The sequence below is a fragment of the Hymenobacter sp. M1-2 genome, assembly GCF_057808495.1.
This window is the reverse complement of record NZ_JBTYZO010000022.1, coordinates 57,672-105,309: the sequence shown is the minus strand read 5'-3', so window position 1 is coordinate 105,309 and position 47,638 is coordinate 57,672. Positions and strand designations below refer to the sequence as shown.

Genomic DNA, 47,638 nt, shown 5'->3' with positions numbered 1-47,638 from the left:
TCTTCGTTCACGCTATCGACCGATTCGGGCTATAGCCTGCAACTTGGGTGAGCTAGTCGACTAGCAGCGACCGGACGGATAAGCCTCTATAGAAACAAAGCACCTTCGCAACAGATTTGTTGGCTAACTTGCCCAGCTGGCGCTTTTGCCTTGCGATGTGTTGATGAGGTCCTTCCTACCACGATTATTTTTTCTGCTTTTTGGCTACTATTTATTAGTCGCTTGCTCTCCCTCCACCAACTCCGTAGATGCGGTACGCATCCGGTGGAGCAGCGCCCCGAATACGCTCGACCCGCTGCAAGTTAATAAGCCACAGGAGCTAGAAGTCATTAACCTGTTGCACTGTAGCCTGCTCATTGGCGAGCCACGCCGGCAGCAGATCATGCCCTGGCTGGCACAGGCTTTACCTACTGTTAGCCAGCGAGGAGCTCTTACACTGCTCACTTACCAGCTTCGACCCGAAGCTACCTGGGACAACGGCCAACCGGTGTTAGCTCGCGACGTTGCTTTTACGCTCCGGGTATTGAACTGCCCCGGCTTGCCCACAGAGTTTGCCCGCGCTTTATACGGTTTTGTTCTCGATATCGAGCTAGATCCAGCCAACCCTCGGCGCTTCACCTTGGTTTGCGGCAGCTCATCAGCCGAAACTATCTTCGCTTCCGGTGATTACTCAATTTTGCCGGAGTACGCGCTTGACCCGAGCGGCACCTTACGCGCCGTTCCATTGAAGCTCTTACGCACAGATCCTACCGCCGCGCTACTTCGGTATCCGGCCCTCCGAGCTTTTGCTACCCATTATCGACAGGCGCGCCTAGAACGCCATCCTGAACGGCTGCCTGGCTGCGGGCCTTACCAAGTGGCCGCCTGGGAAAGCAACCGCTATTTAACCTTAGAGCGCAAACCCAGATGGTGGGCCGACCGTCTGCGGCATCCTCCAGCGTGGCTTCAGGCTCACGCATCCCGACTAAATTATCAGGTTATTCCTGACAACACCACGGCTTTGCTGGCTTTACGGCGGGGAAACCTGGACATATACCCAATGCCTTCAGCGCGCGACTTCAACCGGTTGCGACAGTCGGCTGATACGAGTCAGCTGGCGTTTTATACTGCGGACTCCTACGAAATGACTACGGCTGGGTTCAACACCCAGAGTGTGCTACTGCATGACCAGCGCACCCGCCAAGCGCTCCGCCTTTTATTTGATGTGCCAAGTCTAATCCAGGCTACGCACGCTGGTTTAGCCTACCCAAGCGTAGGTGTGATTTCGCCACAGGCCACTCCAGCATACAACGATAGCTTAGCTATTTCTCCTTTTTCGCCGCGGAGAGCCGTGCAACTTCTTCAAGAAGCAGGATGGCAGAAGCAAAAGGATGATAAGTGGTGGCGTGAGCAAACTGGTCCTTTAGCTTTGAGCATTAGCTACAGAGCAGAAATTCCTGAGCACGAAACGGTAGCGCTACAATTTCGGGCTGCTGCCGCATCAATAGGCATACCCGTGCGGCTTCGTCCTATGGAAGCAAGTTTATTGCAACAACAATTGTCTGCCGGCAACATAGACATGTATATCCTAACTACCACGGGTAATCCTTTTGGCTATAATTTTACCCCAATGTTGCACTCGCAGGGTATCGGCCTTTACAACTATACTCGCTTCAATTCCCCTGCCGCTGACCGCATGATAGAAGCTATTGCGGACGAGCAAAATCCGCAACAACAAGTTCTTCTACTGCGGCGCTTTCAACGGTTTTTGCAGAGAGAGTCTCCGTTAGTAGTACTTTACTTTACCCGTAATCGCCTGATAGCGTCGCGGCGGCTACGCTCAGTCCGGGCTATCAGTATCCGGCCGGGTTACGACGTGTTGAGCCTGCAACTGCCTGCTACGCGCCCTTAAAACGTACATGATGTGGCGCTTTTCCACCCGGTTAGGGCAAATGCTGCTTATCACTTGGGGCATTATAACCTCGCTGTTTCTGCTGACTCGCACTTTGCCTAACGAGCAAGAACTACTGGCTCGTTTTACCAGCAACGTGGGTGGTGCATCTGCTTCCACCCAGCAAGTAGTGGAGGCTCAGCAGCAAGCGCGTCATCGGCTAGGGCTTGATACACCACTATTCTATTTTTCAAAAAGGCTCAATTCTTCCCAGGAACACTGGCTAGCATTTCGCTGGCACTGGAATGGGACTAGTAATCAATACCACCAGTGGCTTGCCGGTTTAGCGCAAGGAGAGTTCGGTAGTTCCTTCCAAACTGCTGAACCCGTAGGTCAGCTCTTACTGCAAGCACTTGGCTCCACGGTGCCATTGACGTTGTTAGCCGCAATTTTGCTTGTTGGTCTTGCAGGTCCGGTAGGGATATGGCTAGCCACTCATCCTAACAACCAATTTAGCTTGCTAGTACTTTTTTTGGTAGACACGCTTCCGCTATTCGTAGTAGCGTTACTCCTGTTGCTACTATTGGCCAATCCAGATTTTCTGCCGCTTTTTCCAGCCTACGGATTAGGTGCAGAAGTTGGAAATAGTAGCTTTGCCGAATCTGTGCTGCGCTATCTGAGCTACCTAGTTTTGCCCGTAACAAGCTTAGTTCTGACTAGCGTTGCGGAGCCTGCTGTGCAGCTTGCCTCATCTCTACGGCACGAAATGGACCAAGAGTACATTCTCGCTGCACGGGCCAAAGGTTTATCGGTGAAGCAGGCTACGCAGCGACACGCTCTACGCAATGCTATTTTGCCTAGTATCGCACTATTTGCTGATCTTTTTCCCAATCTATTGGCGGGTTCCGTGGTGGTAGAGTTGGTTTTTGCCTTGCCTGGTATGGGGCGCCTCCTAGCAGAAGCCGCCGCTGCCCGAGACTACCCACTGCTACTTGGTGGGGCCCTAGTAGTAGCGCTGATCCGGCAGTTGTCCTTGTGGGTGGCTGGCGGACTGTATCGATGGGCCGATCCGCGCATCAGAACTGTTGTGCATGGGTAAGGCTAATGCCCAAGTTGCCGTTGCCTGGGGACAATGGGTCAGTCTTCTTTGGCTGCTTGGGCTAGTCGGTGTCGCGCTGCTGGCAGATATATTACCTCTTACTAAGTTTCCAGACTTGCTTAGTAGTGATGCCCCTCCTCTTACACCAGGCCATTTCCTTGGCACTGATCCGCAAGGACAAGATGTGTTGAGCAGTCTACTATATGGTGCGCGCACTGCCCTACTTATAAGTCTGCCGACAGCTCTTCTGGCAACGGCGCTGGGTACAGGATTGGGCGTCGTGGCCGGATACTGGGGTAACACTGGGCTCCGATTTTCGCTAGCGTGGGGGCTGGCAGTTGGGGGCGCAGGAATAGCATACAGTTTAATAGAAGCCCCGATAGGCAGCCCAATCGCCGGTTGGTGGCCAATCATTCTGAGTGGCATTGGCGCGCTAGCCGGGGCTGTTCTGATGCAGTTTCGGTGGCTACGACAATCCGTCGCATTACCCGTGGATACGTTGGTTTCCATAGCCATTACCTTGCTGGCTGCATTGCCGCGCCTGTTACTGGTGGTAGTGGTGGCAGCCTCAACGGAACCTCAAGTAGGCAATTTGGTGGGGCTGCTCACGCTCACTTTCTGGCCATCATCGGCCCAATTGGTGCGGGCTGAGGTGCTGCGAGTGCGGCAGCTTCCGTATTTGGAAGCTGCCCGTAGTTTGGGGTTACCCACCAGCAATATCCTCTTCCGCCATGTACTTCCCAACAGTTGGCGTGTGGTGCGCGCTTCCTTGCCCATGAGCCTGGCAGTGCTCATTAGCTTGGAAACTACACTGTCTTTCCTCGGGGTGGGACTACCTCCGGAAGTGCCTAGTTGGGGTCGACTGCTGGCTGCTAGCCGACTGTCTCCTTCCTCATGGTGGCTTATTGTTTTCCCAGCTGCGGCCCTTCTGCTAACAGCATTGTCTCTGCGCCAGCTTCTGCCGACAGCAGGTACAAAACGGCAGTGATGGCTGTATTTCTATGTCACAAATACTCACTGTTTAGTCTTTATTTGCTGGATAAACGCGAACAAATCTACTGCCCCAAGTATACCAAAAATGCCTTTACGTAAGCTACAGAAGTAAATTCAAGCTATATCAAAGCTGAGGCAGAGAGTTAATCGGCATACGCAGTCAGTAAATCGCGCGTCACAATTCGGCTTGAACTGTCCTTTACAGCGCTTATACTTCAGCCTAATTTTGGTACATGCTTAGGGTCGAATAAGAACACCTCAGCATGTTTCTTCACCTTCGCTCTGGCTTGTTATGGCCTCACTACTACTCAAACGCCGGCAGGGGCACGCATTGCGTCACTTGCTTTTCGAAATGGCAACTTGCAAGCGCCTAACCGCTCTGCTTCCCAGCTTTCATACGATTGACGGAGAAGTAGTGCCGTACAGCGCAGCCGAGCAAGCACTTCGCTCTGGTGCCGCGGTTCTGGTCGGAGGCATCCTGGTGGGAAACGTTTCACTCAGCATTGAAATTGACTAAAAATAACTAAAGGGTAAAAGGATATTTATTTTTTTATCGTGGCCGACTCTGCAAAGGGAGCACGTCGGTTAGTGAATAATTGTTGCAATAGGTGTGTGAAAACCCCGCTGGCTTTGCTTGCGGGGTTTTTGCGTGTATGGCTATACAGGGCTAAAATCGACAAAAATGCTGAGGAAGCTACGGAAGCCTTGTTTGCTGCGCCAACAACGCAATGCCTTCCGCAAAGGTGTGAGGCTGATAGTCCAGCTCCCGCCGGGCTTTATCAATGATAAATCCGGTGCGAAGCGGGCGTCTAGCCGGTTGGGAAAACGTACTACTATCGACTCTGGTGATGAGCGAGGTATCGAGTTGAAAGTAGTTGGCGACCCGCAGAGCCATGTGGTAGGGCGTCAGCAGTTCGCTGCTACTGATGTGGTAGATGCCAGTGGCATTGCGTTGCGCCACCAGCCAACAACCGAGCGCCAAATCTTCCGCTAAGGTTGGGGTCCGCCACTGGTCGCTCACTACGTTAATTGGCTTGTCTGCTCGTAAGGAATCACGCACCCACAGCACAATATTGGTGCGCCCATAATCGTGGGCGGTGCCGTACACTAGCACCGTGCGCACGATGGCCCACGGAGCACGACTGGCTTGCACGCGCTGTTCGGCGGCCGCCTTACTCGTACCATAGAAATTGACGGGGTTTGGCATTGCCTCCTCCGCCAGTGGCCCTTCATCCCCGCTGAACACGAAATCGGTGCTCAGATGGATGAGATGCACGCCGTAAGCCTCACAAGCGGCTACCACATTTTCCACGGCCGTCACATTCTGGAGCCAGCAAGCCGTTTGGTTCAACTCACATTCATCCACGTTGGTCATGGCGGCGGTGTGAATTATATGCGTTGGACTCTCTTGCCTTAGCACTTCATCTACCTGAGCCGGGTTAGTTACATCCAGCGGCACAAAGCGCACATCGGGGTACAAGTCGGCCAGCTTGTTAGCTCCTTTCGACGTCGCAATAATGGTAACCTCCGGCTGTTTTCGCAGCAGCGCTACCAGCTTCTGTCCCAGCAGTCCGTTGGAACCTGTGATGAGAATGCGCATACGGTACAGCTGAAAAATAGCACGTCAGATAAGGTAACCTATGGGGCGAGTAGTTTTCCGGCTCAGTAAGAATAGCCGTACAGCTCCGTTATTTTTTTCTTTTTCAGCTTCTCCACCTTCACCGTCATCTTGATGTCGGTTGTGGGCCGGTCGCGTTGGTCTTTGGGTTGCGCCGCAATCTTATCTATCACATCTAGTCCGCTCACCACTTGGCCAAACACGGTATACTGGCCATCGAGGTGGGGGACGCCTTGGTGGTTTTGCACGAGGTAAAACTGCGAGGGACTGCTGGCACGTTGCGGATTGACAAAATCGCCTTGACGAGCGGCCGCGACGGCGCCGTACTTATGCTTGAGTTCGGGGCGAATCTCAGCCGGAACGGTTTGCTCGCTGGGCTGGCCCATACCATCATTAGCCGGGTCGTTATCCTTGGAGTTAGGATCGCCGCCTTGCACCATAAAATCCTGAATGACGCGGTGGAAGGTGGTACCATTGTAAACGCCACTTTCAGCTAGTTTGAGGAAGTTGGCTTTGTGCTGGGGAGTGGCGTCGAACAGGATCAGCTTGATATCGCCAAGCGACGTGCTGATAGTTACCAGTTGATCTTTCTTACTGATTTTAGGGCCTTTAGCGGCGAACAGAGAGGGCGTGGTGAGCAGCCATAAGACACTCAGCAGCGCCACGGCGCGAGATACAAAACGCATAGAAACGAAAAGCACGTGAAGGTTTGCGGCTCGAAATTACACGGTTTCATGGGGCACAGCCAAGAATTTGCTGTTGAGGCCGGGAGTTGATTTCCACAGAGGGTGCTGATGAAGGCGCCGACGATGCTGAATCCTGTGCTTACCGGAGGCGCGAATATTTTTTCGCTGCACTGCTGGCCTTATGGTCTATCGGGGCCGTATGCGGGAGCCAACTCGACGTTTGATTTTGTATGAACGACTCTATACTCCCGGCCAATGCGCCTGCTCCCCACTGGTTTCCCAAATTTTTGCTGGCGGTGTACCTACTAGAATTCGTGGCGCTGGGCATCAGCCCAGCCGAGCGCAGTACCTGGTGGGCCGAAAACGTGCCTATCTTCTTAATTGTGGTGGCGCTAGTGTGGCTTTATGTGCGCGGCGTCCGGTTTTCCAATCTAGCTTATGCCTTGATGAGCGTGCTGCTTTTCATGCATACTGTGGGTGGCCACTACACTTTCGAGAAGGTGCCATTTGATTGGTTTAACAACCTTTTCGGCTTCAAGCGCAACATGTACGACCGGGTAGCGCACTTTTCGGTGGGCTTCTATGCCTACGCCATCATCGAACTGACGGACCGCTACGGCACTATTCGCAGCCGCCTCATCAGCTACTTATTTCCCCTGTGCCTTATCGGCACCGTAGCTATGACTTATGAGTTGATTGAGTGGATATACGCCGAGTTGGCCGGTGGCGAAGCCGGCGCTGCCTTCCTCGGAAGCCAAGGCGATATCTGGGACGCGCAGAAAGATATGCTGGCCGATACCAGCGGTGCCATATTCGCGCTCCTGTTGTACGCTTTGTTTAGGCGACAAACACGGCCAGCCTAATCCGCAGCTTCGGCTTGCTCCGACGTATTTATGAAGGCTGGCTTTGCAAAGCGTAGATGTGACGTCCACCTGAGCAGGGCATTCCGGCGAAGACTGTACTACACGGCTCTTGCCTGCCGAATGTCATCCAAAATATCTTGTCCGCCGCGAGCCAGCACGTTTTCGGCCACGCGCACGCCTAATTCTACTGCTTGGCTTGCAGCCGCTTCCTGTATCTCTTCGATAAGCTGAGCGCCATCGAGGCTGATGAGGCCGCCATGCAGACGGACCGTACCAGCGGCATCTAGCGTAGCCAGCGCGAAGGACGGAATGCTACAGCCGCCTTCCATAGTGCGCAAGAAAGCCCGCTCGGCGGTGAGGCATACGTGCGTAGCGGGGTGGTCGAGAATGCGCTGCAGCTCGGCTTTGAGTGTGGGTTCCAACGCGCGCGCGCATTCGATGGCCACGCTGCCCTGGCCGGTGGCCGGCACAAATTGCGTTTCGGGCAGCACGTGACGAATCAGGCCGTCGTATTCCATTCTATGCACGCCGGCGTAGGCCAAGACCAAGGCGTCGTATTGGCCCTCTTCGAGCTTGCGCAGGCGGGTTTGGAGGTTGCCGCGGGCTTCGGCGGTCGTAATATTCGGCAGGAAACGCTTGAGCATGGCTTTGCGGCGCGTGCTGCTGGTGCCCAGCACGAGGCCCGGCTGGTGCAGGTCCAGATCGGTCTGGAAGCTTACTACCACATCGTTTACTTGCTCCCGCTCCATGAAAGCCAGCAGCTCCAAATCGTTGGGAATGGCGCTTTGCACGTCTTTAGCGCTGTGCACCGCGATATCAATATGATTCGTGCGCAAGGCAACTTCCAACTCTTCCGTGAAGACGCCTTTGGCCCCGATTTTATCTAGGGAACGGTCTAGTACTACATCACCGGTGGTAGTGATGATGACAATTTCAGTGGCTAAGCCGGCCTGTTCCAGACAAGCGGCTACGTGGTTGGCCTGCCACAGCGCGAGCTTACTACCGCGAGTGCCGATGCGAATGGTTTTCACCTGCGAATTCACAGTTAAAAATTAAAAATTGGGCCTCTTCAATGCAGGACCTACCTTGTAGCCGAGCTTGGCTCTTGCCTTGGCAGTGGGGCCTTACGATTTCGTCGGACGGCTAATTGCTACCCTGGTTTTACGACTCCAAAGATACGGCCGCCGCTCCTGACGCGCGCAGCCGTGCTTGTTGTACTACCTGGCTATAGACCTTTTAGCAGGAACTATAGTTTTTTAGCAAAGTGTACTTTGTGGCCTTAAAACCCTAGGAAGCCACTTTTAACAATTCCGCTACGCGCAGAGAAGCATCCACGAAGACCATCCGGGGGCTGGCATTTCGTTCGATATGATAGTGAGTCTCGTTTAACTCACGGGTAATAGGGTCGGCGTTGCGGGGCGTTATGAAGCGGCTGAATCCCTGCACGAATTGCTGCTCGGCCGCGGGCAGGTGCGGTACCAGCTTTGGGTCGAGGCCGAAGAGCAGCACCTTGCGCAGCAGTGTAAGCGCGTATTGCAGAAACTCCTTTTGGTTTTCACGGCCCAGCTTCTGAAACTCGTCGCTTCTTTCCAGGATGTCAATCACCTTGTTGCTGAAGCAGACGCGCATCCACTTCGCAAATAGCTCGAAGTAGTCGTGGTCGGTGGAAGCAGCGGTTTGGGCGGCGAGGGCCGTGCCGGGGTTACCTTCAGCCAATTGGGCCAACTGGCGGGCTTTGGCTTCGGGTACGTGGTGTTCGTCTCGCAGCCAGATGCTCAACTCTTCTTCTGGCAGTGGGCGCACCACCACTGGTTGTACCCGGCTGATAATGGTGGGCAGCAGTTGCTCGGGGGCGTAGCTCACCAGCAGAAACACGGTAGCGGGTGGCGGCTCTTCCAGCAGCTTCAGCACGGCATTGGCTGCGGCTGGGTGCATCAACTCGGGCAACCAAATAACGACCAGCTTGAATTGCGCCTCGAAGGCCTTCAACGATATCAGCTTGAGCAGTTGCAGACTTTCTTCCTTGGAAATGCTGCCTTGCTTGTTTTCGGCCCCGATGTGCTGCATCCAGTCGTTGAAGCCTTGATACGGATTAGCAAGCACGAAACTGCGCCACTCCGCCGCGAACTTGCTGCTGACAGCGTCTTTGGGCACGGCCTTGGTCGTGGTGACGGGCAGGATGAAGTTGAGGTCGGGATGGATGAGCTTGTCGATCTTTTGGCAGCTTGGGCACTGCCCGCAGGAATCGTTGGCTTCGGGGGTACGGGTTTCGCAGTTCAGGAACGTGGCATAAGCCAACGCCAATGCCAGCGCCGCCGACCCTTCGGCGCCACGAAACAACTGGGCGTGCGCCACGTGATTGCGGCGCACTGACTGCAGCAGAAGCTGCTTGACCTGCTGCTGACCAGGAATTTCAGAAAAACGCATACCCTGAGTGAAAAATATTCGTCTGGCGTCGGCCTAGCGGTACTATTAAGCGAAACTACGTTTTGAGTGCCGCTAGCCACCGCTGAGTTGGCTCGTTTGATCTTTTTGGCTGCGCGGTTCTAAGTGGTACATCATGCCGATGCCAGTCTGAAGACTGGCTCTGGCTCGGTAGCCTACGGTCTCGGTATTTTGCACCTAAGACTGTGGCCAGCGGCACTAATGCCGTTTTCCTCTACAACTCTACTCCATTTTCCGGCGCGGCTGGGGCTACGCGCTCCCATACCCGATCCTTCACGGTTTGCCCGTACACATCGCGCATGATGTCCTGTTCCACTTCGTCGAACTCCAATTGGCGGCGGGCCATAACGCGCTCGGCGACTTCCGCCATTTTGGGGAGCTTGAACGTCTCGAAGCCAGCAGCCCCACCCCAGCTGAAGCTTGGGATGAAAGTGCGCGGGAAACCGGCCCCAAAGATGTTGGCGCCCACACCCACCACGGTGCCGGTATTGAACATCGTATTGATTCCGCACTTGCTATGGTCGCCCATCATCAGGCCGCAGAAAGTTTGGCCGGTATTCACGAACCGGCCCGCCGAGTGGCTCCAGATTTTGACCGGCGCGTAGTTGTTCTTCAAGTTCGACGTGTTGGTGTCGGCGCCGAGGTTGCACCACTCCCCTATCACGGAGTTGCCCACATACCCATCGTGGCCTTTGTTGCTGAAACCGAAGAAAATGCTGTTACTGACTTCACCGCCCACTTTGCAATATGGGCCCACGGTATTGTCGCCGCGCATTTTAGCACCGGGGTTGATGTGGGCGCTTTCCCCCAGCGCAAAGGGGCCGCTGATGATGGCGCCTTCTTGTATTTGGGAGTTACGGCCTAAGTAAATAGGTCCGTTTTCGGCGTTCAGAATGGCGGCCCTAATCTTCACGCCGGGCTCGATGAAGATGTTTTCCGGTGCATAGACAATAGTATGCGCGTCACCGACGGGTGCCGACTGCCGGCCTTTTGTGAGCAGGTCGAAGTCGCGGCGGATTTCGGCGCCGTTGCGCAGAAACAGGTGCCACAGTTCCCGAATAACGGTGACTGGCTCTACTACGTCGCGGGTTTTCTGGAATCCATCCTGAATCAGTTCCGCTACTTGCGAAGCATCCGTAAGATGGGCGGCTACCAGTACCTGGTCGCAGAAAAGAGCCTCGCCGGTCTCCAGCGCCTGCACCTGCTGCACCAGTACATCGTCGGGGCACACGGCACCGTTGATGACCAGGGCCGGACCTTGAGTGGCGCCGGCTGGGTATTTGGCTTGCAAGTACGACTCGGTGAGGTAGCCAACCGGCTGTGCCAGCCGTAGCTCCCATTTCTCAGCAATAGTGAGAATGCCGCACCGCAGCGCCGCCACGGGGCGCGTGAACGTCAACGGTAGCAAGTGCGGCCGGATGGCGGGGTCGTCGAAGAGCAGAACGTGCATGAAGGGCGAAGTATCTGGTTGCTGAGTAGCGGAGCTGGTAAACAATCCGGCGCGAATTGGGTGCAAAGAAAAACTCCCGCCAGCCAAAGCCAGCGGGAGTTTTAGAAAACTTTGAGTGGTTGCGCTAGAAACCAGCGCCCCGCAACAGAAAGTTATTTTTTCTTGTAGCGGTTCATGAACTTCTCTACGCGGCCAGCCGTGTCGAGCAGGACGTTTTTACCGGTGTAGAAAGGGTGCGACTCCGAGCTAACCTCCACCTTGATGACGGGGTAGGTCTTGCCATCTTCCATCGTGATGGTATCGTTGGAGTTCATCGTCGAGCGGGTTACGAATTTGAACCCGCTGGAAGTGTCCTGGAATACCACTTCGCGATATTCGGGGTGAATGTCTTTTTTCATGGTCGGAATACCGTTTGTACCTGGTTGCCTGCCGATTTTGCGGAAGGGACTGCAAAAGTACACGTTACAGTCAACTTTCAAAAGTCTCGCTGGCTCTTTTCTCAATTTCCGCCCGCAGCCTGCCCACGCTACCAGAATTTACTTATTTTTGAGCCGGTCCCTTTATTGCCTATGCTTCTATCCTCGCCTCTGTTACGCAAGATCATGCTCCTCTTCATGCTGGTGCTGCTGTGTACCACGCTGGTTATGGGAGCCAACAGCACCTTGTTTCAGGCCATCTTCGATGGCACTGCCGTGCGCGTGACGTGGGAAGTGAGCAACGAAAGCGGAGTGCAAGCCTACGACCTCTACCGCAAAAACACCACCGACCAAGCTTTCGAGCGCCTTACTACCATTCCTCATACCAGCCAAAGCCGCTATCAATATCAGGATACTGATGTGTTCCGCGGTGGAAAAATCGGCGGCCCTTTCACGTACCGGCTCACCGTCCGGACGGCTGCGGGTGACCAAAACTACCTCAGCACCCTCAACCAAATGCCCAGTGCCGTACAACGCTCTTGGGGCAGCATCAAGTCGATGTTTCGGTAGTTGAGGTAATAGGTAATATGAGTGAAGAGGTGACAAGTAACACGTGACAGTTCAGGAGAGAAGCTGATTATTTTCTTTGTGCCGGCCTAGCCGGTTTTTTTGTGTCGTCTCCATAGCCTGTCACCTCAACTCACCTAATCACCCCAAACATGCGCCTTTGCTTTGCTTCCAACAATGCTCATAAGCTCGATGAAATCCGGCCGTTGCTGCCCGCGGGCACCGAATTGCTGAGTCTTGCCGACATTGGCTGCCACGAAGAATTGCCCGAAACTCAGGAAACACTGGAAGGCAATGCCCGGCAGAAAGCCGAGTATGTGTGGGAGCATTACGGCGTGCCCTGCTTCGCCGACGATACGGGCCTCGAAGTAAAGGCGCTGAATGGTGCTCCTGGCGTGTATTCGGCGCGCTATGCCGGCCCCCAGCGCCGGGCCGCCGACAACGTGCAGAAGCTGCTCAACGAGTTGCGGGGCCACGCCGACCGTTCGGCCCAATTCCGGACGGTAGTGGCCCTGATAACACCGGCCGGAGTGGTACACGAGTTTGCGGGCATGGTCGATGGAACAATCACGGAAACACCGAGCGGCACCGGCGGCTTCGGCTACGACCCGGTTTTCCGGCCGGTGGAAGGTGATGGGCGCACTTTCGCGGAAATGAGCACCGCCGAGAAAAACCAGATTAGCCACCGGGCGCGAGCTGTAACTGGACTGGTGGCCTTTTTGAACCAGAAACTGGCTTAATATCTTGATCTGGCTACGTTTCTGCGGGGCAGGCTAACAGTAGCCTTGGGTTAGGATTCAGGAAATTTCTCTGGTTAAGTGTTTACCAGGCGAAGACTTCAAACCCCTAATTGCTTACTTTTGCAGGGTTGGCCCTGCCGGTACGGGCCGTTTTCCCACACCATGCAACATTCTTTCATCGTCGGCATCACGGGCGGCAGTGCCTCCGGCAAGACCACGTTTCTGCGCCGGCTGCTGGCTTCGTTTTCCGAAGAAGAAATTTGCCTCATCTCGCAGGACAACTACTACCACCCGCGCGAAAGTCAGTCGGTAGATGCGCAAGGCGTTACCAACTTCGACCTGCCTTCCAGTATCGACTCCGCTGCTTATGCGGCGGATGTGTTGCGTATTAGCCAAGGGCTGGAAGTTCGGCGGCCGGAGTACACGTTCAACAACCCTGGTGTCGCACCGCGCGAATTGGTTTTTAAACCCGCCCCTATTGTGGTAGTAGAAGGCATTTTCGTGTTCTACTTCGAGGAAGTAGCCAAGCTGCTCGACCTGAAAGTGTACATCGATGCGCGGGAGCACGTGAAGGTGTTGCGCCGCATTGTGCGGGACCGGGATGAGCGGGGCTATGACTTAGAAGACGTGCTCTACCGCTACACCAACCACGTGGCGCCAACCTACGAGAAATACATCAAGCCGTTCAAGCACGACGCCGACCTTATTATTCCCAACAACAATCATTTTGACAAGGGGCTGGACGTGCTGGTTTCGTTCTTGAAAGGCAAGGTAGCCGCCAACAACCAAGTGCGCTAAACCACGCCCGCTACGGACCCAGCGAGGAATTTGAGCTATCGGTCATCACGGCTCATCGTACTTTTTTTACCCTGTATAATAATGAGCCTTGCTGGACGGTAAGGCTCTTTTTTCTTGCCTTGGTTGTCGGGATTTTAGCTGATGAACTACGCAGTCGTTGCCTTGCGCGGCCGGTTTGGTTATATTTGTAGCCTTAAGTTCGCCATGCTCCTGTCTATCACCAGCTTCTTACCCCGCGTGCGTTTCGCGCTGCTCACGGCCACTGTGCTGTTTGTGTTGTCGCTGAACCACCAGGTCGTAACCACCTTTCGGGTACCGGCCGGCAAGACTACGCGGGTAGGCTTGCCGCCTCGCGTGGCGGTAGTGAAGCAGCGCGTGACGCTGGAAGCAACGGGCCCGTTGGTGCTTCACATAGCACCCGCCTTAGAAGCGTGGCTGCCTTGGCCCACACCACAAAGCTGGCTGCCTTCATTGCGCCGCGCCCTTGCGGCACCGCGCCAGCTAGCTGGTATTCAGCCAGCCGCTGTGTTCCGCGCCCGGCTGTTGATTGTAGCGTTGTCGCCGCAGGCTCCCTAGAAGAAATGAAGGACGAGGAATGAGGAATGAAGATTTGCTGTCCATCGGCAAACCGTCATTCCTCATTCCTCACTTGCTTTAAGTTCCTCATGCTTCACTCCTCATTCTTCATTTCTTCTAATGCGTAATAAAGGAATCATCATTGGGCTGACCGTCATTGTGTCGGCTTTGTGTATCTACTTTCTCACCTTCACGTTCATTTCGCGGCGGGTGCAGAACGATGCCGTGGTATACGCCACCAAAAACGGCCAGATAAACCAGAGACTGCGCCAGCACTACCTCGACTCAGTGTGGCGGGCTCCCGTTACGAACGTGTTGGGCGTCGATTACACTTACCGCGACGTACGCTCTTCCGAACTGGGCCTTGGCCTCGACTTGAAAGGCGGCATGCACGTGACGCTGGAGGTATCGCCGGTGGAGATTGTGCGCGCCATGAGCGGCAACTCCAAAGACCCAAAGTTCAACCGGGCGCTAACTCAGGCTCAGGAAGCGCAGAAGGCAAATCCTTCGACACCGTTTACTACGCTCTTTGCGCAGGCGTACCAAACGGCGGCCCCTGGTGAAAACCTGGCTCGCATTTTCGCCAACACCACCAACAAGAGCCGCGGCATCGACATCAACTCGACCAACGAGAAGGTGATTGGCGCCATCAACAAGGAAGTGGAAGAAGCCATTGACCGCTCTTTCAACATCCTCCGTACCCGTATCGACAAGTTCGGTACCAGCCAGCCCAGCATTCAGCGCGTGAAAGGCACGGGTCGGATTCAGGTGGAGCTACCTGGCGTCGACAACCCCGACCGGGTACGCAAGCTGCTGCAAGGCCAAGCCAAACTGGAGTTCTGGGAAGTATGGCGCCAAGATGAGTTTGGCCCTTACCTCCAACAGTTGGACCAAGCCTTAATAGCAAAGGAAAAGACCCTGGCCGCCGCCAAAACGCCGGCTACTGCTGCTACCGCTACGGCCGCCGATTCTTCGGCCACCAAAGGCGATTCGTCTTCGCTGGCTAGCCAATTGGCCAAGAAAAACGCCACGGCCGCGACCAAAACCGACTCGGCTAAAACGCAGCAGGGCTCCGTGTTAGGTCGCCTCATCACGATGCCGATTCCCGGTCAGCTGGGGGTTAATGTGCGTGACACTGCTCGCATGAACGCCATTCTGCGTTCCGACGAGGCTCGTGCTATTCTGCCGCCCAACCTCACCATGCTTTGGAACGTGAAGCCCGAGACCATCGAGGGCCAGGACTACCTCAAGCTGGTTGCCGTTCGTAAGGCCCCCGGCGCGGATGCTCCACTAGGCGGCGAAGTAGTAGCCGATGCCCGCCAGGACTATGACCAGGGCGGCCGCCCCGAAGTGAGCATGGCCATGAACCCCTCGGGTGCCAAGAAATGGCAGAAACTTACTGGTGCCAACATTGGCCGCCAGGTAGGCATCGTGCTCGACGATTACGTGTACTCGGACCCAGTGGTGCAGTCGGAAATTGCCGGCGGCAACACCAGCATTTCGGGTAGCTTCTCTATTGAGGAAGCCCAAGACCTAGCCAACGTTCTGAAAGCGGGCAAGTTGCCTGCTCCTACGCGTATTGTGGAAGAAGCCGTAGTTGGCCCGTCGCTGGGCCAGGAGGCTATCAACCAGGGCTTGTACTCTTCGTTGGCTGGTCTGCTCATCATCATGGCCTTCATGGCGCTGTACTATGGCCGGGCTGGTTTGGTGGCCGATGCCGCACTGCTGTTCAACGGCTTCCTGATTCTGGGCGTACTCGCGCAGTTTGCCTTCGCCCTCACGCTGCCTGGTATTGCTGGTTTGATTCTGGTATTTGCTTCGTCGGTTGACGCCAACGTGTTGATTTTCGAGCGAATCCGGGAAGAGTTGGACCACGGCCTGACGCTGCACGACGCCATCAACAAGGGCTACTCGCGCGCTTTCTCGGCCATCTTCGACTCCAACGTTACCACGCTCATCATTGCCCTTATTCTGTTCATCTTCGGAACGGGCCCAGTGCAGAACTTCGCCGTAACGCTGCTCATTGGTATTTTCACCTCGTTCCTGTCGGCGGTATTTATTTCGCGCCTCATCATTGAGTGGCTCGTAAAAGGCAAAGAAACGAGCCGCATCACGTTCTCGACCTTCCTCTCGCGCAAGCTGTTCAAGAACTTGAACTTCGATATCGTGGGCAAGCGCAAAATGGCGTACGCCTTCTCCGCCATCGTTATCGTGACCGGCTTCGTGCTGATGGCGGTACAAGGCGGCCCCAACCTGGGGGTTGACTTCCGCGGCGGCCGGGCCTACATCGTGGACTTCAACAAGAGCATGGACGCTTCGAAGGTGCACGATGTACTGGTAGCCGGCAATTTCCAAGGTGCCGGTACCGAAGTGAAAACCTTCGGCTCGGCGAACCGTCTGCGCATCACGACCGGCTACCTGGCCGACGACGAATCGGTAACGGCTGACAATAAAGTGCGGGCTGCGCTGGACAAGGGCTTGCAGCAGTTCGCGGCCGACGCCCCGGAAGTGAAGTCGACCTCGAAAGTAGGTGCCACCATCGCCGACGACATCAAGCGGACTTCGGTGTTGAGCCTGGGCCTCACGCTGCTCGGTATCTTCATCTACGTATTGTTCCGCTTCGAAAAGTGGCAGTACTCGATGGCGGCCGTAATTGCGCTGTTTCACGATGCGCTGCTGGTAATTGCTTGCTACCCGATTGCGCGTCTGTTCGGCCTCAACTACGAGATGGACCAGATTTTCGTGGCGGCCGTGCTTACGGTTATCGGCTTCTCGATGAACGATACGGTAGTTATCTATGACCGTATTCGGGAGTATCTGCGTGAGAACAAGCATCTCACATTTGCGCAGGTAGTGAACCCGGCGCTCAATTCCACCTTCTCGCGCACGATGATTACGTTCACCACGGTATTTTTGGTGGTGCTCGTGCTCTACATCTTCGGCGGCGAAACGCTCCGCTCGTTCTCGTTTGCCATGCTCGTGGGTATCATCTTCGGTACGTACTCGTCGCTGTTCATCGCCACGCCCATTATCCTCGACACCTACGGCCGCAAAGAGGCCCGGGAGCGGGGCACGGATATGTCGACGAGCATCACCGATGGCACGGACGCGCCGAAGCTATCGACTGCTCAAGTATAATTACTGGACGGATCCGGTTTTGCTGGAAACAGCGAATCCGGCCTCTTTCTTTGTCTACAAAAAGCCTGGCCGAGTGGTCAGGCTTTTTTTGTCTTATTTTTCGAAAGCCCAAGCAACCTTTCTCGGAAGCCCGCCGAGTGGGCTCTTGTACTTCACCAACTGCCGTGGCCCGCCCCGACCTCGACTCTGCGCAACTTCTGAACCTGCTGGCGGGCTGCCAGCGGCAGGAGCGCGGCTGCCAGCGGCAGTTCTACATGCACTACTACAGCTACGCCCTGAGCGTGTGCCTGCGCTACCTGCACGACCGGGATGTGGCCCTGGAAGCCGTAAACGACGGTTTCATGAAGATCTTCCAGGAATTGCCCCGCTTCGATGCCACCCGCTTCCCCGATGTGCCCGGCTCCTTGCGCGGCTGGATGCGGCGCATTCTGGTGCGCACGGCCATCGACCAATTTCGGGCCAACTCCCGCCACGCCTTCCAGACCGATTTGGATACGGTAGCGCCTTTTTACGCCGATGAAAGCCACACCCCGCTGGATGCACTTTCCTTTGAAGAGTTGCTGAAGGTAGTAGGGCAATTGACGCCGGCTTATCGCGCGGTGTTCAACATGTTTGTTATTGATGGCTATAGCCACGAAGAAATAGCCGGTCAGTTGGGTATTTCGGTGGGCGCCTCTAAATCTAATCTCTCTAAGGCCCGCGCCCATCTGCGCACCTTGCTTAAAAAAAGTAACCACCATGCGTACGCCACCCATGTCGGATGAAGAGCTGGACGATGTAGTCCGGCGCAGCGCCGAGGTGTACCCCGACGAGGTACCGCTGGGGTCCTGGCTGCGCATGGAAGACAAACTCAACGAGGCAGCCATGCAGCAAGAAGTGCGGCAGCGCGTGAACCGGCGGGTAGGCCGGCTCTTCGCGCTGGAAGTACTGCTAGTGGCTCTAGTGCTGCTATGGTGGCAGGGTAGTAAGCTACTGCCTAAGGATGCACAGCCGGTTATCAGCGCTACTTCAGCCTCGGCAGCCGTAACCGTCCCGGCAACTGCTCAGGCTTCCACTAAAACTGAACACCAGTTGCGGCAGGAGCTAGCACCAACCACTCCGCGGCTTGCTCCGCAGGCTCCTGCTGCACTTACACAGGGTTCTGCTGCTCCCGCTCAAGTTGCTGACGAAGACTTGAAGAACGAAGCGGCTACTTACCGAGGCACTCCCACCCGCACTCGGCCCTTCTTGGTACCGGCTGCGCCGGAACGCCGTTCCGTAAACACCTTGCGCAGCGTGGGCTCCAGCTCGTCGGCAACTCCTGAGCAACAGGGTTCGGAGTCGGCCCCCTTTACCCGTCAGCAAGAACACCCCACGCAAACAACCGTGGCAGTTGCGCCCTCTGCTACTGAAAATTCGCTGACTTCTCCAACCAAAAAAGGTGTAACGGCTGAGCAGGTATTGTCCGAGGGAGCAGGAGCTTCGCCAGCCCCAAATGCCAGTCCATCTCTAGCCGCTAAGGCCGCTGATTCTTTGGCTAAGGCAACAATTTCCGTGGCGGCTCCCATTCTTCCTACTCCTGCGGACTCTGTGGCCCCAAAAGCCAAGCGGGCACGGCCGGCGTACCGGCTGGCGGTGGGTGTAATGGGCGCGCCGGAGCTGGCAGCGGTGCACACCCAAGAGCTAACGCGCCCTGGCAGCACAGTGGGCGCCGTGGTTGAATACCGCTTTACGCCGCGGCTGCGGGTGCGCAGTGGCGTGTTCCGGAGCGTGAAACTCTACTCCGCCCGCGGTACCGACTACAAACCACCAGCCGACTATTGGACCTGGCGCGTGCCCGTAGACCGAATAGATGCCGACTGCCGCATCCTGGAAATTCCGATTGATCTGCGCTACGATGTGGTGCAGCGGCCCACGTATTCGCTGTTTGCCAGCGCGGGCCTCACTTCATTGCTCATGCGCAACGAAGAATACACCTACGGCTACGAGCGAAACGGCCAGTACGTGAAATACACCTGGGACTACGCCCGTGGCAGCAACCACTTATTCAGTGTGCTCAACTTATCGGTTGGCTACGAGCGAGTATTGAATGGGCGGTGGTCGGCCCAGGCCGAGCCGTTTGTGAAGCTTCCGCTAGGTGGCGTGGGCTTTGGCAAGATTCATTTGCGGAGCGCTGGCGTTTCGTTCGGCGTGAAGTATGGCCTGCTGCGGGCTCTTCCGGCGCCCGTGATGCCTTAAAATTTCTTTTTCCTGTTGCGCTTGGCAATCGGCAAGCGACTACTTGACCCTGTCCTGAAGTGGCGGTGATGAGCAAGCACGTGCCTATTCCGGCCGGAAGGTTACGGCATCTTGTCTCGCTTTCCTCACCCCAAATTTTCTCCTACCATGCCTATATCTTCCGTTTCCTTCCGCTGGCTCCACAGTAGCACCACCGTGCTGGCCTGCTTGCTTGGCACATTACTGCTCATTGGTGGCTGCAACAAGAACGACGACGACACGTCACCTGCGCCAGAACCAACCGTCAAGCTCTCTACCTCTCCCACTCTCGGCAGCTACCTCACCGACAAGGATAACAACACGCTGTATTATTTCGCTCGGAACCTGAGCGGGCAGAATGCCTGCACGGGTGGCTGCGCCAACGTTTGGCCGGTATTCTACACCAGCGAAATGGTGCTAGGCACAGGCCTGAATGCCGCCGACTTCACGACCAAGAATACGCCCGACGGCCGGCCCCAGACGCTCTACAAAGGCTGGCCATTATACTACTACGCCCCCGGCGCTAATGGGCAGAATGTGCGTGAGCAACCTGGCGAAACCCGCGGCAACGGCGTCGGCAACGTGTGGTTTGTGCTCAAGCCCGACTATTCGGTGCTAGTAGGCAACACGAACGTCACGCACAAAACCACAAACCAAAGCGGCGCCAAGACTTTCCTGGTAGATGCCCAGGGCCGCGCACTCTACACCTTCGCCCCCGACCGGAGCAGCCCCGGCACGCAGGCCACCAATTGCGCCGGCAACTGCATTGGCGCGTGGCCGGTGTACTTTGAGGCCGGCCGCAGCTTGCCTTCCAGCCTCAACGCCAACGATTTCGGGGTGCTTACCCGCAACGATGGCCCCAATGGCACGACGCGCCAGCAAACCACTTACAAAGGCGTACCCCTCTATTACTTCGCCAACGACAACGCTACCCGTGCTAAAGTGGAGGGCGAAGGAGTAGGTAGTGTATGGTCGGTGGCTACGCCGTAACTTGGGCAACTTTACGTTTCATTCTCAGCCTCTTCCGCTAGCTGCTATGCGTTTCTCTCTTGCTCTTTTGCTCGGTTCTGGACTACTCCTTACGGCCTGTTCCTACGACAACAAAGAAGATTTAATCAAACCCAAAGATGACCTAAACCCACCCCCGGTCTGCGACTCGACGGCTGGCACTTACGCAAATACTATTGCACCGATATTACAGCAGCGGTGCGTGAGTTGCCACAACAATACCCAACTCGGAAACTTCAGCCTCCAAACCCACGCCCAAGCCCAGGGTGCGGCACGGAGCGGACGATTAGTTGGCGCGGTGAGCCACGCGGCCGGTTACCAAGCCATGCCCCCAGCAGGTCCCAAGCTCTCCGATTGTGAAATTCAATACATTAAGCGCTGGGTAGATGCCGGAGCCCCCAACAATTAAGCAGCTGCTATGAAGCTCTCTCTTTTTTACCTGCGCAGTGGCGGCTTGGTCTTGCTGCTTGCCTTCAGCATTTACTTCCAAGCTAAGGCCCAGGGCCGATTCATGACCCGCGAAGGCGTAGTTACGTTCTCGGCATCGAGCCCGCTGGAAGACATTGAGGCTCGCTCGCAGCAAACGGCCGCCGTGCTCGACTTAGCTACCCAGCAACTGGCCTTTACCGTGCCGGTGAAGTCGTTTCAGTTTAAGCGCACCCTCATGCAGGAGCACTTCAACGAGAACTATATGGAGTCGGAGCGCTACCCCAAGGCCACGTTTACGGGCAAGCTGGCAGCCGTTGACCTGACTGCCTTGCGCAATGGCGGCTCCCAGAAAGTAACAGCTGAGGGCGACCTGACCATGCACGGCGTCACGAAGCGGGTGCAGGTGCCCGGCACATTGGAGTTGCGCGACGGCCGGCTGCTGGTGAGTGCTGACTTCGACGTGACGCCCGGCGACTACGAAATTGAAATTCCGCTGCTGGTGCGTAACCATATTGCCAAGATCGTGCATGTGCACGTGGCCCTGAATTGCGAGGCAGCGGGCTTACAGGCCGCTACTCGCCCCTAATTCCGTCCAGGCTTCCTTTCTATTTGTGCTTATGCTGAAGTTTTCCTCTTTCTCGCCCCGTTTCCTGGCTGGCTTGGGCTGCGCGCTACTTTTAACAGCCAGAGTGCAGGCTCAAGACACGCCGTCCACTCCTACTCTGCCCACCACTCCTACCACTTCTCCTGCTCCCGCAGCCACTCCAGCCACCGATTTGCTGGGCGAATTAGAGCAGCAAAGCACTGATACGCCGAGCCAGGATATCGTGCAGGCCACGTTCAAGGGCACGCGCATCATCAACGGGCAATCCGTGGAGACGCCGGGTGAGGGTACGTTGATTTTTCTGATTTCGCACCGGTTTGGCAAGCTTAACAGCGGCGCCTACAACTTTTTTGGTCTCGACGATGCTACTATCCGGCTCGGGTTTGAATACGGCTTCAACGATCGGCTGACGGTGGGCGTCGGACGCAGTTCTTTGGAAAAAACCTACGATGGGTTTCTGAAATACCGCGCTCTGCGCCAAACTTCCGGCGCCCGCACCATGCCAGTGAGCGTAACGCTTTTCGCCAGTTCGGCCATTAACACTTCCCGCTATTTCGATAAGGTAGATTATAAGCTGCCGCGTCGTCTCGCCTACACTTACCAAGCACTAATTGCCCGCAAGTTTAGCCCGAATCTGTCGGTGCAGGTTAGCCCCACGGTAGTACACCGCAACCTTGTAGACACGCGCCGGATGAACAACGACGTGTACGCGTTGGGCTTTGCTGGCCGCCAGAAACTGAGCAAACGCACGGCCCTAATGCTGGAATACTACTACCGCCTGCCCACTTCCGAAGACCCTGGCACCCGCAACGCCATTGCGGCCGGCTTCGACATCGAAACCGGGGGCCACGTGTTTCAGCTCCACCTTACCAATGCGGCGGGCATGATAGAAAAGCAATTCGTGACCCAAACCAATGGCGACGTCTTCGACGGCGACATTTACTTCGGCTTCAATGTGGCCCGCAATTTCACGGTGAAGCCCCGCAAGTAACTGAATATGAGTTGCAGCTTTGATTGCTGACCCTCCTCTCCAGAGTATATAAAAAGCCCCGAACCGTGCGGTTCGGGGCTTTTCTGTGGTAAAGTCTGTTTGAGAAGGGGCTTAGGAGCAGCCTCTCGTCCAGGCTCTAACTTCTCAGCTCTAATATCTTAGAAAGAAGCCGTGACGCCTTCGGCTACCACTTCTTTCACTTCGGGCACCATGCGCTTGAGCAGGTTTTCGATGCCGGACTTCAGCGTAACGGTGGCCGAGGGGCAGCCGGAGCACGAGCCCTGTAGGTTCACGGTCACGATGCCTTCGTGGTAGCTCTTGAAGGTGATGTTGCCACCGTCCTGCTCCACGGCGGGGCGGACGTAGTTATCGAGCAGGTCGATGATTTTCTGGCTGGTTTGCTGGTCGGCTTCCGAGGCGTCGCCGGTGGCGGCGGCTTGCTGGGAGGCGCGCTGCTCAGCGGCGGGGTCGACCGTGAAAATGGGGCCACCCGCTTCAATATACGACTTGAGGAAGGTGCGCAGCTCGGGAATGAGCTGGGCCCACTGGTGCTCGGTGGTTTTGGTGATGGTCACGAAGTTCTGGGCGATGAAGACGCGGCCCACGTAATCGAAGTTGAATAGCTCCTGAGCCAGCGGCGAGTTGGCGGCGGCTTCCAGGTTGGGATAATCCACGCTCACACCGTCAGCCAGCAGCTGGGAGTTGAGCACGAACTTCATGGATTCGGGGTTGGGCGAGGCTTCGGCGTAGATGGAAACCGGCGCCGTGGGGGCAGTGAGTTGTTCAGCCATGTTTGAAAGACTTGGAGACAAGCGGGAGAAAGTCAGGTGGTTTTGTACCAACCGACACGTAAAACCACAGACCGTGGCAATAGTTGCAAAGGTAGGCAATGTAGGCCGGCAATATAGCGGCTTGGTAAGATGGCCCGCCACTTTCAAGGAGTTTGCCAGACCAACATTCTCCGGCCTGAGTTGGTGCGCGAATACCGCTCGGCGAAGGAAACTACCCATTTATACGGGACTATACCAGCCGGGTAGGCACAAGGCAAATAGGCGAGCAAAAGGGGCTCAACAGTAGCAAAAACTAACTTTTCGGCGAGACATTCAGGCGCGGGGACCGTATTTCTTCCGTATGCTTCGCCGTTTACTCGCTGCCTTATTTCGCCCCGTAGACATTGCCTGGCTGGTGTACTTCCGGCTGGGAGCCGGCGTGTTGCTGGCCCTCGAACACGCTGGCGGGCTAGTGCTGGGCCGCGTCCGCAACTACACCGAGCCGCAGTTTCACTTTCGCTACCTGGGCTGGGAGTGGCTGCCGCACCCGCCGCCGGCCGGCATTTACGGTCTGTACGCGCTGGTGGTAGTGGCCGGGCTGGCCGTGGCGGCGGGCTGGCACTACCGTCTCGTGGCGACCCTGCTTAACCTGGGCTACGTGGCGCTGTTGCTGCTCGAAGAAACCGAGTATATCAATCATTTCTACCTCTACGCCTTGGTAGCAGCCGTACTGGCCTGCCTGCCCGCCCACCGCGCCGCCTCTGCCGATGCGCGCGCCGGACGGGTGCCGCCCGCCGCCACCGTACCGGCCTGGACGCGGCTGGTGCTGCTGTTTCAAGTGGGCCTGGTGTACGTGTTTGCGGCCCTCGCCAAGCTCAACCCCGACTGGCTGGCCGCCCGCCCACTCGGCGTGTGGCTGGCGGCCAAAGCCCACTACCCCGTGCTAGGTCCGCTACTGGCGCACCCGGCGGCGGCTCGGTTGCTGAGCTACGGCGGCATCGTGTTCGATGCGCTGGTGGTGCCGCTGCTGCTGTGGCGCCGCAGCCGGCCGTGGGCTTTCGGGGCGGCGGCGCTGTTTCATCTCACCAACGTGGTAGTGTTTGGGCTGGGCACGTTTCCGTGGTTTGCGCTGCTGCTCACCAGCCTGTTTTTTGCCCCCGACTTCCCGCGTCGGCTGCCGGGCTTCCTTGGACGCTGGTTCCGGGCTAGGCTGCCGCTACTGAAGCAGACTTACTGCCGGTTACCAACATTATGCCCTGCGGTGTGTGCAGTATTCTGCATGGCCCTTGCCTGCCGCAGCCACTGCGCTGGAACAACGTGCATCCGTCGTTGATAGCCGGGCCACTAGATGCTCATCCGTTACTCGAAAACAGCACCTTACAGTGCATGACTGGCGGCACCATCCGCATCCTGTTCGCAGCGGAAGCCGCGGCCGTAGCCAACGACCTTAATAACGCCGCCATTGCGAAGCAGCGCGCCAAGGAAGCTAAAGAGGCCGCCGATGGCTTATTCTGGGGTGGCGTAGCGGCGGCAGGCGTTGCCGCGCTGGTGGTAGGCGTGGCGGCGGTAGTACTTACCGGAGGCGCGGCCTTGCCGCTGGTGGCCGCCGCAGCCGCGGTGGCTGTTGAAGGGGCCGCTGTAGGAGCCCTGGTAGGAATGGCCGTGGGCGCTACGGCTGGCGCCGTGGAGGGCTATGGACACGGCGGCTGGGAAGGAGCAAAACAGGGCGCACAACAAGGCGCGGTTCAGGGCTTGCTCATGGGCGCGGCAGCGGGTGCCGTATCGGCGATTGGCCTGGGCGCGGCGCTTTTACCCTCTGTAGCAGCTTTTGGCTGGGGCGTGGCTAACGACGCAGCAGCCATGTACTACCAACCTAATCTTGAAAACGGCCTTGTACTAGCCGGCGACGTTGTTATTCTCATTGGCGGGCGCACGGCGCACGAATTGGCTAAGGGTCGGGCAGTAGTTGAGGAGGTACCTGGTGAAGCACCATTAGAAAAGGCGCCGCTGGAAGAGATACCACCAGAAGAAGTACCGCTTGAGGAAGCACCGCTTGAAGAGGTGCCGGAGGAAGCACCGCTTGATGAGGTGCCGTTGGAAGAGGTGCCGCTAGAAGAGGTGCGCGATGCTACAGAAGCAGAAGCAGAACAAATTGATATTATACGTAAGAAACACGATGTTTCGAAGAAAAAAAACGTAGCTTATGCTGAAGGTGAAATAGATGGAAAACCATATCGCAAAGAAGCCTACAGTGGTACAAACTTAAAACCAGGCACTTCGGAAATTAAACCAATTGATAAACACATATTGAAGACACAACCTACAAGTGCTGACCTTAGACGAGGTGTCGACGATCCTAATACTAGAGCGTATGATTCTGAAGTAAAAATATTAGAAGAGACTTTGGACGAAACTGCCGACAATCCGAATGTATCGGGGAGTATAAAGATAGTTTCAGAAAGACCTATATGTGAATCATGTCATGGTGGGATCGACCAATTTGAAAAGCTACGACCTAACATTAAAATAGAGCGCGTTCAACTGCCCAAAAAACCATAAACATCATGAAAGAAGAACTTAATTTAAGCTTGCTTGAATCAGCCGCAAATGAAAATATAGATTCAGTAAAATTACTTCTTATCCAAGGAGCAGACGTTAACTATGTGTCAAGTAAAGAGAGTTCTGCTTTACTGATAGCAATAGGCACTATGAATTATGATCTCGTTAAGTTGTTGCTTGAAAGAGGTGCTAATCCAAACCCTAACCCCGCTCTCCTATACACTCTACCATTAAATGAAGCTGTAGATACGTCTATCCAAGATTTTTTGAATGACGATAGGCATGAAGAAGTGTCCACTGATATAATCAAGTTGTTGGTAGAACACGGTGCTAACCCTTTAGCAAAAGACAAACATGGAAAGTCTGCTTATGAGCTGAGTATCAATTATAACAAACCTGCTGAACTTTATTTCAAATCCAGGCAACAGCTATAATATACCGTAAAATACCGATGGGAATTTCAAATAGTATCAGAAGCGTTAAAACTATTGAGTTAGCTAATTATTTTAAAGCCAATAAGCACTTAATTAACGCAGAGAATCCTACGGGAGCTACACCTTTGCTTGCTGGCATTGCTAGCAATAGACCTGATATAGTACAGGCCCTACTAGAACTTGGAGCAGACCCCAATTATACAAGTGAGAAAGCAACCCTTCCACTGCTATTTGCTATAGATGTAGCGATAGACATCGACGATTATGGAGATGAACAAAGTAGCGATATGCCTATTGATATTATTAAATTGCTACTTAACTACGGTGCATCTCTGGAAACTGTAGACATGCAGGAAGAAGAGAACGCACGTGAGTACGTGAAAGGCAGGCATCCGGCGGCTGAGCGGCTTTTTAATAACATCACTTGACTTGTAAATCCATCACACCGCATGGGCGTCTATATTCAGGGCATGACGCTATGCCCCTTGTGCAACTTACCTATCGATTTAAGCGATAGGAAGAATAATATCCATATCGATAATTTCGTCGTTGATACATACGACCCATTACTCATTTTTAGTGACGCGATATGCCACAGACAGCATTTCGAGCAACACCCACTGCATGATGCCGTATTAAATAGGTTAGCAGAATACAATAGTCATATCGAGAGCGAAGTCTGTTATATTACTGGCGCTCCTGTCACGATTGACAATTACAAAAATCCCGCGAACCTCATTTTCACCGCTAAGCTGGCAGATGAAATTGATCATCCATTATACAAGTACAACTACCGCTTTTTTAACAAATACCACTTAGCAACCTGGAAAGAATTGGCCGAGTTTAAGCAATTAATTCGAGAACTAAATGAATCCGGCACTTGGGGTGGCAATTACTTATCTCGCCTGTTATTAAACTTAGACAGTCCTCCTCACCCCGCATGGGATGCGAAAATGATAGAGCTGTATAAGCAAAGATTCGAGGCCTGAAATTCTTACTACAGAAGTGGCGCCGACATTAATCAAACACAACGCCCCAACCGAAACCGGCTGGGGCGTTGTGTTTGATAGCTCATAAGTTGCTTTAGCTGCCTACGCCGCTGCTGTTGGGCGGGATGGGGGGCGTGTTGGGGTCGGTGCTGGGGGTTTGGTTGCGCTTTTTCTTGTTCTTTTCGCGCAGGGTTTTGTTTTGCTTGCCGGGGATGTCGTCGGTTTTGTTGGCTTGCTTGAAGCCGCGCACGAACTCGGGGTTATCGCGGATAACTAAGTTCACGGCCGACCGGAGGTCGTCTTCTACGTAGTCGCGCACGTCGTCTACCTGCTCTTCGATGGTGTCGCCGGCCACTTTGTTGGTATCGCGGGCTTCGGTGGGGCTGCTTTTCTTGATGCCGAACCGCGCGGCAGCCGCGCGGAAGGCGTCGAGGTCGGCGGCTTTCTGGTTGTAATTGTCGAGAGTGCCGGCGGGCAGCTCGTCGATGTATTGGAGGGCCGTAGCGGCCAAGGAGTTGAAGCGGAGCGTGGCCATCGTTTTGAGGGAGCTGGGGCGGGTGAGGTCCACGGCGCGCGCCCTTTCCAGGTTGCCCACCTGCTTGTAATGCAGCTTGAGCGCGCTCAGCAGCGGCACCAGCAGCGCAATGACGCCCAAACGGGCCTTAAATTTATCTTCGGTGGCTCCTTCCGTAGTCGACGTAGGCGCGGCGGCGGTTTTGGGCAGCACGGCTAACAGGCCGGCATACGTGGCCGCCGCGGCGGCCAGCGCCCCTACCGAGGCTACAATGGCGGGGTGGGCATCCAGGAAAGCCTTGATCTTATCAAAGCGAGCAAGAGTATTGAGGGTACGCTGATCCATCTTCGTAATGAGGTTAAGGTGAAAAACACTATACCTCAGCAAAGTGCGGAAAAGCTCGACCATCTGCAACCCGCCTCCCCCACTACCCCCAACAGCCGCCAGAACACCACCACATGGCAAGTCCCTGCACCCGCAGCCGCACTTCCCGCAACGCCCGCGAGGCGTTTTGCAACGCTTGCGAGGTGCCTTGAAACGGTTGCAGTAGCTTTTGCGACGCTTGCGAGTTGTTTTGCAACGGTTGCAACTCCTTTTACAACGCTTGCAGCACGTTTCGCAACGGTTGTAGCTAGTTTTGCAACGCTTGCGAGGTCTTCTGCAACGCTTGTAAGAGGTTTTGCAACGCTTGCAGCGCGTCCGCAACGCTTGTAAGCTTCATTACAACGGTTGTAGCTGCGTCCGCAACGCATGTAGAAGTCGTTGCAACGCATGTAGCTGCTTCTGCAACGGTTGTAGCTGGCTTTGCAACGGCTGTAGATACCTCTGCGAGGGAGCGAAAAGACCATCTATGCAGCGCAGAAGCTGTTTCACGAGCTGTAGTGCCTTCCCGCAGCGCCGGCGGCAGGCTAGGCGCGGTTGGCGCGGGCGCGCAGCAGCATGTCGGCCAGCACGAGCTGGGTCATGGCATCGACGATGGGCACGGCGCGGGGCAGCACGCAAGGGTCGTGGCGGCCCCGGCCGGCCAGGGTGATTTCCTCGCCCTGGTCGTTGATGGTGGTTTGGGGCTGGAGGATGGTGGCTACGGGCTTGAAGGCGACGCGGAAGTAGATGTCCTGGCCGTTGGAGATGCCGCCCTGCACGCCGCCGGAGTGATTGGTGCGGGTGCGCACCTGGCCGGCTTCGTCGGTGTAGAACTCGTCGTTGTGCTCGGAGCCAAAGAGCAGCGTGCCCGCGAAGCCGGAGCCATACTCGAAGCCTTTCACGGCGTTGATGCCCAGCATGGCCCGGCCCAGCTCGGCGTGGAGCTTGTCGAACACCGGCTCGCCGAGGCCCGCCGGTACGCCCGTCACGACGCCCGTTACGAGGCCGCCCACCGTGTCGTGCCGGTCGCGGGTTTGGCGGATGAGGTCGGCCATGCGCGCGGCCGTTTCGGGGTGCGGGCAGCGTACGGGGTTGGAGTCAATCAAACTCAGATCGAGCTGCTCGTAGCCCACCGGCACGGCCACCGCCCCTACCTGCGACACGTAGCTGCTCACCCGAATACCGTGCTGGTTGAGGAGCTGCTGGGCCACGGCGCCGGCCGCCACGCGGGCCGCCGTTTCGCGGGCCGAGGACCGGCCGCCGCCCCGGTAGTCGCGCCGGCCGTACTTCTGGTCGTAGGTATAGTCGGCGTGGGAGGGGCGGTAGGCGTGTTCGATGTGGGAGTAGTCGTGGCTGGCCTGGTCCTGGTTGCGGATGTAGAGGCTGATGGGCGTGCCCGTGGTGTAGCCCCCGAAAATTCCCGACTGCACTTCCACTTGGTCGGCCTCCTTGCGCGGGGTGGTCAGGTCGCTCTGCCCCGGCCGGCGCCGGTCCAGCGCCGCCTGAATAGCCTCTTCCGCCACCGCCAGCCCCGCCGGGCAGCCATCAATCACCACCCCTATCCCCGGCCCATGCGACTCCCCAAACGTGGTAATGCGAAACAGCGTGCCGAAGGTGTTCATGGGGTGATTAGGTAATTAGGTGAGGAGGTGATTAAGTGATTAGGTGACAGGTAATAGGTTTTGGGGCAGGTGACAGAGGGCAAAGGTAACTTAGGGCCGGGCTATCTCCTTTTACTTAATCACCTAATCACTTAATCACCCAAAACCTATTACCTCCTTTGCCACCAGCCCCAGGCGGCTAGTCCTAGCAGGGCTAGGAGGATGAGATTGGCGTAGCGGCGGACGTCGTGGTAGGTGTCCAGGGGCTGGGGAGTGTTGTTGGCGTCGAAGAGGACGTTTTGATAGAAAGGGTCGTCGGTGCGGGCGCGGAAAGTGGTGGCGTTGCGCACTGGGCCTTGCACTAGGGGGCGCAGCTCGGGATGGAGCACGTGGTAGCGGCTCGTAGCGGGGTCAAAGAACACCAGTCGCAGTAGGCTATCGAGCGGTACGGGACCGGGTTTACGGGCCACGAAACGGTACTGAAACACTTTGCGGCCTCCTACCCGGCCGCCTTGCCGGGTCAGTTCCTGGCTTATATCGGGGCCGTACACTTCGAGGCCAGGAGGCGGCACTACTGTCGGAGCGCTGAGCGCCGCCAGGTTACCCTCGCCTTCCACCCCGAAACTGTACGAGAAGGCCTGTCCGGTGCGAAAAGTGGTACGGTCGATGGATTCGCGGAGCTGGTAACTGCCCACCACCACCTCGTCGCGGAGCGGGTGCGGCGGCAGCGGTTTCACGGGAATGGTGCGGGCCGGGGCGCGGTACGTTTTGTAACCCTCAAGGCGGTTATCGAGTCCTTCGGCGGGGTTCTTGGCCAGCCGGTACTTCACCATTTGCAGCGCCACCTCCGGAAACACGAGTGGCTCGGTGTTGAGCGGATAGTATTCGGCTTCGTAGAGGCGGTAGCGCAAAAAAGGCTTGCCCCCCATCGTCACGTTCTCCGGCACAATTTCCTGCTCATCAAACGACTCCGACCACGCCGTACGTTGGCGTAGCTGCTGCAAAATGGCTTGCAACTGCTCTCCAAATCGGTAGAAGTTGAGTAGGCCCTGGTCGGCGGGCGTCAGGTAGAAGTACAGGCCCATATGCACACCTTCGCCCACGAACACGCTGGTTTTGTCGGGCACCAGCGCCATAAAGGCGTTGTCTTTCGGCTCCACGTACTCCTGGGGCTTGGGCTTGCCAAAGAGCTGGTCGAGCAGCCCGATGGCCTGCGGGGCGCTGGGCGCGGGCGGCGTTCCGGGATTTGCTGGGGCTGTTTGCGTGGGCTCCACCTTCAGCGTAGCGCCAGCCGAGCGCACTGCTTGCCCGTTCACCGTCATAGTGAAGGGCTTCACTACGTACTCGCCCTCGGCGTAGGCGGCGTAGCGCTGCGTTATAATCAGCTCCGTAGTGGTTTGGCCGCCCACAATGCGCGTGGTAGTGGTGCTGGACTTACCGCTCTTTTTGAATCCTTCCAGGTCAGGGAAAGCCGAATACCGCTCCAGTGGTGCTCCACTCAGCCGAAAGCTGATGGTGAAATACTCCGTAACCGGGAAAGCCAGCCGCCCCAGTTCTAGCACTACCTGCCCGCTAGTAGCCGGCGCGGCTGCTGCTGGAGCGGGGGGGGACGGTTTTGGCGCGCTGACGCCCGGTGCGGGCGTCTGTGCGAAGCCATACGGCCCGCTACTACAGCAAAAAGCAAAAAGAATAAGCCAGATCCGAAAACGAAGCATAGTGCGGGTGTGGGCGTAGCCAAAGCTACGAAAAAAGCCCTTAGCAGCTGAATTGATGGGTTTTTCGGGGTCGGATCCAAGAAGCGGTATCTGCTGAGCTTGGTGCAAGCCACCATCTATTGTTACAAAATTCCGGCCTCTGGAAATCCCCTTTTTCCTGGACGTCGTAAGTGCCTCCCAAATACTCCAGCTTAAGCCAGGTTTCCTCAAAAAACAGCCTTCTGGGCTGTCCTGGCACCGTTTTGCCGAAACTTTCTCCTACCTAATTCATCCATTCCATGTCCAACAACCTCAAAAACCTGGGCGACGAAGCAGAAATTGCTAAGCCGCTTTACGTCCCCATCAAGCGCCGTTCGTTTTTCATGTATGCCGGTGCCACGGCGGGTGCCACCGCGTTGCTGCTCTCCGGCTGCGACGACGATGATGATGACAACCCAACCACTCCTCCCACCACCGGCAGCATCAGCCTCGGCTCGGGCGACGTAGGGGTGTTGAACTACGCTTACGCGCTAGAACAGTTGGAAGCCGCGTTCTACGCGCAGGTTATCGCTACTCCTTACACGGGTATTAGCAACGACGAGAGAGCCGCGCTGACGGCTATCGCCAAGCACGAGGCAATTCACCGCGATTTCTTCAAAGCCGCCATTACGGGCGCCGCGGCCAGCCAGATCATTCCCGGCCTCACGCCCAACTTCAGCGCAGTAAACTTCACGAGCCGGGCTTCGGTACTGGCTACGGCCAAGACGTTTGAGGACCTGGGCGTAGCGGCTTACAATGGCGCCGGCTCGCTCATCAAAACCGAAGCCTACCTGCTGCTGGCTGGCAAAATCGTGTCGGTAGAAGCTCGCCACGCCGCTTACATCCGCGACCTGATTACCCCTGGCGACTTCTCCGGCAGCGATGTAGTGGACAACAATGGTCTCGATAAAGCCCTGCCCGTAGCTACGGTCCTAACCGCAGCGCAGCCTTTCATTCGGGAAACCCTCGACGGCACCAACGTCGGCCGTTAATTTTCTCATCTCCCTACTTCTGACTTCCGCATCATATGAACCTGTTTCAAATAATCTCCGAGATAGAGAAGGTCGATCCTGAAATCATGGACCGTCTCACGCACCGCCGCAGCGCCCTCACCGCGCTTGGCGACCTGAGCAAGAAATTCGCGCTGGCGGCGGCACCTATCGCCATCGGCTCGGCTTTCAACAAGGCCGTGGGCCAGAACACGCTCAACACGGTAGCCGACATCCTGAACTACGCGCTGCTGTTGGAATATGTAGAGGAAGACTTCTACGCGCAGGCGCTGGCCGCTCCTACGCTGGCCGTTCCATTGACTGGCGCCGCTCGTACCGCCATCCAAACCATCAAAAACCACGAAACGGCCCACGTAAACCTGCTGAAGGCGGCGCTGATGAGTGCCGCGCGGCCCCGTCCAAGCCGGTTCGATTTCGGTACGGCCTTCTCGACGTATTCCACTTTCCTGACCTTCGCGCAAGCGTTTGAAGATACCGGCGTACGGGCTTACAAAGGCCAGGCTGGTAAGATTCTGGCTGCCAACAACCCGAACAACGTACTTCAGACAGCTCTTCAGATTCACTCCGTAGAAGCCCGCCACGCCTCCCACGTCCGCTACATGCGCCGGGACACGACAGCAGGTGGGGTTATGCAGTTCGGCTGGATTACGAATGGGGAAGCTGGCGGCGCACCCGCAGCGGTTTACGGGGCCGGTAATCCGGTTGCTACATTCCCCGCCGAAGGCAATACCACGCAGGCTGGAGTCAATCTCACGTCCGGACTCGGCACTACCTACACCGCCGCTGAAGTAAGCGAAGCTTTCGACGAAGGACTCGACAACACTTCGGTACTGAACATCGCCGGTACAGTGGTCACGATTACTCCTTAATCGTTTAAATCATAGTAGTTGAAAAAGGCGCTCCGGTTCGGGGCGCCTTTTTTGTGCAACCTTCTCTCGAGTTAGAGCATCCCAGCTTAAGCGGCTATCTTTGCTGAAGCAGTGTCGCGCGCTTTTATTCGGACGGCGGCAGCAGTACTTTCTTTTATGCAGGACAACTCCTTTCTGACACGCACTCTACAACGCCGTTCTTTCTTCCAGGTGGCCGGTGCCGGCGCGGCTGCTTCGGCCTTGCTGCTGGCCGGGTGCGGCAACGACGATGATGCTACCCCAGTTACGCCCACCGCGACGCTGGTCCTGGTTGTGAGCAATAACAATGGCATCGACACCAAAAATACCATCCTGAACTATGCCTACCTGCTCGAACAGCTGGAAGCATCGTTTTACGACAAGGTTGTTGCGGCCCCGCCCACTGATTTGCAGCCGGGGGAGTTGGCCTACCTCACCGACCTGCGTGACCATGAGCTTATCCACCGGGAGTACCTGAAGTATATCTTAGGTTCTTCTGCCTACGATACTCGACTAGCCGCTCCTCTTGCTTTCAACTTCTCCTCTTTCACGCTCACCACCCGCGCGGGCGTATGGGCTGCGGCTCGGCAGTTGGAGGATCTTGGTGTAGCCGCCTACAACGGCGCGGCCAAATACCTTACGGACTCCGATACACTGGTAGCGCTAGCGAAAATTGCCTCGGTAGAAGCCCGACACGCCGCCTTGGTCCACGAGATTTTGGAATCCGGTTCGTTTGCCGCCACCGTGAATGCTACTGGCCTCGATGATTCGAAGACGCTCGTTGAGGTTATTGCCTTGATTCAGCCCTTCGTGCCGGTGGAAATATCTACGGTGTCGCTGCCCACTACTTAAGCGTTTGTCATGCATCTTTTGAAGCTTCTGGCCGAACTGGCCGATATACAGCCGGCGCAGTTGGAGCAGTCGGCACCGCGTCGTGCCGCTCTGCATGAGCTGGGTCGTTTCGGGGCCAAAACCCTGGCGGCCGCTCTGCCGCTAGCCGCTCTGCCGCTGGCGGCCCAAGCTGGCACCACCGGCACCATCATCGACGGACTTGGCCTCGCCTTGCGAGTGGAGCAATTACAGGAAGCCTTGTACGGCGAGGTGCTCAGTGCCCGGGTTCCGGCCTCCTTCTTTCCCTCCGACCCCACGTTCCGGGCTTCCATTACCACTATGAGAAGCCAGCAGCAGCAGCACATTGCCCTGCTGACTAACGTTATCACAACGTCCGGGGCCACGCCTCCTACTCGCCCATCCTACGATTTCACGGGCACGAAAAATGGCACTCGTGCCGCCTTGTTCCCGAACGTGTTCAGCGACTTCAACGAGTTCTTGAAGCTGGCGCAATTGCTGGAAGACGCCGGGGTTCGAGCCTACAAAGGGCAGGTTGAGTTTTTGCGGGCCGACAGCTACATCCTCCAAACTGCCGTGCGGATTCATGCCACCGAAGCTCGGCATGCCACTCGTATCCGCATGATGCGCCGCTTACGTGGCGCCATTGTGAAGCCTTGGCCTAGCCCTGCCGATGATGCTATTACGGCAACCGGAACAACTGCGGTTGTTTATAATGGCGAAAACGCGCTGCAACAGTTTTTCCCTAGCAACCGCCCAATTCCGTTCCGCCTGCTGCCCATTGGCTCTGGCCCCACCATCCTGACGCAAAGTGTACCGGAAGCTTTCGATGAGTCTTTGACAACAGCCCAAGCAACTGCGCTGGTTGAGCTGTTCACGTATTGATAACCTTACTCTTTTAGGAACTACACACGAAGGGAACGGCCAACACCGTTCCTTTCGTGTGTACTGCTTGTTTGGTGCCACGTGGGTACCACCCACGTGACATAATTTTATTTGAATCTAATTTAGTGTCAGTTGTAATTTTCAGTAAATTCATAACTCTTCCCCAACTCGGAAACAGCTGTTTTTTTGCGTTTCCGTATACGCCCTCTACAACAAGTTTCCGTTCTGTTCCCACCCCCGAAAACAAGCTCTTTACCAATGTTAGAATACGCCAAAACCATCCTGCTTAAAGTAAGCTTCGACAGGATTCTCTTCGAGAAAGAACTGCGCAAAGCCCTCCGGATGCTACTCCCCGATGAGCTGCTACAGCTCAAGGCTTGGTGTTATGAGCAATTCTCGAAACTCTACCGACGTATTTTGAACCGAGTTTTCACGCAGCCTATCACGGCCTAGCACCCTAGCGTAATTACTCGAAGCAAACAGCTGGGCCCGTCGGAAGAACTAGTAGTAGTTCTTCCGACGGGCCCAGCTGTTTGTGCGCTCTTTATTCCTGACTCGTTACGAAGCGAATATTGCGCTGCAATCCAGCATAACCCGTACGTTTCACCGCTGACTGCCGGAAGAGCGCCGAAAACAGCTCGTGGGTGATTTCTTGCCAATCGGTAGGCCGAAGATCTTTTAGGCCAGGGTGCGGGTTGAACTCGGGCTCTTGGTGGGGCTTCGCGAAACGGTTCCAAGGGCACACGTCCTGGCAGATGTCGCAGCCAAATACCCAGTTGCCGAATTTGCCTTCCACCTCGCGCGGAATTTGGTCTTTCAGCTCAATGGTAAAGTAGCTGATGCACTTGCTGCCGTCCACGACGTAGGGCTCCGTAATGGCGCCGGTGGGGCAGGCGTCCAGGCATTTGGTGCAGGTGCCGCAGTAATCTTTGATAGGACCGTCGTATTCCAACTCCACATCCACGATAAGTTCGGCAATGAAATAGAACGAGCCTACGCCGGGCGTGATGAGGTTGCTGTTTTTGCCCATCCAACCCAAGCCGCTTTTTCGGGCCCAAGCCTTATCCAGCACCGGCGCCGAGTCCACGAAGCAGCGCCCCCCGACCTCGCCAATTTCCTCCTGCATGGCCGCCAGCAGCGTTTTCAGCTTGTCTTTGATGACGAAGTGATAGTCGCGGCCGTAGGCGTACTTGCTGACTTTGAGCGTGTCGTCGGGCTGATGCGTTTCTTCGGGCGGATAGTAGTTCAACAGCAACGAAACCACCGACTTAGCCCCATCTACGAGTAAACGCGGGTCAAGGCGCTTGTCGAAGTGGTTGGCCATGTAGCTCATCTGGCCATGCATGTTGCGGTTCAGCCAACTTTCGAGGCGCGGGGCTTCTTCTTCCAGGAATTCTGCCTTCGAAATGCCGCAGTACATGAAGCCCAGCTCCGCCGCGCGCTGCTTGATAAAGGAAGTATAGTGGGCAGTAGGGAGCATTAGGTGGCCGTGGGATACGTGAGCAACTTCAACTTCGGTAATACTCTTTTGTCGCGCAATGAGGCGGAAAATAGAAACGCACCGCTAGGGGCGGTGCGTTCCAAAACAGCATTAGTCAAGTCTAGGCCTGATTTCCGAACAAATCACCAGGCGTGTTGCCGCGCAGGTGCTGTGGCATGGCGCGGCCCAGGTGCTGATAGGCAGCCTCGGTAGCTTCGCGGCCGCGGCTGGTACGCTTGATATACCCTTCCTGAATCAGGAAAGGCTCATATACTTCCTCAATGGTTTCGGCTTCATCGCCGCAGGCCGTAGCAATGGTGCTGAGGCCCACCGGACCACCTTTGAACTTGTCGATGATGGTAGTCAAGATGCGCTTGTCCATGTCGTCGAGGCCGCGGGCGTCTACGTCGAGAGCATTGAGGGCAAACTGCGCGATATCCACGGTAATAGTGCCGGTGCCTTTGATTTGGGCGAAGTCGCGGGTGCGGCGCAGCAAGTTGTTGGCAATGCGGGGCGTGCCGCGCGAACGGCGGGCGATTTCGAAGGCCGCATCCTCATGGATGGGCGTGCCCAGGATTTCCGCGGAACGCTTCACAATGCTGGTCAGCAGCGTAGAGTCGTAGTACTCCAAGCGAGAATTGATACCGAAACGTGCCCGCAATGGTGCCGTGAGCAGGCCGGAGCGAGTGGTAGCTCCAATCAGCGTGAATGGCGACAGCGAAATCTGCACGGATCGGGCATTAGGACCCGAATCGAGCATAATGTCGATGCGGTAGTCTTCCATAGCCGAGTACAGGTACTCTTCCACCACCGGGTTAAGGCGGTGAATCTCGTCAATGAAAAGCACATCGTGCGGCTCCAGATTGGTAAGCAAACCCGCTAGGTCGGAAGGCTTGTCGAGCACGGGGCCGCTGGTCATTTTGATGCCCGATTCCAACTCATTGGCAATGATGTGCGAGAGCGTGGTTTTGCCGAGGCCGGGCGGGCCGTGCAGCAGTACGTGGTCGAGGGCATCGCCGCGGCGCTTGGCGGCGGCCACGAAGATTTTCAGGTTCTCGACTACTTTGTCTTGCCCCGTAAAATCGTCGAAGGAAAGCGGGCGGAGCGCTTTGTCAATGTCTTTTTCGGTGGCGTCCATGTGTTCAGAACCACCCGTGAGAAACGGTTCGCGCATAGTGCGGGGAGTGTAGGTTGATAGTGGCAAGGTAACACCATAGCCGCGCAGATTGTCCCCTTTTTAGCAAAAAACATCATCAAAGTGTTGTTTTACTAACTCAATTAGCATTGCCTTGAGTATAGCTTACAACTCAACTGAATTTTTTATCTTCGGCATTCGCTTACTGGCTTTTGTACAACAGCTGCCACCTTATCGCCTCGTATGACGCGTACGTTTTACTCGCTTTTGGCTGTTCTGGCTTTATCCATTCCTGTTTGCGCCCAGACTCCCTTGGAGCAGCTCGCCCCGGAACGACTGCTGGTGAAACTGGCTCCTCTCACTCTTTTTGACCCAAGTACCAGCGCCCTCATGCTCGGTCTGGAATACCGGCCAACCCCTAGGCTGGGCCTGGAGCTGGATTACGGCTTTCGATTTACTGGTTTGCAGCCTTTCTACTGGAACCGCGACAAGGAAAACCTACGCTATCAAAAGTTCAAAGTTGAGGCGCGCTATTATATCCCACACAGCGAGAAAGTGCAGTGGTACGTGGCGGCCGAAGCCTTCTACGTGCCGCAGGAGTACGACCTTAACAATGGTAATTTCCACCGCGAAGGTGAGTTTCGAGCCTACGATAAGGCTCATGTTGAGCGTGAGGTGCGCGGAGCGGCTCTTAAAGCAGGCCTGATCCGTCGCCTAGGGCGCCGGCTTTGGCTGGATACCGCCTTAGGGCTAGGCGTGCGCCACCGCGAGGTGCGCTACGAGACGGTGAACGAGCGGCCAGGCAATTATGTGTTTGACGCGCCGGAGCAGAACTTTATGAAAGCCACTCCCGACCCTGGGACCCGCACCCGACTGGCACCAGCGGTGGCTTTACGGCTAGGCTATACGCTGGTGAAGTAGGTTTCGGCTCTCGGCTCCTTATGTGAGTGCGTAACTTGCAGCTTTATTTTGCCCGTTATGCCTACCTCCCCCGACGATTGGCTGCAAGCCATTCCCGCCGACTTTTACGACCAGCTAGCTCACAGTCTCTCCTTACACGGCATGGCCTGCGCTGAACTATTGAGCCGCCCGGCAGACAAGCTGCTGACTAGGCTCATGGTTCTCACCAATCTCAGTACCCTACGCGTGGGGGAGCTAAACACCATTGCCAGCCACGAACACCTCTTACTCTCTTTACAGCAGGAGCCCCGCGACCTGTACAACCTGTTTCTACTCGGCCGCCTCACGCTCGATACTTCAGTGGCCGCGCCGGTGTTGCGCTACGTGCAGCAGCAGATGAAGATTGATACCGCCCAGCTGCAAGAGCTAAAAAGGTATTGCCAGGAGCTGAGTGGCGCCTTTTTGACGTTGCTTGAGCAGCAGTTGCCCGCCTCGGCGCTAGGCCTGCATCGACTGCAAGTGGAGGAAGTGTTCAGCCAGTACGCAGCAGCGCAGCCCAACGCCGCGCCGCTGGCCGCTACCGTTCGGTTTTCGGAACCGCAACTCCAGATGATGCGCTTAGCCTTGCTGTTAGTCCACTCGTTGGCCGAGGCCGGTGAGCATCCATTTTTGCGTGCCGTAGCGGCGCTGCCTACTTTGCAGCCGGCCGCGCTGGAACCCATGATAGCCCGCTTGGGCCAGTTGGAGGCCACGGAGGAGCTGCCACTCACCATGGCTGAGTTGGTGCAACTGTACCAAGCCATGCAGGTGTGCGGCATGGTGTTCGTGTCGGAGGTGCTGGAGAAGGTGGGGCTGGGTAGCGTTTTTCCCAGCGTGCCACCCGCCGAAGCCGCCGTTTCGGAGGTGGCAACGGAACCCAGCGGCCGGCAGGCCGTGGGCGAAATGGTGAGTGGCTTCACCCGTTGGGTACAGCACACGTTTCCGGGCGAGCCGGCTTTGCAGCAAGCCCGGCAGCAAATCCTGGCCTTGGCCGATACCTTATAAACTCAAGCTGCTGGGCCAGCGGTGCGGGACAGCAGCACTTCTATTTCTAGGTGCAGCCATTCATCTTCCCACGCTTTATGGGTAAGGCGGGCGCTGAGCGGGAAACCGGCGTCGAGTAAGCGCGCTACGGTTTCGTTGCGGCCTTCGGGCAAGTAGCCCAGCCACATGGCGTCGGGAGTGGCGGAATACACGCGCACGGCCCAATCATCGTAAGTGCTGTCGGCTTCGCGCCGCAGAGCAAGCGACTGGCCGGCTTGCAGCGTGGGTTCGTAGGCACGCAGTCCTTCGCGGTGCGTAGTTCCCGCCACGAGACACTCGAGCAGGACGAGAGGAGAAGTATCAGCAGTGGCCATGAAGGAGGAGGCTTGATGAGGCCGTAAAATAACACGACTCTGCGCAGCTTGCCGCGTAAGTGCCGTAGAAATGTATTCAGCTGAGTCCACTAGCAGCTAGAATTGGAAAGTGGAAGCCAAGGTTGTAGCTGTTTTGGTTGGCTGTTTAGCCGGCATTTTTTCAGTTCTTCCAGTGCGTTTCCCCTTATATAGTATTCGATATGACAGACAATACTCCCGCCGAAACAGATGGTGGCCTACCAGCAGGCTTTTACGAGCAGCTTCGTCTCCAACTCATGCTGGTGCACATTGTCTGCCATCACGCATTCCAACACCCCGAAACCGCCCTCACGCAGGAAACGGCAGCTCTGACGAATCTTGACGCCGAGTTTGTGGACACGATGCACGCTGTGCACGACAATGCCACGCTAGGGGAGGTGATGCGGGAGCAACCTGTGCAGTTTCTGTGGTATCTACGGCTAGGCCAACAGCTGCTAACCGGCCCACTGGGTGAGCAGCTTATAGAGTATCTGCAAGCGCAAGGCAACCCGGTTACTGCCACGCCGGAGACTGCGGGCAGGCTGCTAGAGCACTTTCTTGGCGGCTTACAGATCTTGCAGGAGCATTTCGCCATTTACATCAATGACCTGGATGAAGCTTTGGCTGAAACTATGCAGCTAGGAGCTCTACAACTGGAAGGCATCGTGGCCCGGCAGTTGTCCACGCTGCCGCCGCTGCTAGAGGCTACTTCTTCGCCGCAGCAGTCTACCACTGAAGACGACACGCCCGAGCCCGAAACTGAGGACGCGGAAGAAGAGGAAGCAGAGGTAGTAGCCCGGCTGCGCTTTGAGGAGGGCCAGCTACAAGTGATGCGTCTAGCCACAACGCTACCAGCCGTATTAACGGAGATTATGGATGGCGCTTTCGCTCAGGGGGTGGCGAACATAGAAGCTTTCCAGACGCCATTGCTACGCAGGCTCCAAGAGCGGCTGACGGCGGCACAGCCCGAGGAATCGCTCGAATTTACGTTGGCAGAACTGGCACTCCTGTTCCGCGGAGTGCAGGTGTGCGGCATGGTCATGCTGCTCCCCGATTTTGAGGAACTGCTCCTGTCGTCGATGGACGATTCTCTGCGAGTTGATGCGGAGGCCAGCTCTCATATCCGGCACATCATGGCTATCATCGTGACAGGTTTCGTAGAACTGATGCAGGAGGAGTACGGCCAGGAGCCAGAATTCGAGCAAGCGCAGCAGGAAATGAATGCCCTAGCCGACTTGTTGTAGCGCCGCGTCAGCTCCCACATTGCCCCGCCGCCCGCTCTTCTATTCCTGATGTACAGCAAAACCGAAGTATCCCAGCTCCGCCAAGCCTTCTGGACCACCTTTGGCCAATATATGGCCCCGGTGCCTTCTGCTGAGGGTTTACCAACCAACTGGATCAATTACAAAACCGGCCTCAAGCACGTGTATTTCCGCATGCACGCCGATGGCCGGCAAGCGTCCATTGGCATTGAACTGACCCAGCCCGACGCGGGGATGCGAGAGTTGTTTTTCGAGCAGTTTCAGGAGTTGCGTGGCGTGCTGCACGAAACCATCGGTGAAACCTGGCACTGGGATGCGCAAGCAATAGATGCCAACGGCCAGCCACTCAGCCGCATTTTCACTGAGCTGCAACCCGTCAACCTGTTCAACCGCGACGATTGGCCGCAGCTCATTTCCTTCTTCAAGCCCCGTATTATGGCGCTGGACGAGTTCTGGAGCACCGCACAGTATGCTTTCGACGCCCTGCGCTAGGACATCAGCCGTGCGGTCCAGGTGGCCTCTTGCCCGTTTCGGGACGCGGACGTAGCACTGTGACGAAGGTTGAGTTTGATTGTTTTAGTGTTCAGATTGAACTGATTTGCATTAATCACACCCTATATATTGCAACCCAATCTGGACAGAACCGTAGAAGCGCTCTATTGCTTTCTCCCATGGCCCAGCGCATTCTGCACGACGACTCCTCCATCACCATTGCTTACGATTACGCCAAAGAGTGGCTGCACGTTACGTGGCACGCTCACCAAGATGGGGAGACCGTGCGGGCGGGCGCAATGAAAATGCTCGATTACGTGCGCGAAGAGCGGTGTAGCAAGGTTCTCAACGACAACCGCGAAGTGGCTACCATGTGGCTAGACGCGGCCGAATGGGGCGGCCGAGAGTGGTTTCCGCTGATGCAGATAGCCGGCTGCCAATACTTTGCCTGGGTGTACTCGCCCCACATATACAGCCGCTTATCTACGGATATGACGCTGCAACATAATTTGGCCGGCCTCATCGTTCTCACTTTCGATGATATCGACACGGCCAGCGCCTGGCTGCAACACATGTAGAACAGCGGCGTTTTGACGCTGCTTTCTTCTGCAGATCGGTAACACCATTTTCAATGGGCGGGTCGCGGTGGTTCGACTATGCTTATGCTTCTGGCGCGGCGGACCGGCGGCGAGGAACTGCGCGTTTTGTTGGCATGGTAACAGGTGTTTCTGCCGAGTCTGGGGCAGCTACATCCGACTGGGGCGCTGAATTTACGCTTTTACTGCGCAGCTTGGTAAGCTTGTCAGCCAATTGCTCAGCCGTTTTGGTGATGACTTTGGCTACTTTGTCGGCGTGTTCGTCTCCGGTTTCTTGCAGGTGCGAATCGAGCAAACCGGCTAGCTCGTCGGAGAGAGCCTGCCGAGCGGCTTTAGGCGCTACTTGGGCAGCTTTTTTCTGTTGCTTGGCCCGAAGCTGCAAAATCTGCTCGGCCAGCCGCTCCACCGTCTTAGCCATGTTCTTCGTGAGTTTGGGCTCAGCGTCGGAAGTGGTGCGAAGATGAGGCGCCAGGGAAGCGGTAAGTTCTTCGATCAGCGTTTTCTTGGTGCTTTTCATGGGCTGGAGTAAATCAGAAAATACTTAGTTCCGGGGCCGACGCCGGGGCGTGGCACGTGGCTGGGTGGAATGCATACGCACCACCAACGCGGAGTCGGGGCGCTGCACGGAGAGTTCCACAGCCAAATAGCCAGGATAATCGAAAACCAGGATGTATGTTCCAGCGGGTGCCGGGAGCAGAAAACGGCCGTCGGCGTTGGTGGTTACAGCCGTAGTAGTGCCTTTGAGTAGCACGCTAACCCCGGCCAACGGGGCATCGGCAACAGTTACCACCTTGCCCGCATACGTTACCTCCGGGGTCTGGGCACACGTCCTTCTGGCGACAAACACAAGCGCCACGAGTAGAAAAAGGCTGTACAAATGGCGCAGGTGCAACATACCGGTCACAAAAGTACGCAGTACGCTAAGCCCAGCGGGTTACGAAATCATTACTTTCCCACTCAACATTAAAGCTCGGCAGCAGCTCAACTTTTTAATTACTGGTGCGCCTGCGACCAAAGCGTGTAAGCTAACGCAACTGCTGCAACTGCTACCATCAGCACGTAAATAACCCGGTTTTGGCGTGCTTCAATTTCGTCTTCTATCATGGTGGTGGGGCCGTAATGAAAAGTAGAGCTGAACCAAGCACTAGGCATAATGTTTTGCTACGGCCCGCCAATCATTAGATGAGTGAACGGTGTAAATAGAACGGTGCAAATATAAGAAGCCAGTAAGCCGGCCCTGGAAAGAGTCGGCTTACTGGCTTAGGGGAGGATGAATTAGATGTCCGGCGATAACTAGGTTTGGTCGCCGCTTTTACTGCCTTGACTAGCTCCCTGCCCACCGTCGCTGCGAGGACCGTCGCTGGAATGGGAAGTTTGAGCGCTGGGTGTGCGCAGCTGAGGCTCGCGGCTTTGGCCGGCGCCGGTGGTGCCACCTTGGTCTTTGTTGGGGCTAGTGGTATCAGGGTTGGTTTCGGCGTGGCGGCCGGGAGTGTTGCTGCCGTCGCCGCCGATGGTGGTAGCTACGCCGTCGGAGGAACCCGTGTCGGCTTGGCTATCGGGGGTGAAGTTGGGGTCGCCGTCGCGGGTACGGTCGTGGTGGCGTAGATTGGGATCGGGGCCGCCCTGGCGCATTTCATCGCCCTCTTGGCGGTACTGCTCTTTGTCGTGCTCGCGGCGCTCCTGGCGGCGGGACTCGGCGTTTTCGTGCTGCTCGTTGGTAGCCATAGCTGGTAGGGTTTGGTGGAAAGGAACGAGCAGAGTATACGAGCGGCTTTGCTAGCCCGTTCAGGAGCAACTTCCGTATCTTTTGCCATGCTACGTACCAACCTCATCACCATCGACCCCGAAGTCCACAGTGGCACGCCGGTGTTTACGGGCACCCGGGTACCTATCAGCCGGCTCTTTAGTTATCTGAAGGCTGGGCATCCCTTAGCTGAATTTCTGGAGGACTATCCGACCGTAAGCGCCGAGCAAGCCAAGCAGGTACTGGACGTGGCACTGGGCGCTTTGCTGCCGGAGCATTTACAGGTAGCCCCGGCTCAAATCGATTTCTCTTATACCGAACAGCCGCGTGAAACTGCTACTTGACGAAGATTTGCCCAAGAAGCTCCGCTACCGTTTAGCCCCAGAACACGAAGCTGTGTCGGTTCAGGACATGCGTTGGTAAAGCAAAAAGAATGGAGAGTTACTACGGCTTTGAGGCGTTGCTAACCGGCGACAAGCAAATGCAGCATCGGCAAATTTGGCGGAAGTACAGTATTCGGTAGTCGTGCTTGATGCGGCTGGCGACCAGTATAAAGACTACAACGCTTTGGTTGCGGAGGTGAAGCTATTGCTGACACAGCCAGAGCTTTCGGGTGGCGTGCATGTGGTAAGGATGGCGTAAGTTGAGGGTCACTTTTCACCTCACTCTTACTTCATCCATACGAAACCCTCTACAGACCATTACGCCCCTGGCAATGCACGCGATTACCTTTGTATTAGAGCGATGCTAGCTACTCTCACTCTGGTAAGCTCAGTTCACCAATGCAAAACGGCCACCCTGTAAGGAGTGGCCGTTTTGCATTGGTGAACTGAGCTTACTTAAACGCCTGAATCCCGGTGATATCCGCCCCAGTAATGAGCAGGTGGATGTCGTGGGTGCCTTCGTAGGTAATCACGGACTCCAGATTCATCATGTGGCGCATGATGGGGTACTCGCCAGTGATACCCATGCCGCCGTGGATCTGGCGGGCTTCGCGGGCCACGTGCAGGGCCATTTCCACGGAGTTGCGCTTGGCCATCGAAATCTGGGCGCTGGTGGCTTTGCCTTCATTTTTGAGCGTGCCGAGGCGCCACACCATCAACTGAGCCTTGGTGATTTCGGTAAGCATTTCGGCCAGCTTCTTCTGCTGCAGCTGGAAAGCGGCAATCGGCTTGCCGAACTGCTCCCGCTCCAGCGAGTATTTCAGCGCCGACTCGTAGCAGTCGATGGCCACACCGATGGCACCCCAGGCAATGCCGTAGCGGGCCGAGTCGAGGCAGCCGAGGGGGCCGCGCAGGCCTTCCACGTTGGGCAGCAGGTTTTCCTTGGGCACTTTCACGTTGTCGAACACCAGCTCGCCGGTGGTGCTGGCGCGCAGGCTCCACTTGTTGTGGATTTCAGGCGTGGTAAAGCCTTCCATGCCACGCTCCACAATCACGCCTTTGATGCGCCCGTTATCGTCCTTGGCCCACACGACGGCCACCTGGCACTCGGGGGAGTTGGAAATCCACAGCTTGGCGCCGTTGAGCAGGTAGTAGTCGCCTTTGTCTTCGATGCGGGTCACCATGCCGCCGGGGTTGGAGCCGTGGTCGGGTTCGGTGAGGCCAAAGCAGCCGAGCCATTCGCCGGAAGCCAGCTTGGGCAGGAATTTCTTGCGCTGCTCTTCGGAGCCGTAGGCGTAGATGGGATACATCACCAGCGAGCCTTGCACCGAGGCCGTGGAGCGCATGCCGGAGTCGCCGCGCTCAATCTCCTGCATGATGAGGCCGTAGCTGATGTAGTCGAGGCCGCCGCCGCCGTACTCCGTAGGAATGGTAGGCCCGAAAGCGCCTACTTCCCCAAACTTGCGTACGATTTCCGACGGAAAGTGCGCATCCTGGGCCCACTTCTCAATATTGGGGCTGATTTCCTTCTTTACGAAGTCGCGGATGCTTTGGCGGATGAGCTTGTGCTCTTCCGTAAGCAGGCCGTCGAGGTCGAAATAATCGGTGAAGCCAGCGGCGTTGGTGGAGCCGCGGTGGGTGGAGGCTTTGGCCTTGGGCGAGAGAACGTCAGCTTGCGAAGACATAGGAAGTTTTTGGGTGGGAATCAGCCTCAAAGATAGCAGTTTCAGGATGCAGAACAGGTCAGTCTCCGCAATGGTTCGGGCTGGGGGCCGGGCATTTTGCGTGGCCGCAGCAGCGGCACCTGCAAGCTAACAGGAGCTTTCAGCTGCTACTTTGGCAGGCGCTGGTATGCCAAATGCGGGCGAGCTACGTACAGCCAGCTACTTCCCTATTCCTTATAGCCACCTTTGTCCTACCTATGAGCCACGAAAAGAAACTCAACGAACTGGAAGCCACCGCTATTTGCGGTAACGATATTTCGTCGTCTTGTCTGTACGTATCGGCGCTGGCTATTGCGTATGCCGGCCAGTACGCTTGGTTGGCGCTGCTGCTGGTAGGTGCGGTTCTGTTTCTGTTCCGCAAAATTTATGGCGAAGTGGTGGGCGCTTTGCCGCTGAATGGCGGGGCCTACAACGTGCTGCTCAACACCACCAGCAAGCGCAACGCCGCGCTGGCCGCTTGCCTCACCATTCTGTCGTACATGGCCACGGCAGTTATTTCGGCCAGCGAGGCCATGCACTACCTACACACGCTCTGGCACGGCTTGCCCATTATTGGGGCCACGCTGGGGCTACTGGGACTGTTTTTGGCGCTTACCATCCTGGGCATCTCGGAATCGGCGAAGGTGGCGGTGGGCATTTTCCTGGTGCATCTGATTTCGCTTACGCTGTTGGTGGGAGCCACCGTGTGGTACCTCGTCACGCACGGCACCGACGCGCTATCGTTGAATTTCGCGCAGCCGGTACGAGGTGGCAGCATAATAGCCGCGCTGTTTTTCGGCTTCAGCGCGGCCATGCTGGGCATTTCGGGGTTTGAAAGCTCGGCCAACTTTGTGGAGGAGCAAGCGCCCGGCGTATTTGGTAAAACGCTGCGCAATATGTGGGTGGTAGTAAGTTTTTTCAACCCAGTTATTGCGTTTCTAGCCGTGGCGGCGCTGCCGCTCGGTGAGGTGGGCAAACACACCGAAACGCTCCTCTCCCACCTCGGCACCACCACCGGCGGCCGGTGGCTCGGCATCCTTATCTCAGTGGACGCCGTGGCAGTACTCAGCGGTGCCGTGCTGACGTCTTTCGTGGGGGTAAGTGGCCTGATGAAGCGCATGACCCTGGACCGGATTCTGCCGCAGCTATTCCTGAAGGAAAACGCGCGCAAAAGCAACTACATCATCCTCATCACCTTCTTCCTGCTTTGCGTGTCGGTATTGATGATTACGAACGGGGAGCTGGGGCCCCTGTCGGGGGTGTATACCATTTCGTTTTTGTCGGTGATGGCGTTTTTCGCGCTGGGCAACTTCCTGCTTAAGAGCAAGCGGCCCAACCTGCCCCGGCCCGTGTACGCGGGGCTGCTCACCGTGGCGGTGGCGCTGCTCAGTATTGTGGTGGCCCTGTA

At 56.4% G+C, this 47,638-nt stretch carries 49 protein-coding genes (1 of these 49 running past the window's edge); 32 read left to right on the top strand and 17 right to left on the bottom strand.

Annotated elements, in window-relative coordinates:
* Nucleotides 1-163 precede the first annotated feature (163 nt).
* The 3 genes from ACYSMN_RS19765 to ACYSMN_RS19755 are packed head-to-tail and all read left to right on the top strand — an operon-like array spanning nucleotide 164 to nucleotide 3,957.
* Nucleotides 164-1,891: an ABC transporter substrate-binding protein gene (locus ACYSMN_RS19765; RefSeq protein ID WP_488925636.1), complete on the top strand. Its 1,728-nt coding sequence runs from the start codon at nucleotides 164-166 to the stop codon at nucleotides 1,889-1,891.
* Between the two features lie 40 nt (nucleotides 1,892-1,931).
* Complete coding sequence (locus ACYSMN_RS19760) at nucleotides 1,932-2,969, top strand: ABC transporter permease (RefSeq protein ID WP_488925635.1); 1,038 nt, start codon at nucleotides 1,932-1,934, stop codon at nucleotides 2,967-2,969.
* Nucleotides 2,962-3,957 carry an ABC transporter permease gene (locus tag ACYSMN_RS19755; protein ID WP_488925634.1) on the top strand — a complete coding sequence of 332 codons (996 nt, stop codon included), beginning with the start codon at nucleotides 2,962-2,964 and terminating at the stop codon, nucleotides 3,955-3,957. The genes ACYSMN_RS19760 and ACYSMN_RS19755 overlap by 8 nt, the downstream gene beginning before the upstream one ends.
* Nucleotides 3,958-4,656: 699 nt before the next feature.
* On the opposite strand, the gene ACYSMN_RS19750 is transcribed toward ACYSMN_RS19755, so the two are convergent.
* Both ACYSMN_RS19750 and ACYSMN_RS19745 read right to left on the bottom strand, forming a co-directional pair.
* A complete protein-coding gene (locus tag ACYSMN_RS19750; RefSeq protein WP_488925633.1) occupies nucleotides 4,657-5,562 on the bottom strand; it encodes an SDR family oxidoreductase in 906 nt (301 codons plus the stop codon).
* 62 nt (nucleotides 5,563-5,624) lie between these two features.
* Nucleotides 5,625-6,266, bottom strand: a complete 642-nt coding sequence (locus ACYSMN_RS19745; RefSeq protein ID WP_488925632.1) for a peptidylprolyl isomerase — start codon at nucleotides 6,264-6,266, stop codon at nucleotides 5,625-5,627.
* Nucleotides 6,267-6,496: 230 nt separating this feature from the next.
* Here ACYSMN_RS19745 and ACYSMN_RS19740 point away from each other — a divergent pair, with 230 nt between their 5' ends.
* Entirely contained in the window at nucleotides 6,497-7,129 is a 633-nt protein-coding gene (locus tag ACYSMN_RS19740) for a DUF2238 domain-containing protein (RefSeq protein WP_488925631.1), read from the top strand.
* A 98-nt stretch (nucleotides 7,130-7,227) separates the two neighbouring features.
* Here the strand turns inward: ACYSMN_RS19740 and hemC are convergent, their stop codons facing one another.
* The 4 genes from hemC to ACYSMN_RS19720 form a co-directional block, all read right to left on the bottom strand.
* Entirely contained in the window at nucleotides 7,228-8,160 is a 933-nt protein-coding gene (gene hemC, locus ACYSMN_RS19735) for a hydroxymethylbilane synthase (protein WP_488925630.1), read from the bottom strand.
* 256 nt (nucleotides 8,161-8,416) lie between these two features.
* A complete protein-coding gene (locus ACYSMN_RS19730; protein WP_488925629.1) occupies nucleotides 8,417-9,556 on the bottom strand; it encodes a DNA polymerase III subunit in 1,140 nt (379 codons plus the stop codon).
* A gap of 232 nt (nucleotides 9,557-9,788) precedes the next feature.
* Complete coding sequence (locus ACYSMN_RS19725) at nucleotides 9,789-11,024, bottom strand: GlmU family protein (protein ID WP_488925628.1); 1,236 nt, start codon at nucleotides 11,022-11,024, stop codon at nucleotides 9,789-9,791.
* Between the two features lie 152 nt (nucleotides 11,025-11,176).
* Nucleotides 11,177-11,422: a type B 50S ribosomal protein L31 gene (locus ACYSMN_RS19720; RefSeq protein WP_488925627.1), complete on the bottom strand. Its 246-nt coding sequence runs from the start codon at nucleotides 11,420-11,422 to the stop codon at nucleotides 11,177-11,179.
* Nucleotides 11,423-11,626: 204 nt separating this feature from the next.
* Here ACYSMN_RS19720 and ACYSMN_RS19715 point away from each other — a divergent pair, with 204 nt between their 5' ends.
* The 11 genes from ACYSMN_RS19715 to ACYSMN_RS19665 all read left to right on the top strand — a co-directional run bounded on the left by ACYSMN_RS19715 (nucleotide 11,627) and on the right by ACYSMN_RS19665 (nucleotide 22,526).
* A complete protein-coding gene (locus tag ACYSMN_RS19715) occupies nucleotides 11,627-12,010 on the top strand; it encodes a hypothetical protein (RefSeq protein WP_488925626.1) in 384 nt (127 codons plus the stop codon).
* 149 nt (nucleotides 12,011-12,159) lie between these two features.
* Nucleotides 12,160-12,747, top strand: coding sequence for an RdgB/HAM1 family non-canonical purine NTP pyrophosphatase (gene rdgB, locus ACYSMN_RS19710; RefSeq protein WP_488925625.1), 588 nt, complete (start codon nucleotides 12,160-12,162; stop codon nucleotides 12,745-12,747).
* Between the two features lie 162 nt (nucleotides 12,748-12,909).
* Nucleotides 12,910-13,545 carry a uridine kinase family protein gene (locus ACYSMN_RS19705; protein WP_488925624.1) on the top strand — a complete coding sequence of 212 codons (636 nt, stop codon included), beginning with the start codon at nucleotides 12,910-12,912 and terminating at the stop codon, nucleotides 13,543-13,545.
* Between the two features lie 204 nt (nucleotides 13,546-13,749).
* Nucleotides 13,750-14,121 carry a hypothetical protein gene (locus ACYSMN_RS19700; protein WP_488925623.1) on the top strand — a complete coding sequence of 124 codons (372 nt, stop codon included), beginning with the start codon at nucleotides 13,750-13,752 and terminating at the stop codon, nucleotides 14,119-14,121.
* Nucleotides 14,122-14,241: 120 nt separating this feature from the next.
* Entirely contained in the window at nucleotides 14,242-17,259 is a 3,018-nt protein-coding gene (gene secDF, locus ACYSMN_RS19695; protein ID WP_488925622.1) for a protein translocase subunit SecDF, read from the top strand.
* Nucleotides 17,260-17,423: 164 nt separating this feature from the next.
* Complete coding sequence (locus tag ACYSMN_RS19690; RefSeq protein ID WP_488925621.1) at nucleotides 17,424-18,023, top strand: RNA polymerase sigma factor; 600 nt, start codon at nucleotides 17,424-17,426, stop codon at nucleotides 18,021-18,023.
* Nucleotides 17,998-19,476 (top strand): hypothetical protein, encoded by a 1,479-nt coding sequence (locus tag ACYSMN_RS19685; protein ID WP_488925620.1) that lies wholly within the window; start codon nucleotides 17,998-18,000, stop codon nucleotides 19,474-19,476. Before ACYSMN_RS19690 ends, ACYSMN_RS19685 begins: the two co-directional genes overlap by 26 nt.
* 147 nt (nucleotides 19,477-19,623) lie before the next feature.
* A complete protein-coding gene (locus ACYSMN_RS19680) occupies nucleotides 19,624-20,484 on the top strand; it encodes a hypothetical protein (protein WP_488925619.1) in 861 nt (286 codons plus the stop codon).
* Between the two features lie 46 nt (nucleotides 20,485-20,530).
* A complete protein-coding gene (locus tag ACYSMN_RS19675; protein ID WP_488925618.1) occupies nucleotides 20,531-20,911 on the top strand; it encodes a hypothetical protein in 381 nt (126 codons plus the stop codon).
* Nucleotides 20,912-20,920: 9 nt separating this feature from the next.
* Entirely contained in the window at nucleotides 20,921-21,517 is a 597-nt protein-coding gene (locus ACYSMN_RS19670; RefSeq protein ID WP_488925617.1) for a YceI family protein, read from the top strand.
* Nucleotides 21,518-21,548: 31 nt separating this feature from the next.
* On the top strand, nucleotides 21,549-22,526 hold the full coding sequence (locus ACYSMN_RS19665) for a DUF5777 family beta-barrel protein (RefSeq protein WP_488925616.1): 978 nt from the start codon (nucleotides 21,549-21,551) through the stop codon (nucleotides 22,524-22,526).
* A 158-nt stretch (nucleotides 22,527-22,684) separates the two neighbouring features.
* Here ACYSMN_RS19665 and ACYSMN_RS19660 read toward each other — a convergent pair whose 3' ends face one another.
* Entirely contained in the window at nucleotides 22,685-23,317 is a 633-nt protein-coding gene (locus tag ACYSMN_RS19660; RefSeq protein ID WP_488925615.1) for a NifU family protein, read from the bottom strand.
* Between the two features lie 340 nt (nucleotides 23,318-23,657).
* Between ACYSMN_RS19660 and ACYSMN_RS19655 the strand changes: the two genes are divergently transcribed.
* Genes ACYSMN_RS19655 through ACYSMN_RS19635 form a run of 5 tightly spaced genes read left to right on the top strand, consistent with a single transcriptional unit; the run spans nucleotide 23,658 to nucleotide 27,278 of the window.
* Entirely contained in the window at nucleotides 23,658-24,629 is a 972-nt protein-coding gene (locus tag ACYSMN_RS19655; RefSeq protein WP_488925614.1) for an HTTM domain-containing protein, read from the top strand.
* On the top strand, nucleotides 24,548-25,855 hold the full coding sequence (locus ACYSMN_RS19650; RefSeq protein ID WP_488925613.1) for a deaminase domain-containing protein: 1,308 nt from the start codon (nucleotides 24,548-24,550) through the stop codon (nucleotides 25,853-25,855). The genes ACYSMN_RS19655 and ACYSMN_RS19650 overlap by 82 nt, the downstream gene beginning before the upstream one ends.
* 5 nt (nucleotides 25,856-25,860) lie before the next feature.
* Entirely contained in the window at nucleotides 25,861-26,289 is a 429-nt protein-coding gene (locus ACYSMN_RS19645) for an ankyrin repeat domain-containing protein (RefSeq protein ID WP_488925612.1), read from the top strand.
* A gap of 17 nt (nucleotides 26,290-26,306) precedes the next feature.
* Complete coding sequence (locus tag ACYSMN_RS19640; protein WP_488925611.1) at nucleotides 26,307-26,717, top strand: hypothetical protein; 411 nt, start codon at nucleotides 26,307-26,309, stop codon at nucleotides 26,715-26,717.
* Between the two features lie 21 nt (nucleotides 26,718-26,738).
* Nucleotides 26,739-27,278, top strand: coding sequence for a hypothetical protein (locus tag ACYSMN_RS19635; RefSeq protein WP_488925610.1), 540 nt, complete (start codon nucleotides 26,739-26,741; stop codon nucleotides 27,276-27,278).
* A 94-nt stretch (nucleotides 27,279-27,372) separates the two neighbouring features.
* On the opposite strand, the gene ACYSMN_RS19630 is transcribed toward ACYSMN_RS19635, so the two are convergent.
* The 3 genes from ACYSMN_RS19630 to ACYSMN_RS19620 all read right to left on the bottom strand — a co-directional run bounded on the left by ACYSMN_RS19630 (nucleotide 27,373) and on the right by ACYSMN_RS19620 (nucleotide 31,471).
* The gene (locus ACYSMN_RS19630) at nucleotides 27,373-28,137 is read right to left on the bottom strand and encodes a hypothetical protein (protein WP_488925609.1); all 765 of its coding nucleotides are present in this window, start codon (nucleotides 28,135-28,137) and stop codon (nucleotides 27,373-27,375) included.
* 563 nt (nucleotides 28,138-28,700) lie between these two features.
* Nucleotides 28,701-29,777, bottom strand: coding sequence for a chorismate synthase (gene aroC / locus ACYSMN_RS19625; RefSeq protein WP_488925608.1), 1,077 nt, complete (start codon nucleotides 29,775-29,777; stop codon nucleotides 28,701-28,703).
* A gap of 149 nt (nucleotides 29,778-29,926) precedes the next feature.
* The gene (locus tag ACYSMN_RS19620; protein ID WP_488925607.1) at nucleotides 29,927-31,471 is read right to left on the bottom strand and encodes a BatD family protein; all 1,545 of its coding nucleotides are present in this window, start codon (nucleotides 31,469-31,471) and stop codon (nucleotides 29,927-29,929) included.
* Nucleotides 31,472-31,749: 278 nt separating this feature from the next.
* Here ACYSMN_RS19620 and ACYSMN_RS19615 point away from each other — a divergent pair, with 278 nt between their 5' ends.
* From ACYSMN_RS19615 to ACYSMN_RS19595, 5 genes are all read left to right on the top strand, one after another.
* The gene (locus ACYSMN_RS19615) at nucleotides 31,750-32,481 is read left to right on the top strand and encodes a ferritin-like domain-containing protein (RefSeq protein WP_488925606.1); all 732 of its coding nucleotides are present in this window, start codon (nucleotides 31,750-31,752) and stop codon (nucleotides 32,479-32,481) included.
* 35 nt (nucleotides 32,482-32,516) lie between these two features.
* Complete coding sequence (locus ACYSMN_RS19610) at nucleotides 32,517-33,368, top strand: ferritin-like domain-containing protein (RefSeq protein WP_488925605.1); 852 nt, start codon at nucleotides 32,517-32,519, stop codon at nucleotides 33,366-33,368.
* Between the two features lie 156 nt (nucleotides 33,369-33,524).
* Nucleotides 33,525-34,238, top strand: coding sequence for a ferritin-like domain-containing protein (locus ACYSMN_RS19605; protein WP_488925604.1), 714 nt, complete (start codon nucleotides 33,525-33,527; stop codon nucleotides 34,236-34,238).
* Between the two features lie 9 nt (nucleotides 34,239-34,247).
* Entirely contained in the window at nucleotides 34,248-35,120 is an 873-nt protein-coding gene (locus ACYSMN_RS19600) for a ferritin-like domain-containing protein (protein WP_488925603.1), read from the top strand.
* A 258-nt stretch (nucleotides 35,121-35,378) separates the two neighbouring features.
* The gene (locus tag ACYSMN_RS19595) at nucleotides 35,379-35,573 is read left to right on the top strand and encodes a hypothetical protein (protein ID WP_488925602.1); all 195 of its coding nucleotides are present in this window, start codon (nucleotides 35,379-35,381) and stop codon (nucleotides 35,571-35,573) included.
* A gap of 91 nt (nucleotides 35,574-35,664) precedes the next feature.
* Here ACYSMN_RS19595 and queG read toward each other — a convergent pair whose 3' ends face one another.
* Complete coding sequence (gene queG / locus ACYSMN_RS19590) at nucleotides 35,665-36,600, bottom strand: tRNA epoxyqueuosine(34) reductase QueG (RefSeq protein ID WP_488925601.1); 936 nt, start codon at nucleotides 36,598-36,600, stop codon at nucleotides 35,665-35,667.
* A gap of 121 nt (nucleotides 36,601-36,721) precedes the next feature.
* Complete coding sequence (gene ruvB / locus ACYSMN_RS19585) at nucleotides 36,722-37,774, bottom strand: Holliday junction branch migration DNA helicase RuvB (protein WP_488925600.1); 1,053 nt, start codon at nucleotides 37,772-37,774, stop codon at nucleotides 36,722-36,724.
* Between the two features lie 204 nt (nucleotides 37,775-37,978).
* On the opposite strand from ruvB, the gene ACYSMN_RS19580 reads away from it, so the two are divergent.
* Both ACYSMN_RS19580 and ACYSMN_RS19575 read left to right on the top strand, forming a co-directional pair.
* Nucleotides 37,979-38,656, top strand: a complete 678-nt coding sequence (locus ACYSMN_RS19580; protein WP_488925599.1) for a DUF3575 domain-containing protein — start codon at nucleotides 37,979-37,981, stop codon at nucleotides 38,654-38,656.
* A gap of 57 nt (nucleotides 38,657-38,713) precedes the next feature.
* Nucleotides 38,714-39,679: a hypothetical protein gene (locus tag ACYSMN_RS19575; RefSeq protein ID WP_488925598.1), complete on the top strand. Its 966-nt coding sequence runs from the start codon at nucleotides 38,714-38,716 to the stop codon at nucleotides 39,677-39,679.
* 2 nt (nucleotides 39,680-39,681) lie between these two features.
* On the opposite strand, the gene ACYSMN_RS19570 is transcribed toward ACYSMN_RS19575, so the two are convergent.
* A complete protein-coding gene (locus tag ACYSMN_RS19570; RefSeq protein WP_488925597.1) occupies nucleotides 39,682-40,032 on the bottom strand; it encodes an HIRAN domain-containing protein in 351 nt (116 codons plus the stop codon).
* A 200-nt stretch (nucleotides 40,033-40,232) separates the two neighbouring features.
* Here ACYSMN_RS19570 and ACYSMN_RS19565 point away from each other — a divergent pair, with 200 nt between their 5' ends.
* The 3 genes from ACYSMN_RS19565 (at nucleotide 40,233) to ACYSMN_RS19555 (ending at nucleotide 42,382) form a co-directional block, all read left to right on the top strand.
* Entirely contained in the window at nucleotides 40,233-41,294 is a 1,062-nt protein-coding gene (locus tag ACYSMN_RS19565) for a hypothetical protein (protein WP_488925596.1), read from the top strand.
* Between the two features lie 48 nt (nucleotides 41,295-41,342).
* Nucleotides 41,343-41,804 carry a DUF4268 domain-containing protein gene (locus ACYSMN_RS19560; RefSeq protein WP_488925595.1) on the top strand — a complete coding sequence of 154 codons (462 nt, stop codon included), beginning with the start codon at nucleotides 41,343-41,345 and terminating at the stop codon, nucleotides 41,802-41,804.
* 179 nt (nucleotides 41,805-41,983) lie between these two features.
* On the top strand, nucleotides 41,984-42,382 hold the full coding sequence (locus ACYSMN_RS19555) for a hypothetical protein (protein WP_488925594.1): 399 nt from the start codon (nucleotides 41,984-41,986) through the stop codon (nucleotides 42,380-42,382).
* A gap of 82 nt (nucleotides 42,383-42,464) precedes the next feature.
* On the opposite strand, the gene ACYSMN_RS19550 is transcribed toward ACYSMN_RS19555, so the two are convergent.
* The 3 genes from ACYSMN_RS19550 to ACYSMN_RS19540 form a co-directional block, all read right to left on the bottom strand.
* Entirely contained in the window at nucleotides 42,465-42,917 is a 453-nt protein-coding gene (locus ACYSMN_RS19550) for a hypothetical protein (protein ID WP_488925593.1), read from the bottom strand.
* Between the two features lie 24 nt (nucleotides 42,918-42,941).
* Nucleotides 42,942-43,295 carry a carboxypeptidase-like regulatory domain-containing protein gene (locus ACYSMN_RS19545; protein WP_488925592.1) on the bottom strand — a complete coding sequence of 118 codons (354 nt, stop codon included), beginning with the start codon at nucleotides 43,293-43,295 and terminating at the stop codon, nucleotides 42,942-42,944.
* Nucleotides 43,296-43,693: 398 nt separating this feature from the next.
* Nucleotides 43,694-44,125 carry a hypothetical protein gene (locus ACYSMN_RS19540; protein WP_488925591.1) on the bottom strand — a complete coding sequence of 144 codons (432 nt, stop codon included), beginning with the start codon at nucleotides 44,123-44,125 and terminating at the stop codon, nucleotides 43,694-43,696.
* Between the two features lie 87 nt (nucleotides 44,126-44,212).
* On the opposite strand from ACYSMN_RS19540, the gene ACYSMN_RS19535 reads away from it, so the two are divergent.
* On the top strand, nucleotides 44,213-44,488 hold the full coding sequence (locus ACYSMN_RS19535; RefSeq protein ID WP_488925590.1) for a DUF433 domain-containing protein: 276 nt from the start codon (nucleotides 44,213-44,215) through the stop codon (nucleotides 44,486-44,488).
* Between the two features lie 491 nt (nucleotides 44,489-44,979).
* On the opposite strand, the gene ACYSMN_RS19530 is transcribed toward ACYSMN_RS19535, so the two are convergent.
* Nucleotides 44,980-46,212, bottom strand: coding sequence for an acyl-CoA dehydrogenase family protein (locus ACYSMN_RS19530; RefSeq protein ID WP_488925589.1), 1,233 nt, complete (start codon nucleotides 46,210-46,212; stop codon nucleotides 44,980-44,982).
* Between the two features lie 236 nt (nucleotides 46,213-46,448).
* Here ACYSMN_RS19530 and ACYSMN_RS19525 point away from each other — a divergent pair, with 236 nt between their 5' ends.
* Nucleotides 46,449-47,638 carry the 5' portion of an APC family permease gene (locus ACYSMN_RS19525; protein WP_488925588.1) on the top strand. The gene runs 550 nt beyond the window's last position, so 1,190 of the gene's 1,740 nt are visible here — the first part of the coding sequence; it begins with the start codon at nucleotides 46,449-46,451; its stop codon lies beyond the right edge, outside the window.

Bases quoted from the DNA above. Each gene is read 5' to 3' on its own strand.
- ACYSMN_RS19765 (WP_488925636.1), top strand. From the start codon at position 164: ATGAGGTCCTTCCTACCACGATTATTTTTTCTGCTTTTTGGCTACTAT.
- ACYSMN_RS19760 (WP_488925635.1), top strand. From the start codon at position 1,932: ATGCTGCTTATCACTTGGGGCATTATAACCTCGCTGTTTCTGCTGACT.
- ACYSMN_RS19755 (WP_488925634.1), top strand. From the start codon at position 2,962: ATGGGTAAGGCTAATGCCCAAGTTGCCGTTGCCTGGGGACAATGGGTC.
- ACYSMN_RS19750 (WP_488925633.1), bottom strand. From the start codon at position 5,562: ATGCGCATTCTCATCACAGGTTCCAACGGACTGCTGGGACAGAAGCTG.
- ACYSMN_RS19745 (WP_488925632.1), bottom strand. From the start codon at position 6,266: ATGCGTTTTGTATCTCGCGCCGTGGCGCTGCTGAGTGTCTTATGGCTG.
- ACYSMN_RS19740 (WP_488925631.1), top strand. From the start codon at position 6,497: ATGAACGACTCTATACTCCCGGCCAATGCGCCTGCTCCCCACTGGTTT.
- ACYSMN_RS19730 (WP_488925629.1), bottom strand. From the start codon at position 9,556: ATGCGTTTTTCTGAAATTCCTGGTCAGCAGCAGGTCAAGCAGCTTCTG.
- ACYSMN_RS19725 (WP_488925628.1), bottom strand. From the start codon at position 11,024: ATGCACGTTCTGCTCTTCGACGACCCCGCCATCCGGCCGCACTTGCTA.
- ACYSMN_RS19720 (WP_488925627.1), bottom strand. From the start codon at position 11,422: ATGAAAAAAGACATTCACCCCGAATATCGCGAAGTGGTATTCCAGGAC.
- ACYSMN_RS19715 (WP_488925626.1), top strand. From the start codon at position 11,627: ATGCTCCTCTTCATGCTGGTGCTGCTGTGTACCACGCTGGTTATGGGA.
- rdgB (WP_488925625.1), top strand. From the start codon at position 12,160: ATGCGCCTTTGCTTTGCTTCCAACAATGCTCATAAGCTCGATGAAATC.
- ACYSMN_RS19705 (WP_488925624.1), top strand. From the start codon at position 12,910: ATGCAACATTCTTTCATCGTCGGCATCACGGGCGGCAGTGCCTCCGGC.
- ACYSMN_RS19700 (WP_488925623.1), top strand. From the start codon at position 13,750: ATGCTCCTGTCTATCACCAGCTTCTTACCCCGCGTGCGTTTCGCGCTG.
- secDF (WP_488925622.1), top strand. From the start codon at position 14,242: ATGCGTAATAAAGGAATCATCATTGGGCTGACCGTCATTGTGTCGGCT.
- ACYSMN_RS19685 (WP_488925620.1), top strand. From the start codon at position 17,998: ATGCGTACGCCACCCATGTCGGATGAAGAGCTGGACGATGTAGTCCGG.
- ACYSMN_RS19680 (WP_488925619.1), top strand. From the start codon at position 19,624: ATGCCTATATCTTCCGTTTCCTTCCGCTGGCTCCACAGTAGCACCACC.
- ACYSMN_RS19675 (WP_488925618.1), top strand. From the start codon at position 20,531: ATGCGTTTCTCTCTTGCTCTTTTGCTCGGTTCTGGACTACTCCTTACG.
- ACYSMN_RS19670 (WP_488925617.1), top strand. From the start codon at position 20,921: ATGAAGCTCTCTCTTTTTTACCTGCGCAGTGGCGGCTTGGTCTTGCTG.
- ACYSMN_RS19665 (WP_488925616.1), top strand. From the start codon at position 21,549: ATGCTGAAGTTTTCCTCTTTCTCGCCCCGTTTCCTGGCTGGCTTGGGC.
- ACYSMN_RS19660 (WP_488925615.1), bottom strand. From the start codon at position 23,317: ATGGCTGAACAACTCACTGCCCCCACGGCGCCGGTTTCCATCTACGCC.
- ACYSMN_RS19655 (WP_488925614.1), top strand. From the start codon at position 23,658: ATGCTTCGCCGTTTACTCGCTGCCTTATTTCGCCCCGTAGACATTGCC.
- ACYSMN_RS19650 (WP_488925613.1), top strand. From the start codon at position 24,548: ATGCCCTGCGGTGTGTGCAGTATTCTGCATGGCCCTTGCCTGCCGCAG.
- ACYSMN_RS19645 (WP_488925612.1), top strand. From the start codon at position 25,861: ATGAAAGAAGAACTTAATTTAAGCTTGCTTGAATCAGCCGCAAATGAA.
- ACYSMN_RS19640 (WP_488925611.1), top strand. From the start codon at position 26,307: ATGGGAATTTCAAATAGTATCAGAAGCGTTAAAACTATTGAGTTAGCT.
- ACYSMN_RS19635 (WP_488925610.1), top strand. From the start codon at position 26,739: ATGGGCGTCTATATTCAGGGCATGACGCTATGCCCCTTGTGCAACTTA.
- ACYSMN_RS19630 (WP_488925609.1), bottom strand. From the start codon at position 28,137: ATGGATCAGCGTACCCTCAATACTCTTGCTCGCTTTGATAAGATCAAG.
- aroC (WP_488925608.1), bottom strand. From the start codon at position 29,777: ATGAACACCTTCGGCACGCTGTTTCGCATTACCACGTTTGGGGAGTCG.
- ACYSMN_RS19620 (WP_488925607.1), bottom strand. From the start codon at position 31,471: ATGCTTCGTTTTCGGATCTGGCTTATTCTTTTTGCTTTTTGCTGTAGT.
- ACYSMN_RS19615 (WP_488925606.1), top strand. From the start codon at position 31,750: ATGTCCAACAACCTCAAAAACCTGGGCGACGAAGCAGAAATTGCTAAG.
- ACYSMN_RS19610 (WP_488925605.1), top strand. From the start codon at position 32,517: ATGAACCTGTTTCAAATAATCTCCGAGATAGAGAAGGTCGATCCTGAA.
- ACYSMN_RS19605 (WP_488925604.1), top strand. From the start codon at position 33,525: ATGCAGGACAACTCCTTTCTGACACGCACTCTACAACGCCGTTCTTTC.
- ACYSMN_RS19600 (WP_488925603.1), top strand. From the start codon at position 34,248: ATGCATCTTTTGAAGCTTCTGGCCGAACTGGCCGATATACAGCCGGCG.
- ACYSMN_RS19595 (WP_488925602.1), top strand. From the start codon at position 35,379: ATGTTAGAATACGCCAAAACCATCCTGCTTAAAGTAAGCTTCGACAGG.
- queG (WP_488925601.1), bottom strand. From the start codon at position 36,600: ATGCTCCCTACTGCCCACTATACTTCCTTTATCAAGCAGCGCGCGGCG.
- ruvB (WP_488925600.1), bottom strand. From the start codon at position 37,774: ATGCGCGAACCGTTTCTCACGGGTGGTTCTGAACACATGGACGCCACC.
- ACYSMN_RS19580 (WP_488925599.1), top strand. From the start codon at position 37,979: ATGACGCGTACGTTTTACTCGCTTTTGGCTGTTCTGGCTTTATCCATT.
- ACYSMN_RS19575 (WP_488925598.1), top strand. From the start codon at position 38,714: ATGCCTACCTCCCCCGACGATTGGCTGCAAGCCATTCCCGCCGACTTT.
- ACYSMN_RS19570 (WP_488925597.1), bottom strand. From the start codon at position 40,032: ATGGCCACTGCTGATACTTCTCCTCTCGTCCTGCTCGAGTGTCTCGTG.
- ACYSMN_RS19565 (WP_488925596.1), top strand. From the start codon at position 40,233: ATGACAGACAATACTCCCGCCGAAACAGATGGTGGCCTACCAGCAGGC.
- ACYSMN_RS19560 (WP_488925595.1), top strand. From the start codon at position 41,343: ATGTACAGCAAAACCGAAGTATCCCAGCTCCGCCAAGCCTTCTGGACC.
- ACYSMN_RS19555 (WP_488925594.1), top strand. From the start codon at position 41,984: ATGGCCCAGCGCATTCTGCACGACGACTCCTCCATCACCATTGCTTAC.
- ACYSMN_RS19550 (WP_488925593.1), bottom strand. From the start codon at position 42,917: ATGAAAAGCACCAAGAAAACGCTGATCGAAGAACTTACCGCTTCCCTG.
- ACYSMN_RS19545 (WP_488925592.1), bottom strand. From the start codon at position 43,295: ATGTTGCACCTGCGCCATTTGTACAGCCTTTTTCTACTCGTGGCGCTT.
- ACYSMN_RS19540 (WP_488925591.1), bottom strand. From the start codon at position 44,125: ATGGCTACCAACGAGCAGCACGAAAACGCCGAGTCCCGCCGCCAGGAG.
- ACYSMN_RS19535 (WP_488925590.1), top strand. From the start codon at position 44,213: ATGCTACGTACCAACCTCATCACCATCGACCCCGAAGTCCACAGTGGC.
- ACYSMN_RS19530 (WP_488925589.1), bottom strand. From the start codon at position 46,212: ATGTCTTCGCAAGCTGACGTTCTCTCGCCCAAGGCCAAAGCCTCCACC.